At 38.1% G+C, this 52,381-nt stretch carries 44 protein-coding genes (1 of these 44 running past the window's edge); 17 read left to right on the top strand and 27 right to left on the bottom strand.

The features are described from left to right. Positions 1-648: 648 nt before the first annotated feature. Positions 649-1,446, top strand: a complete 798-nt coding sequence (locus BI291_RS16950; protein ID WP_083602147.1) for an inner membrane protein YpjD — start codon at positions 649-651, stop codon at positions 1,444-1,446. A 65-nt stretch (positions 1,447-1,511) separates the two neighbouring features. After that, positions 1,512-2,801 carry an HlyC/CorC family transporter gene (locus BI291_RS16945; RefSeq protein WP_074500404.1) on the top strand — a complete coding sequence of 430 codons (1,290 nt, stop codon included), beginning with the start codon at positions 1,512-1,514 and terminating at the stop codon, positions 2,799-2,801. Between the two features lie 779 nt (positions 2,802-3,580). Here BI291_RS16945 and BI291_RS16940 read toward each other — a convergent pair. Both BI291_RS16940 and gshA read right to left on the bottom strand, forming a co-directional pair. Further along, positions 3,581-4,201, bottom strand: coding sequence for a hypothetical protein (locus BI291_RS16940; RefSeq protein ID WP_074500402.1), 621 nt, complete (start codon positions 4,199-4,201; stop codon positions 3,581-3,583). A 624-nt stretch (positions 4,202-4,825) separates the two neighbouring features. Continuing rightward, the gene (gene gshA / locus BI291_RS16935; RefSeq protein WP_368482981.1) at positions 4,826-6,397 is read right to left on the bottom strand and encodes a glutamate--cysteine ligase; all 1,572 of its coding nucleotides are present in this window, start codon (positions 6,395-6,397) and stop codon (positions 4,826-4,828) included. A 293-nt stretch (positions 6,398-6,690) separates the two neighbouring features. Between gshA and BI291_RS16930 the strand changes: the two genes are divergently transcribed. Both BI291_RS16930 and BI291_RS16925 read left to right on the top strand, forming a co-directional pair. Next, positions 6,691-8,049 carry a Na+/H+ antiporter NhaC family protein gene (locus BI291_RS16930; RefSeq protein WP_074500396.1) on the top strand — a complete coding sequence of 453 codons (1,359 nt, stop codon included), beginning with the start codon at positions 6,691-6,693 and terminating at the stop codon, positions 8,047-8,049. Further along, complete coding sequence (locus BI291_RS16925; RefSeq protein WP_074500394.1) at positions 8,049-8,732, top strand: TIGR01621 family pseudouridine synthase; 684 nt, start codon at positions 8,049-8,051, stop codon at positions 8,730-8,732. The genes BI291_RS16930 and BI291_RS16925 overlap by 1 nt, the downstream gene beginning before the upstream one ends. A gap of 5 nt (positions 8,733-8,737) precedes the next feature. Here BI291_RS16925 and BI291_RS16920 read toward each other — a convergent pair whose 3' ends face one another. Both BI291_RS16920 and BI291_RS16915 read right to left on the bottom strand, forming a co-directional pair. After that, the gene (locus tag BI291_RS16920; protein WP_074500391.1) at positions 8,738-9,514 is read right to left on the bottom strand and encodes an ABC transporter substrate-binding protein; all 777 of its coding nucleotides are present in this window, start codon (positions 9,512-9,514) and stop codon (positions 8,738-8,740) included. Between the two features lie 267 nt (positions 9,515-9,781). Continuing rightward, entirely contained in the window at positions 9,782-10,672 is an 891-nt protein-coding gene (locus BI291_RS16915) for a LysR family transcriptional regulator (RefSeq protein WP_074500388.1), read from the bottom strand. 108 nt (positions 10,673-10,780) lie between these two features. Between BI291_RS16915 and trxA the strand changes: the two genes are divergently transcribed. Continuing rightward, complete coding sequence (trxA, locus tag BI291_RS16910) at positions 10,781-11,095, top strand: thioredoxin (protein WP_074500385.1); 315 nt, start codon at positions 10,781-10,783, stop codon at positions 11,093-11,095. A gap of 25 nt (positions 11,096-11,120) precedes the next feature. Here trxA and BI291_RS16905 read toward each other — a convergent pair whose 3' ends face one another. Together BI291_RS16905 and BI291_RS16900 are read right to left on the bottom strand one after the other, a co-directional pair. After that, the gene (locus BI291_RS16905) at positions 11,121-12,470 is read right to left on the bottom strand and encodes a sodium-dependent transporter (RefSeq protein WP_074500382.1); all 1,350 of its coding nucleotides are present in this window, start codon (positions 12,468-12,470) and stop codon (positions 11,121-11,123) included. Between the two features lie 504 nt (positions 12,471-12,974). Further along, complete coding sequence (locus tag BI291_RS16900) at positions 12,975-13,457, bottom strand: YajQ family cyclic di-GMP-binding protein (protein WP_074500380.1); 483 nt, start codon at positions 13,455-13,457, stop codon at positions 12,975-12,977. A gap of 137 nt (positions 13,458-13,594) precedes the next feature. Between BI291_RS16900 and BI291_RS16895 the strand changes: the two genes are divergently transcribed. Both BI291_RS16895 and BI291_RS16890 read left to right on the top strand, forming a co-directional pair. Next, complete coding sequence (locus BI291_RS16895; protein ID WP_074500378.1) at positions 13,595-13,948, top strand: VanZ family protein; 354 nt, start codon at positions 13,595-13,597, stop codon at positions 13,946-13,948. After that, a complete protein-coding gene (locus BI291_RS16890; protein ID WP_074500375.1) occupies positions 13,948-14,841 on the top strand; it encodes a ketopantoate reductase family protein in 894 nt (297 codons plus the stop codon). Before BI291_RS16895 ends, BI291_RS16890 begins: the two co-directional genes overlap by 1 nt. A gap of 16 nt (positions 14,842-14,857) precedes the next feature. Here BI291_RS16890 and thiI read toward each other — a convergent pair whose 3' ends face one another. From thiI to pomA, 3 genes are all read right to left on the bottom strand, one after another. Continuing rightward, positions 14,858-16,312 carry a tRNA uracil 4-sulfurtransferase ThiI gene (gene thiI / locus BI291_RS16885; RefSeq protein ID WP_074500372.1) on the bottom strand — a complete coding sequence of 485 codons (1,455 nt, stop codon included), beginning with the start codon at positions 16,310-16,312 and terminating at the stop codon, positions 14,858-14,860. A gap of 115 nt (positions 16,313-16,427) precedes the next feature. Beyond that, positions 16,428-17,384 (bottom strand): flagellar motor protein MotB, encoded by a 957-nt coding sequence (locus BI291_RS16880; protein WP_074500370.1) that lies wholly within the window; start codon positions 17,382-17,384, stop codon positions 16,428-16,430. An 11-nt stretch (positions 17,385-17,395) separates the two neighbouring features. Further along, a complete protein-coding gene (pomA, locus tag BI291_RS16875; RefSeq protein ID WP_074500368.1) occupies positions 17,396-18,160 on the bottom strand; it encodes a flagellar motor protein PomA in 765 nt (254 codons plus the stop codon). A 244-nt stretch (positions 18,161-18,404) separates the two neighbouring features. Between pomA and xseB the strand changes: the two genes are divergently transcribed. The 5 genes from xseB (at position 18,405) to BI291_RS16850 (ending at position 24,090) form a co-directional block, all read left to right on the top strand. Further along, entirely contained in the window at positions 18,405-18,647 is a 243-nt protein-coding gene (xseB, locus tag BI291_RS16870; protein ID WP_074500365.1) for an exodeoxyribonuclease VII small subunit, read from the top strand. A 12-nt stretch (positions 18,648-18,659) separates the two neighbouring features. Next, positions 18,660-19,541: a (2E,6E)-farnesyl diphosphate synthase gene (ispA, locus tag BI291_RS16865; protein ID WP_074500418.1), complete on the top strand. Its 882-nt coding sequence runs from the start codon at positions 18,660-18,662 to the stop codon at positions 19,539-19,541. 21 nt (positions 19,542-19,562) lie between these two features. Further along, the gene (gene dxs / locus BI291_RS16860; protein ID WP_074500363.1) at positions 19,563-21,425 is read left to right on the top strand and encodes a 1-deoxy-D-xylulose-5-phosphate synthase; all 1,863 of its coding nucleotides are present in this window, start codon (positions 19,563-19,565) and stop codon (positions 21,423-21,425) included. Positions 21,426-21,596: 171 nt separating this feature from the next. After that, the gene (locus BI291_RS16855; protein WP_074500360.1) at positions 21,597-23,138 is read left to right on the top strand and encodes an amidase; all 1,542 of its coding nucleotides are present in this window, start codon (positions 21,597-21,599) and stop codon (positions 23,136-23,138) included. A 97-nt stretch (positions 23,139-23,235) separates the two neighbouring features. Continuing rightward, on the top strand, positions 23,236-24,090 hold the full coding sequence (locus BI291_RS16850; protein WP_074500358.1) for a hypothetical protein: 855 nt from the start codon (positions 23,236-23,238) through the stop codon (positions 24,088-24,090). A 50-nt stretch (positions 24,091-24,140) separates the two neighbouring features. On the opposite strand, the gene ribBA is transcribed toward BI291_RS16850, so the two are convergent. The 10 genes from ribBA to BI291_RS16800 form a co-directional block, all read right to left on the bottom strand. After that, positions 24,141-25,253: a bifunctional 3,4-dihydroxy-2-butanone-4-phosphate synthase/GTP cyclohydrolase II gene (ribBA, locus tag BI291_RS16845; protein WP_074500355.1), complete on the bottom strand. Its 1,113-nt coding sequence runs from the start codon at positions 25,251-25,253 to the stop codon at positions 24,141-24,143. 9 nt (positions 25,254-25,262) lie between these two features. Continuing rightward, positions 25,263-25,925 (bottom strand): riboflavin synthase, encoded by a 663-nt coding sequence (locus BI291_RS16840; RefSeq protein WP_074500353.1) that lies wholly within the window; start codon positions 25,923-25,925, stop codon positions 25,263-25,265. A 1-nt stretch (position 25,926) separates the two neighbouring features. Next, positions 25,927-27,081, bottom strand: coding sequence for a bifunctional diaminohydroxyphosphoribosylaminopyrimidine deaminase/5-amino-6-(5-phosphoribosylamino)uracil reductase RibD (ribD, locus tag BI291_RS16835; protein ID WP_074500350.1), 1,155 nt, complete (start codon positions 27,079-27,081; stop codon positions 25,927-25,929). Position 27,082: 1 nt separating this feature from the next. Further along, complete coding sequence (nrdR, locus tag BI291_RS16830) at positions 27,083-27,538, bottom strand: transcriptional regulator NrdR (protein WP_074500347.1); 456 nt, start codon at positions 27,536-27,538, stop codon at positions 27,083-27,085. A 154-nt stretch (positions 27,539-27,692) separates the two neighbouring features. Next, positions 27,693-28,949 (bottom strand): serine hydroxymethyltransferase, encoded by a 1,257-nt coding sequence (gene glyA / locus BI291_RS16825; RefSeq protein ID WP_074500345.1) that lies wholly within the window; start codon positions 28,947-28,949, stop codon positions 27,693-27,695. A 312-nt stretch (positions 28,950-29,261) separates the two neighbouring features. After that, positions 29,262-29,891: a hypothetical protein gene (locus tag BI291_RS16820; protein WP_074500342.1), complete on the bottom strand. Its 630-nt coding sequence runs from the start codon at positions 29,889-29,891 to the stop codon at positions 29,262-29,264. After that, the gene (locus tag BI291_RS16815; protein ID WP_254849608.1) at positions 29,891-30,481 is read right to left on the bottom strand and encodes an RNA polymerase sigma factor; all 591 of its coding nucleotides are present in this window, start codon (positions 30,479-30,481) and stop codon (positions 29,891-29,893) included. Before BI291_RS16815 ends, BI291_RS16820 begins: the two co-directional genes overlap by 1 nt. Positions 30,482-30,498: 17 nt before the next feature. Next, positions 30,499-31,662, bottom strand: a complete 1,164-nt coding sequence (locus BI291_RS16810; protein WP_074500340.1) for an ABC transporter permease — start codon at positions 31,660-31,662, stop codon at positions 30,499-30,501. Next, positions 31,659-32,405, bottom strand: a complete 747-nt coding sequence (locus BI291_RS16805; RefSeq protein ID WP_074500338.1) for an ATP-binding cassette domain-containing protein — start codon at positions 32,403-32,405, stop codon at positions 31,659-31,661. Before BI291_RS16805 ends, BI291_RS16810 begins: the two co-directional genes overlap by 4 nt. A gap of 9 nt (positions 32,406-32,414) precedes the next feature. After that, on the bottom strand, positions 32,415-33,857 hold the full coding sequence (locus BI291_RS16800) for an alpha/beta hydrolase (RefSeq protein ID WP_074500336.1): 1,443 nt from the start codon (positions 33,855-33,857) through the stop codon (positions 32,415-32,417). A 117-nt stretch (positions 33,858-33,974) separates the two neighbouring features. On the opposite strand from BI291_RS16800, the gene BI291_RS16795 reads away from it, so the two are divergent. Both BI291_RS16795 and BI291_RS16790 read left to right on the top strand, forming a co-directional pair. Then, a complete protein-coding gene (locus BI291_RS16795; RefSeq protein ID WP_074500333.1) occupies positions 33,975-34,631 on the top strand; it encodes a hypothetical protein in 657 nt (218 codons plus the stop codon). 605 nt (positions 34,632-35,236) lie between these two features. Further along, the gene (locus tag BI291_RS16790) at positions 35,237-35,455 is read left to right on the top strand and encodes an EF-hand domain-containing protein (RefSeq protein WP_074500331.1); all 219 of its coding nucleotides are present in this window, start codon (positions 35,237-35,239) and stop codon (positions 35,453-35,455) included. A 334-nt stretch (positions 35,456-35,789) separates the two neighbouring features. Here BI291_RS16790 and BI291_RS16785 read toward each other — a convergent pair whose 3' ends face one another. After that, the gene (locus BI291_RS16785; protein WP_074500328.1) at positions 35,790-37,700 is read right to left on the bottom strand and encodes a tetratricopeptide repeat-containing diguanylate cyclase; all 1,911 of its coding nucleotides are present in this window, start codon (positions 37,698-37,700) and stop codon (positions 35,790-35,792) included. A gap of 237 nt (positions 37,701-37,937) precedes the next feature. Here BI291_RS16785 and BI291_RS16780 point away from each other — a divergent pair, with 237 nt between their 5' ends. Then, positions 37,938-39,245, top strand: coding sequence for a GGDEF domain-containing protein (locus BI291_RS16780; protein WP_074500326.1), 1,308 nt, complete (start codon positions 37,938-37,940; stop codon positions 39,243-39,245). A gap of 327 nt (positions 39,246-39,572) precedes the next feature. On the opposite strand, the gene BI291_RS16775 is transcribed toward BI291_RS16780, so the two are convergent. The 3 genes from BI291_RS16775 to nagX form a co-directional block, all read right to left on the bottom strand. Further along, complete coding sequence (locus BI291_RS16775; RefSeq protein WP_074500324.1) at positions 39,573-42,737, bottom strand: efflux RND transporter permease subunit; 3,165 nt, start codon at positions 42,735-42,737, stop codon at positions 39,573-39,575. Between the two features lie 3 nt (positions 42,738-42,740). Continuing rightward, positions 42,741-43,934 carry an efflux RND transporter periplasmic adaptor subunit gene (locus BI291_RS16770; protein WP_074500322.1) on the bottom strand — a complete coding sequence of 398 codons (1,194 nt, stop codon included), beginning with the start codon at positions 43,932-43,934 and terminating at the stop codon, positions 42,741-42,743. 265 nt (positions 43,935-44,199) lie between these two features. Next, positions 44,200-45,342: a transmembrane glucosamine N-acetyltransferase NagX gene (nagX, locus tag BI291_RS16765; RefSeq protein ID WP_074500319.1), complete on the bottom strand. Its 1,143-nt coding sequence runs from the start codon at positions 45,340-45,342 to the stop codon at positions 44,200-44,202. 243 nt (positions 45,343-45,585) lie between these two features. On the opposite strand from nagX, the gene BI291_RS16760 reads away from it, so the two are divergent. Both BI291_RS16760 and BI291_RS16755 read left to right on the top strand, forming a co-directional pair. Then, positions 45,586-46,038 (top strand): TerB family tellurite resistance protein, encoded by a 453-nt coding sequence (locus tag BI291_RS16760; protein ID WP_074500316.1) that lies wholly within the window; start codon positions 45,586-45,588, stop codon positions 46,036-46,038. 55 nt (positions 46,039-46,093) lie between these two features. Continuing rightward, positions 46,094-46,924: a S1 RNA-binding domain-containing protein gene (locus tag BI291_RS16755; protein ID WP_074500314.1), complete on the top strand. Its 831-nt coding sequence runs from the start codon at positions 46,094-46,096 to the stop codon at positions 46,922-46,924. A gap of 175 nt (positions 46,925-47,099) precedes the next feature. Here the strand turns inward: BI291_RS16755 and BI291_RS16750 are convergent, their stop codons facing one another. The 4 genes from BI291_RS16750 to BI291_RS16735 all read right to left on the bottom strand — a co-directional run. Next, complete coding sequence (locus BI291_RS16750; protein WP_074500311.1) at positions 47,100-49,580, bottom strand: TonB-dependent receptor; 2,481 nt, start codon at positions 49,578-49,580, stop codon at positions 47,100-47,102. A 139-nt stretch (positions 49,581-49,719) separates the two neighbouring features. Then, complete coding sequence (locus BI291_RS16745; protein ID WP_074500308.1) at positions 49,720-50,007, bottom strand: hypothetical protein; 288 nt, start codon at positions 50,005-50,007, stop codon at positions 49,720-49,722. A 172-nt stretch (positions 50,008-50,179) separates the two neighbouring features. Beyond that, positions 50,180-51,619, bottom strand: coding sequence for a metalloprotease TldD (tldD, locus tag BI291_RS16740; protein WP_074500306.1), 1,440 nt, complete (start codon positions 51,617-51,619; stop codon positions 50,180-50,182). Beyond that, positions 51,612-52,381 carry the 3' portion of a carbon-nitrogen hydrolase family protein gene (locus BI291_RS16735; protein ID WP_074500305.1) on the bottom strand. 73 nt of this gene lie beyond the right edge of the window, so only the last 770 of its 843 coding nucleotides appear in the window; its start codon lies off the right edge, out of view; it ends in the stop codon at positions 51,612-51,614. The genes tldD and BI291_RS16735 overlap by 8 nt, the downstream gene beginning before the upstream one ends.

Genomic DNA, 52,381 nt, shown 5'->3' with positions numbered 1-52,381 from the left:
TCGAACCATAGAGCGACTATGCTTAAATTATTTAGCTTGTTCTAAGCGCGCTAATGAAGTGCTAAGTTGGCTAAATATTTAATAGAGTTGGTATAATAAGCTACTCCTTGTAGCGTCCTTTTCAAAATCAACAACACAGGCTATGAAGCGTTTAAACTCGTCCTTTGGGAGCGTGTTAGAGACGCGATAATTGCGCAAAACGTGTTTGATGTAGAACAACTATACCTGCACACGTTTCACTTATTCTCCCACCTCTGACATCGCTCTGAACTGACTTAATCTTTATGCGAATTGGCATAAGGTCTGTTGACGACACAAATAATCGACATAATTGGCTGAATAAAGCAAACGATTTAGCAGGTTAAGATAAGACTTAGATAAACGTAGCATGCTAAGGTTAATTTGATTATGATGGCTTCGTTGACTATTTATAGGCTAAATCAACAATACCGGTTACATCAATAACGTGTACACTTTGCAGCAAAATGCCTAAAGTCAGTTGAACTTTAAGCTATTTTTTGCAACAGTTTATTGCTGATGATTCAGTGTTAGATTAAAAAAATAAAGACTACATTAATTAACTTGTGTTTTATTCATCGTAAGGTTTATTCACTCGTATTCACGTGTTATTTTTAAAGGAATAGATATTTGGATTTTTCATCAATTTTCAGCTTAATCGCTCTTGTTTGCTATATCATGGCATCTATAGCAGTCGTTGTTCGTTTATTTCATCCAAAAGGACCAAACATTGTTAAAGTATTGTTTATTGGTTCTATCGCGATTATTAGTCATACGTTATCTACCGGGCATTTTTTGTTTTCAGAACAAAGTGTAAATTTTGCGCTGCCGAACGTTATTTCATTAGTAACACTGATTATTTGCTTGTCGATCACTGCGCTAGCACTTAAATATAAAGTAAATTTACTTTTACCTGTTGTCTATGTATTCGCTGGCTTATGGCAATTAGCCTCATTGTTTATTCCGCATAAAAGCAATATGCCTTTAGTCACAACAGATTTTGCAGTTGCTAGCCATGTTATTTTAGCGTTAATCGCATACTGTATTTTAATTATTGCGATGTTATTTGCCTTCCAAGTCACCTATATCAATATGAAATTAAAAGATAAAAATTTATTAGCGGTAAACCACTTACCACCGTTAATGCAAGTTGAGGGACAATTATTTGCAATTTTAGCGATTGGCACACTAGGATTAGTAGTAAGTCAGCTTGTCGGCGTTATCTTTTTACAAGACTTTTTGGCAAATAATGCGCATAAAACAGTATTGTCATTGCTTGCGTTACTCCTCTACTGTTTTACTTTGTGGGGTCATTTCAAACAGGGCTGGCGAGGACACCGCGTACTTATGTTAATTATTTCAGCGACGACGCTACTCACTCTCGCGTATTTTGGTAGTCGTTTTGTGAAAGAGTTTCTATTATCTTAGTATTTAAGGTATAACTAGCATTCGGCTTGATAAAGCACATGTTTTTGGCAATTTAGGACCCATAATTGGATACCATCTCAACCAGTACGCTCTTTCTCATTTTAGGCTTACTTATTCTTATATCTGCATATTTTTCTGGCTCAGAAACCGGCATGATGTCGTTAAACAGATATAAGCTTAAGCATTTAGAAAAACAGAAACATAAAGGCGCTAAACGCGTAGGTAAGCTATTAAAACGCCCCGATCAACTGATTGGTCTAATTTTAATTGGTAACAACTTAGTCAACATAGCTGCCTCTGCTATAGCCACCATTATAGGGATTCGCTTTTTAGGTGATGTTGCTGGTGTTCTAGCAGCGACTATTATCTTAACACTTGTGGTATTAATTTTTGCAGAAGTTACGCCAAAAACACTTGCCGCTCTTTATCCTGAAAAAGTAGCATTTCCTAGTTCCGTTATCTTATCCTTTTTATTGAAAGTCTTTTACCCAATCGTAGTCGCAGTAAATTGGATCACCAATGGCATTCTTACCTTATTAGGTGTGAGTCGTGAAGAACGAGAATTACATAGCTTAAGTTCAGAAGAGCTCCGCACTGTAGTGAATGAATCTGGTGCCTTGTTAGCTGAACGCGATCAAAGCATGTTGGTGAGCATTTTAGATTTAGAAAAAGTAACTGTTGAAGACATTATGATCCCACGCAGTGAACTCGTTGGCATTGACATAAATGAAGATTGGAAAAAAATTCAAAAACAATTAACCCAAGCCACACACACTCGTGTTTTACTATATAGAGATACCATCGACGATGTGGTGGGCTACATTCACATGCGCGATGCATTAAAGCTACTATCAAAAAACCAGTTTACTAAAGCCACTTTACTTAGGGCAGTTAGAGAACTTTACTTTATTCCTGAAGGCACCACATTAAGTGTGCAAATTTTAAAATTTCAACATGCCAAAGAAAGACTTGGATTGGTTGTAGATGAATATGGTGACATTCAAGGATTAGTCACTTTAGAAGATATTCTTGAAGAAATTGTAGGTGATTTTACCACAACTAAAGAACCAGCACCGTCAGAAGAAGTGCATATTCAACCTGATGGTAGTTATTTAGTTGACGGTAGCGCTACGGTACGTGATATAAATAAAGAAATGAATTGGCACTTCCCAACCGATGGCCCTAAAACCTTAAACGGTTTAGTATTAGAGTATTTAGAAGACATTCCTGAAGCAAAACTCAGTGTAAGAATTTCAGGCTATCCACTTGAGATTGTTGATGTTACCGATAATATGATCAAAACAGTTCGTATTATGCCAGAGTTCTACCAGCAAAAACCTGAGCACAGAAACTAGGGTCTATTGGCTTTTCGAGATTAAATTTTGTTCGAACTAAACCCGAAAAATTAACAGTCCCTAAATCATCACCAGTGTGTTACCGATTAGCTTTTTTTAAGCTGAATGAAATAGAATTGTTAACCTAAACGGACTAGTTCATAACGCTACACAGGCAACAAACTTCATTGGTTTTAGTTAAGGACTCTTGCCTTAATTGAATAACTCTACTGAAAGCAAAAAACCGCTTAAACTATTTTTGTTGATGCTCGCACATTTGAATAAATGTAGTCGATATAATTAACCTTCAGTTATATTACTTTCTATCATCTGAAAGAAACCGCTCATAAAGTTAAACACAAAGTTATCCACAGACATTTACGGTAATTAACATTTCCACAATTTCTGTGGAAAACAAATGCAAAGCCATAGGGAATGAGGACTTCGTTTTTGCAATATTTATTTATGAAAAAAATGAAGTTTTTTTAACATTTTTTTTAAAACCATACCCGACGAGCACTTGCAGCAATTTTCAATAAAAATAACGCCTTTGGCAAGAAAAATGCTACAGTCATTACAGTTTTAGGTAAGTGATAAGGTTGTTAAATATTTGTACGTTTCTACGAAATACTCGGTATTAAATTTTGTAAATTTTACCTAATTATAACCAGAGAAAACCTTAATATATTTACGTCCAAACCACTTGTTTTTCGATAAATAAAGCGGTGGATGGCGAGAAAACAAACCCTTCGTCTAAAAGTTATCCAAAGGGCGGTGAAACGTTGAGCTATGCCATCTTGTTAACCAAACAACCAACGCCATAAACTGCTTTCATTAAGCTCGGCTTCGCATGATTTTAATTGCCCACTGTAACGTCGAGCACGATTATCAACCTTTCTTGCTACTTTCATTAGCCACTGCTTTTTTACATAAGATTTTCTTTGAAAACCACCCCAGCCTTCATGGTAATTTAAATACTGGTTATAACCATCCCACTTTGACACACGATTAATTTTATTTGTTTTAAAAATAAACCACGCCATAAAATCAACAGCGTCGTCAAAATCATCACGATCAGCACCTGAGTTACCAGTCTCTCTAATATAGTCTTTCCAAGTCATCGTTTTGGCCTGTGAATAGCCGTAAGCTGTACTTACTCTGCCCCAAGGTATAAAACCGAGTAAATAATCTCTTGGTGGCAAGGCATCATTTCTAAACGAACTTTCTTGATACATCATGCTCATAGGAACATGAATAGGAGTTCCCCATCGATCACGAGCGTCTTTAGCAGCAAAGTACCAATCACGATGCTCTCTAAATATCTCGCACAAATTCTCTGGGTTTTTTGGGGGTGGTGTAGCGCAGCTACTTAATAACAACGTTGAAAGTATAACAAAAATTAAAACAGGTATTTTATTCATAAGGCCACATAACGACGTTTTTCACGCTTTTATAATGCCAGAAAAACATTACTTTACCAAAATGAAAAAAAATTTATTTTTCTTTGAACTTTTTTAAAACATCCCACTCTTATATTACAAGACTTTCATATTGTGTTTCCCTTGAACATCTTATAAGCGCATTTTTTAATGCGCTTTTTTTTATCTAAATTTTGAACTTTATTATTTTTTTACACTCCAATCTTTTAAGAAGTGATATTCCCTTAGTGTTTCATGTTTAGTTTGCGCATTTATATTAATGCGCTTTTTTTTGTTTGTTTTTTGAACTTAATCGTTATTTAGTACTCCTATAAAATGAAGGTGTTATTCCCTTATGTTTCATGAACGATTCGCGCGTTAATTTTTTATTAACGCGTTTTTTTATGTTTATTAAAGACTTATACAACTTTAATCGCATCAATAGATATTTATTAATACTAATTGAATAAAAATTGAACTTTAAAAGAACGAGCATGTCTCATGTTATGAGAGCAAAACACCTCCCTGGACTGCTTTCTTTGTATTTAAGGCGCGTTACCCTAACGCGCTTTTTTTTTGCCCAAAAAAAAGGAGCATTGAAGCTCCTTTAAATCTCTGTACCAAAAATTATTGTGCAAAATATTGTGTTAAAAATTCATCGAATGTTAATGTATCACTTTGTTCAATACTTTTTTGTTGAGCAATTGATTTATCAGCTTGTTCATTAAAATAAGCTTCATCATAATATTGATAATCACGTTTTAACGCATCTTCACGATAACTGATTGCTTGCTGTAGGGTAAACTCCGTTAAACTTTGCTGATTATCTTGCACAATTTTCAGTAATTTAGCCGAAGGCGTTTTTTCAGGATCATTAATCTTATCGAACTCAATCGCTAACGCTTGTTGATACTTAACAGTATTGTGGGCATCATCAAGTAACGCTGCAACTTGCTGCATTTCAGCAAAAAGTTCCCTCCCCCATACCTTTAACGATACTTTTTCACCGTTATTGTCGAGTAACAACGCAGGATCTCTACCACGCATCACGACATCATCCATGTTGTTATCACAGACTTTTTGCATTTCACAAAGTGGCACTGGGCTTTCTTTAAGCGCACAAAAGGTAAGAAATATATCAAGAAAATAAATTTGCTGTTCACTGATGCCAGTATCGACAAATGGATTTACATCAAGCGCCCGAACTTCCACGTATTCAACCCCACGACGACTTAACGCTTGAGAAGGTTTTTCGCCAGATTGGGCAACTTGTTTTGGCCGCACAGGCGCATACAACTCGTTTTCAATTTGCAATACATTGGCATTTAACTGCTGATAGTTGCCATCAACTTTTATGCCTATTTCTGCAAATTTATCTGAGCTTAAACTTATCGCTTCTTGCACGCCTGAAATATAATCATCAATATTGTTGTAACAAATCCTCAATGCCGACTGTTCACTATTGGTATAACCAAGATCACTCATGCGTAAACTGGTTGCATGTTCTAGATAGATGTAACCACTCTCGGATTTTTTAAAGGGCAACGTTGTTTTTTTGCCTTGTAAAAAAGACGGACATATTGCCGGAGAACTTCCGTACAGATAAGGGATCAACCAGCAATAGCGTTTATAGTTTCTTAATAAAGCAAAATAACCCGCTGAAATATAATCTTGCTCATTCATTGACGAGCTTTCTGCCGTTTTAAATAATTGCCAAAACGATTTAGGAAATGAAAAATTAAAATGTATGCCTGCAATAACTTGCATCATGCTGCCATACCTGTTTTTTAAGCCTTGTCGATATACGGTTTTCATTTTACCGATGTTAGACTGGCCAAAATACGCTAAGGCGATATTTTCTTCGTCGTCAACAAAGCAAGGCATACTCGTCGGCCAAATAAGCTCACCATTAATATTTGAAAACGTATATTTCTGAATATCTTTTAATTGCGCAATTGTTTGTTCTACAGAGTGACTTACTGGGGTAATAAACTCCAATAAGCTTTCTGCATAGTCGGTGGTGATATTTGGATGAGTAAGGGCGGAGCCTAATGCTTGATAATGACCATGCTGCGAGAGCTTGCCTTCAGCGAGTACCCTTAATCCTTCGCGTTCGATGCCCCGCCCAATGTCTGTTAGCGCAGCTTTATTCCGTTCCTCGCTAAGAACGTTTATTTTCTGTTGAAAAGATAGTGTCAAAATGGGTCCTGTTGCATCGAGCGATTTCTGCATAAAGATGTATGGCTAAAAGATTGCTTTTCAATGCTTATTTAGTAATTGTTAAATAAAATAATCCGTTTGTTATATTCTGCTGTGATAGCTTTTGTAAAAACGTTTATACCAAAGTAGTTATTCAAGCTAGATACCATGACCGCATGTTTACTCATTAAATTCCAATTGGCGGCAAACTTCTGGCAAATATTCCTTCTACTGTTTCTAATAATAGCAACATAAGGTAAAGTTGGTCGCAAAATAATAATCGTTGTAATCTCATGCAAGACAGTCCACTTAGCTTACTTCCTCCCATTGTCGCCATTGTTATCGCTATCTGGCGTAAAAATGCCTTATTAGCATTATTCTGCGGTATTGCTTTATGCTTTATCATGATTGAAAACTGGCACCCAATCAATGGCGTAACAAGTACAGCGTACGGTTTAGCTGGCGTGTTTGATTCAATTGGCAACATATATATCATAAGTTTTAGTTTGCTTATTGGTGCTCTGGTTACATTAATGAACCAATCAGGTGCCGTAAATGGTTTTATTGATTCTTTAGCAAAAGTGAATTTAGTCAAAAATTCAAAACAAGCTGCATTACTGCCTACCTTTGTTGGCACGAGTATTTTTACTGATACTAATTTAAGTATTTTTACTGCTGGAATGGCAAGCCAAACTTTGTTTGATAAATATAAACTGAGCCGTGCTAGGTTAGCTTACTTAATCGATTCAACTTGTGCCCCTATCAGTATCCTCTTTTTAATAAATGGTTGGGGGGCATATGTTCTTGGTCTACTTGATGGCCACCAACTCAACGATCCTGTTGGTATACTCGTCGGTACGATTAGTTATAACTTTTACGCGATCATTGCCGTATTATTTGCCTATTATACAGCAGCAAGTGGCAGAACTTTCGGACCACTTAAATACGCTAAATCACGCATCATTGATCAACAAACAGTAGAAAAACAGAAAATATCTCCTGCCATCATTATGTGGTTGCCATTGATATCTTTATTAACCATTACTCTATCTTTGCTTTGGTTTACCGGTAACGGTGATATGCGTCAAGGTTCAGGTTCCTTTTCTGTTTTTTGGGCGATCGTAAGTGCGGTGATTATTTTAATTACCATGATCAAAATCTACGGTGTAATGTCTTGGAAAAATATCGCTAAACATGCCTTACTAGGCATCAAACATATGGCTCCTGCCGTAGCAATTTTGATACTTTCTTTCGCCTTTGGCGATGCAATAAAATCACTAGGCACGGGTATATATGTCAGCCAATTGCTTAACGTTGAAGTTCCGCTATATTTTATTGCGCCAATTCTATTCCTCGCTGCCGGGTTTATGGCGTTTGCTACAGGTACTTCGTGGGGTACATTTGCTATTTTAGTGCCGATCGCAGTTCCGTTAGCGCAACAAACTGGCTTACCTATCGAGTTTCTTGTCGCGGCAGTTTTAGGCGGTGGTATTTTTGGAGATCACGCCTCACCAATATCAGACACCACCGTTGTTGCTTCTATTGCAAGTGGTTGTGATCACTACGAGCATGTAAAAACACAATTACCTTATGCCCTAACGGCAGGTAGCCTTACTTTGATTATCTATACACTGATAGGCTTAAATTTCTAATGAAGCCATTTACGATTGTCGATGAGCAACAAGACTTTATTATCATTAATAAAGCTGCAAATGTTAGTTTTCACGATGAAGGCAATGAATTAGGCTTACACAGTCTTGTAAAACAGCATGTAAAATTAGGACATCTTTATCCTGTGCATAGGTTAGATAAAATAACTTCAGGTTTACTTATTTTTGCAAAAAACAAATTAACTGCGCAGACGTTCCAACAACTGTTTGAGCGTAAAGAGGTTATTAAATTTTATCTTGCGATTTCCGATAAAAAGCCCAAGAAAAAACAAGGGTTAATCGCTGGCGATATGGAGAAAAGCCGTCGTGGCATGTGGAAATTAACTCGCTCAATGCATAATCCTGCCAAATCACAATTTTTCAGTTATTCACTGACACCTCAGTCGAGATTATTTTTGATAAAACCATTAACAGGAAAAACGCATCAAATTCGGGTAGCACTTTCAAGCATTGGTAGCCCTATTCTAGGAGACACGTATTACGCTAAATCTACAGCCGATAGGGGGTATCTTCATGCTTTTGGTTTATCGTTTACTCTCAATGAGCAACAGTATCGATATCAAGTAGCACCAGATTCAGGTGAGCATTTTTTAACAGATGACTGTTTATCTGCTATCGATGCTATTAGCGATCCTTGGCAACTTCCATGGCCTAAAAAATATTAACGGTGCTATTTTAACTGCTGGGCAAAAAAGCGCTTCGTATTCTTGTACTCTCTCAAAAGATGCCATTTTCGATATATTTTCTCTGCTTTATTACTTTGTATAAAGTCGATAAAATGTTTATCCCAAAGCGCCTTTAGCTTTTGTCCACGAACAGTATTGGCAAAGGCAACATGGATTTGTAAAACACCGACTGGTTTAGTAACAAAATTAATCGCAGAGGCATTTTCAGTCATTTCAGTAAGATATGAACCTTCAGAATCGATCATGTAATCAGTACGGGAATGCCTTAGTTTATTAATTGCCTGTTCACGAGTCCCCACTTCTGACATATCAAATTCAACCTCTGGAAGGTAAGCCTTAAAAGGTTTAGACAAACCAGCAATCATGGTGACACTTTTACCTTTCAAGCTTGAAATACCTTGCCAATTATCAAAATTATTTTCTTTAAATATGGCTATTAATATATCAACATCATGGGGGTATGCCGAATAACTCAATTGATAATTATCATCTTTTAACATACCAATCATCATATCAGCATCGCCGCGCTCAACTAAAGCAACAGCCCGCTTATATGGATACACTTCAATTGCAACTGACAAATTTAATGGTTCAAAAATAGCGCGAACCACATCAAATTGCTGCCCAGAGCCATCAGGCAAAGTAAACGGCGGTAAGTTTTCACCGACTACGTTGACAACAGATAAAGCTGTTTGCTGACTTTGCGCAGAAAAGTGAGCAGTGATACAGATGAATAAAGCTATTTTAAAAACGTTTTTCAAGCAGTCGTCCTTGGTTGTTTGAATTATTCAAAGTACAGAGAAATAGAGTCTAAATGTTAATCACAAGTATATCATAAATAACAAAAGTGAAGATAATTTCAAATGTATTTAAACAATAGTTTCAATTGTTATTAGGGTCTGTTGATCTTTCGAGATTCAATGTTGTTCGAACTAAACGCTTTATAATCAAGGCGTGAGCAATGTCTTGTCTAAATACCCATAAACTGTTGCAAACTAAAGCGAAAGATCAACAGACCCTAATCATAGTCATGAAGAAAGACAGCCAATTTTACTTTGAAAAAAATCTAAAAAAATGCGTGTTTTAAGGGGAATATTCCTACTGTGATAGAGTACTGATAATTGTTGAGCAACAATTGGCACAGGGTAGTTCAACGTTTTAATACCTGTTATTCGTTTACCAATGTAGTCAGGCAGCTTGATGACACCAATCCCCTGTTCACATGCTTTTGCCCGCATTTCAGGACTCGCTAGCATCATGACAGGTTTCGGATTTAATTCAGTCACTTTTCCATGTTCTCGAAGTAACCATGTTTCTGAACCGTCAGCAAGAATAGCATCAATATTATTAAGTTGTGCTATCTCATTCACCGATACAGAATTATCCCGTTCACTGACATAGATGGATTGAGAAAAACTTAATAAACTTTTGCTGATCCAATTTGAGTTTGGTAGGGAGTCTTCATGCAAAACAAACACTAAATCAAATTGATGATCATACGGTGGAGTTATACCCGTATAATGCTGACATTGAATTTGTAGTTCAGAATATTGCGTTGCAAATGTTGTCATTAATTCACCAATAACTTGGTTGAAAAATTCTAACGGGAGTAATAACTTTAATACGCCTTTTATCTGATGATGACTATCATAAATAAACTGTTCTACATCAGTTAGCGCTGCCACATGCGGTTGGCACTGTTGATATAATAAATGACCAGATTCTGTGAGTGTTATTGTACGAGTAGTTCGAATCAACAATTGGCTACCCAACTGCTGCTCTAATTGAGCCAACCGTCGACTTAATTTTGATTTTGGGATACCAAGTTCAGCAGACGCTTTCGTTAACGAACCAGCTTCAACAATCGCGACAAAAAAACGATAATTATCTAGCTCTAGTGAATTCCGTTTATTTTGCACTTTTATCTCATAAATAGAACAATTAATTCTATTAAAGCCAACTAATAAAACAATATCAAGTGAAATATACTCTTTCCTTCATTTATCGCTATATAAACAGGAAAGAGCATGAGCAGTGTGAAAGAAATCACATCCGAAGATTTTCAACAACAAGTGTTAACATTCAAAGGTAAAGTGTTAGTAGATTTTTATGCCCCATGGTGTGGTCCTTGTAAAATGATTGCACCAGTACTTGAGCAGGTTGCTAATGAAAATTCAGCGTTAAAAATAGTTAAAGTAAATGCTGATGAAGCACCCGAGTTAATGGCGCAATATGGCGTACGAGGTATACCTACTTTACTTTTATTAAATGATGGAGAGCTTGTTGATCGAAAAGTAGGTGCAGCTTCTGTTCAGCAAGTGACTAAGTTTGTTTATGGATAAAATAAAAGGCGCATAGCGCCTTTTATTAACGTAGAGAATGTATAAATACGATTGCAATCGCCGTAGGACAAACAAACTTAGTATACCAAGGCCAAATTTTCCAAAAAATTGAGTGCTCAACTTTTTCATTACCTGATTGAATTTCTTTCAGTATGTCATTTCGGTGCCAAATCCAACCGACAAATACACAACAAAGCATCGCGATAATAGGTTGACCGTATTCTGTGGCAAGGGTTGCAACAAAATCTAACATAACACCTAATTGACTAATAATACCGACACTCATAAAGAAAATCAGAATACCAATAAACGTTGTCGCTTTTTTACGTTCAATGTTATGTCGCTCAACAACATATGATACTGGCCCCTCTAGCATTGAAATGCTCGATGTTAATGCAGCAACTGACATCAGTACAAAAAAAGCAAAACCAACCATTAACCCCATACTTCCCATGGTATCAAAAAGTGCCGGCAACACAGCAAACACCAATCCTGAACCTGATATTAGGCTGCCATCATCAGCAAAAATAGCAACACCTTGTGCTTGTGCAACATACATCGCTGGAATAATTAATAATCCTGCTAAGAACGCAATGCTCACATCTATTAACGTTACCTGTGCGCCTAACGAAACTAAATTTTCTTTCTTAGAAATATATGAACCATATATCACCATCACACTGGTACCAAGTGATAACGAGAAAAAGGCTTGCCCCATTGCACTGATCAAAAGCCCTGGATCTAACACACGACTAAAATCAGGGTTTAAATACGCGTTAAGCCCTTCACTAGCGCCTTCTAAGGTAAAAACATAGCCTATCAGTAAAATCAGTAAACCGATTAATAATGGCATCAGGCGCTTTGACCATTTCTCTATGCCGTCTTCAACGCCGCGCCTAATAACAAAAATGGTTAAAAACATGAAGCAAGCTGTAAACAGAATGTTCCGTGTCAAAGATTGCGAGACCACCCATTCAGCACTGTTTCCTGCACCAATAAAATGAGCGACTGGCTCTATTGCATAAGACATCATCCAGCCGGCAATAATGCCATAAAAGCTTAAAATAAGTGCTGCACAAACCACCCCACCAAAACCAACAATAAAGGCAAACTGTTTGTGACCTTTCGTACGCGACATTTTTTGCAATGAAGTGACTGCATTCGCTTGGCCATAACGGCCAATTAACAATTCCGCCATAAACGCAGGGTAAGCTAAACAAAATGCTAAAATCAGATACACAAAAACAAAAGCTGCGCCGCCGTTACTTGCTGTTTGAGTTGGAAATCCCCAAATATTCCCTAATCCTACTGCTGAGCCAGCAGCAGCCATAATAAAACCAATACGAGAGCTGAACTCTCCTCGAGACGTAGCCATGAAAACCTTTCTTTATTGTTATTTATATATTCATAATTAGAGTGTATTAACTATTGATGATATTAATTTACAACCATTAAATATGCAGTTTGCGTAATAAAACTTGCATACTTAATCTTAAGAACGAAACAGTAGAGTTGCATTAAGTTAAACATGCAAACTGCTCGTTTATGTACTTATAATATAATCTGTACTTTAGTTCACAATTTCTACTTAAAATGTCAGTGACAAAATAAAATCATGCAAAGATTGTTTCGGTAAAAAAACACACTAAAAACTAATAAGCCCTAGACTTCGGATTAATTTACTTAATCTCAGCCAATAAAAACAGCTTTTTAAGTTCAATAATAAGGATTATTTTTCAGAATCTCTGAACAGCTGTAAAGTAGACGATACCAAATAGATTATTTTTTCAACAACGGCAGATAATTAGCGCTTATTTATACTGATTTAAAATAAGCGCTAATAGATAACCTGAGCTCGGGTTAGATAGAAATTTCTGGGTTAATCGCGAAAGTTGGTAAATTGAAAAGATTGTTCTAATTCTTGTTCTCTTACTAACTTCATTACAGCTTGTAAATCATCACGTTTCTTACCGGTAACACGTACCTGCTCACCTTGAATTGCAGCCTGCACTTTTAGCTTACTATCTTTTATCGCTTTAACGATTTTTTTCGCTGTAGGTTGATCGATGCCTTCTTTGAAGCTACAGGTCGCCGAGCATTTTTTCCCTGAAAACTCAGGAGTTCCCACAGACATTGATTGTGGGTCAACGTTACGTTTCGTTAATTGATTACGTAACATATCAACTAATTGTTTAATTTGAAAATCACCTTCTGCAGTTACCACCACATTTGGGCTTTTCCATTCAAAGCTCGCTTCAACGCCTCTAAAATCAAAACGTGTGCTTAACTCTCTTGTAGCATTTTCAGAGGCATTACGTACTTCTTCTATATTAATCTCAGATACAATATCCATTGATGGCATAATATTTTCTCATTTAATCATCGTTAATGGCATCATAACAAAATCTATAATTGCTAAAAACCAATATCCATGGCATTTTTTTATTCACCTCTCATGATATGATGTAATTTTCGCACGACAAATCATAATCATACAAAATGAACAGCCAAAAGCTTTTGCTTATTTTATTTGTTTTTATCCTTATAATCGCTAGTGTAAGCCTACTCGCCAAAGATTTAGAGGCTATTATTAACCGGGGAACTGATATCGACTCTATTGGTCATATGCTAGGATTTTTTCTATTAACTTGGTTTCTAAATAGTGCTTGCCGTTTTCCTTTGATCACATTATCTATCGCATTAATTTGTTATGCTGCACTTACAGAAATTGGGCAATGGTATTTAGGTTTCAGAAACCCTGAGCTAAGTGATTTTATTGCCGACACCGTCGGTATTTTAACCTTTGTCACATTAAAGTGGCTCAAGTTAATGTATTTCCAGCGAGTACGTTGATGAAAATAGTCGTAATAGGACAAGGTGCAATCGGTTTATTATGGTATTCACACTTAGTTATCACTAAGCATTCCCCAGCATTATTATGTTCACAACGTGCAGTTATTACTGACACTAATATGTCACTGACCACCTACGATAATCAGTTATCGGTGATACCACTTAACATCATAAATAAAGAACAACTTCAACTTGCAGATATCGTACTCTTGTGTTTAAAGGCTTATGATATTTTACCTGCATTAAAGCAGTATCAAGCTTACTTAAATGAAAAAGCAACGGTCATTTTATGCCATAACGGCATTATTGCACCAAGCGATATTCATGCTGTACTACCTAAGCAAACTGTCCTTACCTTGCTTACTACCCATGGCAGCAAAAAAACGGATAACTTTGCTATCACCCATACAGGTATAGGTCAAAGCCAACTAGGTAAGTTGCAACAGGTAACAAAAGCAGAACATCAAACACCAACAACTATATTGAATCAAGCCTTACCGAGTGTAATTTGGCAGGATAATATTGCTTATCATCAATGGATAAAATTAGCCATCAATTGCGTAATAAACCCCATTACTGCACTCAATAATATTGATAACGGTGAATTACTCAAGCCACAGTACCAAGCGTTAATAAATAAAATTTGTTATGAAATTACGCAAGTCGCTGCGGCGGAAAATATCAAACTAGAATTGCAGCAATTGATCAACAATGTGCTTAAGGTTGCATCGATTACTGCTAAAAATTGTTCTTCCATGCGAGCGGATTTTCAACAAAATAAAGCCACTGAAATTGAACATATCAATGGCTATATTGTAGAGTTGGCAAAGCAACATCAACTAGAAGTACCAAATAACTTGTCACTGTATCAACAAGTCAGCCAAGCATACTAATTGATAGTTTTACTTGTTAAGGCCGGTAAACCTTAACGTTGTCAAAGCCAATATCAATCAAGTATAGAGCCTGTAACTTGCTCATTACACCTTGTTCACAATACAAATAATATTGTTTGGTTTGATCTAAGTCACCAAATTGGGTGGCTAATTTAAAAAACGGTAAATGTTGCACGGTTACATGCTCTATCTCGAGCGGACGTTCGTCTTCTTCTTCAGGGCTTCGAATATCTAATACAATAGCACCGTCACCTAGCTCAGATACTGCTTCAACAGCATGAATTTCTTGCTCGGTTTGCTCACCTATGTCTTTTATGTCAAAAATTCGAGTTTCTTCAACAACCCGATCAAGAATGGAAAAATCAAAATTTTCTTCTTCCGCTTCTATTTTCGATAGTACCGCTTTAACTGTTGGCTTTTTAGAAATCACACCACAATATTCAGGAATAGTTTTAGCAAAATCTTCGGTGCCAATTGCGCGTGCAATATCGATAATATCTTGTTTATCATAAGCAGCTAACGGACGTAATATTAATGTGTCAGTCACACGATCAATGACATTTAAATTAGTCAAGGTTTGACTAGAAACTTGCCCTAATGCTTCACCGGTAACAAGCGCTTGTATACCACGTTTTTCAGCAATTTTTGCAGCCGCGCGCATCATCATACGCTTTAAAATTACGCCCATTTGACCGTTTTCAATGTTTTCTAAAATTTCGGCAACAACAGGTTCAAAATCAACTGCAAAAAACTTTACTCGATGTGATGCTCCGAATTTATTCCACAGAAAATGGCTTACTTCTTTCACACCTACTTCGTGCGCCGAGCCACCTAGATTAAAAAAGCAGTAATGGGTACGTGCGCCTTTTTTGATCATTTGATAACTTGAAACACCTGAATCAAATCCACCAGACATTAACGAAAGAACATCTTCTTGAGTTGCAATTGGAAACCCGCCCAAGCCTTTATGACGTTCAGTGACAATAAACAAATCTTTATGCTTGATTTCTAACCGAACGGTTACATCAGGTTTTTTCAGTTGTACTTTTGCAGAGTCAACTGCTTGATTAAGCCCGCCGCCAACATATTGCTCAGCTTGTAGTGAAGAAAAATCATGTTCTCCGGTACGTTTTACACGTACACAAAAAGTTTTGTTTTCAATATGTTTGCCGTGTACTTCAAGTGTTTTTTCAAAGATGTCATGTAAATCGGTAAATTCACGTTGTTGCACTTCAATGATCATCGCAACCCCAGGAATACACGTTAATGCGTTCACTAATTTTTCGCGATTTTCTACAGAGTTATTTTTACTATTTACTTCAATACTGTCCCAATTAATTTTTGACGTAACCTGCTCATCTACGCGACGTAAAACGTTTTTTATATTTGATTCTAAAATCTTAGTGAAACGTTTACGTACAGGTCTACTTTTAATCGCAATTTCAGCCTGAAGCTTAATAATAAATCTCATAACAACTTATCCGGAATTTTGGTGGCGCGGATTATACATCAAGCAAGATAAATGTGCGAAAAAAAAGGATCGCTAAGCGATCCTTTTGAATTAGGGTGTTGAGCTAGTACTTTGACTATTGTGACTCACTAGAAATAATCGACACTGGCTCTGTTTCTTTTGCTTTGCCTTGATTAATCGCAATTTCAACCCGGCGATTACGGCGACGATTAAGCGCGTTGTTATTAGGCACTAACGGTTTCGCATCAGCATGCCCTGCGACAATCATTCTTGACGGATCAAAGCCATCAACGTTAACTAGCTCATGCGCAATGGCTACTGCTCGCTTGCTTGATAAATCCCAATTTGAGGTGAATAACTCAGAACTAATACCGCGATTATCCGTATGACCAGATACCATAATTTCACCTGGCACTGTATTTAATAACTCGCCAATCTCTTGAATAATAGGACGAAACTGAGGCTGTAAAAAAGCGGAACCAGAGGGGAAAGAACCATTTTCTCTGATACGAATAATGATTTGTTGACCCAATTGCTCTAACTCAATAGCGCCGTCTTGTATTTGCTGTTCAAGTTGATCTGCGATTTTTTTAACCAGTTCATTTACTTGTTCTTGTGATGCCTGTTCTAACTCATCACTGGCTTTTTGTCGCGCCTGCGCTGACATTTCATCAGCCGTACTTTGTGATTGTCCGCCCCGTTCAGTACCACGCTGTTCTTGGCGACCACCAGCAGAAGTTTCATCACCCGCCTGAAATTCTAACATTTGTTGGGTCATTTCGACTGTTTGTTGTTGGATCACCTCAATAGGCGTGGGCTCAGGTTTACCAGGCCTAAATTCTTGCGCAATAATACTGGTGCCTTTGGGAATATCTTTTACTTCAATTTTATTTTGTACCCCAAAAGCAAATTTCATTGACCCTGCAATTTGCTTAAACTTCAGCACGTCCATTTCAGAAAAAGATAATAATAAAACAAAGAAGCACATCAATAATGACATAAGATCGGCAAAGGTACCCATCCATGGCGGTAGGCCAGGTGGTGGACATTTACACTCAGGAGGATTTGCCATATGCTAGCTCCCTACTCTTCTGTTGTATTAACGGCTCGTTTACTTTCAGCAAGGTAGTTTTTCAACAACCCTTCAATTACGCGCGGATTTTGCCCGTCTTGAATGCCAAGCACAGCGTCTAAAATAAGTTCTTGGTTGAGTTTTTCTTCTGCCATACGTAGCTTTAATTTATTCGCGATAGGTATAGCAATGACATTAGCCAAAAAAGCACCATAAAGAGTAGTTAATAATGCAACCGCCATTGCTGGGCCAATCGCTTTAGGATCATCCATATTTGAAAGCATCGCAACCAGACCAATTAAGGTACCAATCATACCCATTGCTGGTGCAATTTCGGCTAATGCCGACAGCATTCCTATACCGGTTTCATGTCGCTCTGTTGTTAAGTTAATATCTTTTTGCAGTGTACCTCTAACCACATCAGCGTCGTGGCCATCAACCAGCATATCAACACCTTTTTGCATAAAGGCATTGGATATTTCAGCTTCTTCTAAAGCTAAAAAGCCACCTTTTCGAGCAGCATCAGCCATTTCAACCGACTTTTCAATTAACTCATCAGGCTTTTCAATCTTAAACATAAAGGCCTTGCCCATAATCTTGCCAATACCAAAGAATTGGCCAAGGTTATAATTCGCAAGTACAACAAAAGTAGAGCCACAAAATACGATAAGTATGGATTGGGTATCAATAAACATATTGATGTCGCCGCCCAATACCATGGCCATGACCACGAACCCAATGGCACCTAAAATTCCTAGTAGCGTAGCTAAATCCACACAAGCCTCCGAAAAAATGTTGCTAAATTGCTAGCCCGATAATGATAATAACCTAAGGCGTATTAATTCGCGACTGCATTATAATCTATCACGAGAATACTTATATTATCGCCCATATTGTCAATAACTTAACAAATATTTTCACTTTATTTCATTGAAAGTAATTTAGTTGCTCAGTTGAACAAAGCGCACAGCTAAGGTATCTTGCGCGTTACTTATAAAAAGGCGCGGTTTGAGCGAGATCATGGCACGTAAAAAAATTGAGAACTTAAGTTTTGAAGAAGCGTTAAAAGAGCTTGAAACAATTGTCGATCAACTTGAAAAAGGCGAATTGAATCTAGAAGACTCAATGACCTTATTTGAACGCGGCTTAGCATTAAGCCAAGTTAGCCAAGAAAAACTGAAAGACGCTGAACAAAAAGTGCAAATTTTGATGCAACGACAAGAAAAGTCAGCATTAGAAACATTTGAATCAAACGAGCTATAGCCAGTGCAACACTTGTTAGGATTACCCCAATACCAACAACGTATTGATCAATACCTTATAAACGCATTAGACAATATTGCCGTTAATGACCAACAATTACATGATGCCATGCGCTACGGTTTACTCATTGGTGGTAAGCGTATGCGGCCATTTCTTGCTTACATTACAGGTGAGTCTCTTGGCGCATCAATAGAAGATATTGATGGAATTGCTGCAGCAATTGAGTGCATTCACGCCTATTCATTATTACATGATGACTTACCCGCCATGGATGACGATGATTTACGTCGCGGTAAACCAACATGTCATAAAGCTTTCGATGAGGCTACCGCGATTCTTGCCGGCGATAGTCTACAAACACTTGCGTTTGATATTTTAATAAACCACCCTTTTTCAGAACAAGTAAAAAGAAAACAATTAACCTTAATGAAATTACTGGTTGATGCGGCTGGCTATCAAGGCATGTGCGGTGGCCAAGCTTTAGATCTTTCAGCAACTGATAGCTGTATTACGTTGGCTGCACTTGAACAACTACATCATTTAAAAACCGGCGCTTTATTGCAAGCTGCCGTGTTAATGGCAGCGGAATGTGCACCTAATGTTACAACCGGTGAAAAACAGGCACTAAAAGAATATGCACAGCATGTTGGCTTAGCTTATCAAGTACGCGATGATATTATTGATATTACCTCTAGTGAAGAAGAGCTTGGAAAGCCAACAGGATCTGACCTAGAAGCAAACAAGAGTACCTACCCTTCATTATTGGGTTTACAAGGTGCGCAACAAAAAGCAGACGACTTGTTTCAACAATCACTTCAAGCTTTGCGTAGATTGCCTTACAATACTCAAAATTTGTCAGACTTTGCGACATTTATAATTCAACGAACGAGCTAGGTTCTATTAAAACGAACAACTATGACGATAAATCTAAACGATTACCCGCTACTCTCAAAAATTGATACGCCCGATAATTTGCGTAAGTTATCGCCCGATCAATTACCAAATGCCAGTGATGAGTTACGTCGCTATTTGCTTAACTCTGTCAGCAAAAGTAGTGGTCATTTTGCATCTGGCCTCGGCACAATAGAATTAACGGTTGCTTTGCACTATGTTTACAATACGCCTTTTGATCATTTAATTTGGGATGTAGGCCACCAAGCATATCCTCATAAAATTCTTACTGGCAGGCGTGATCAGCTCCATACTATTCGTCAAAAAGATGGTCTTCACCCTTTTCCTTGGCGTGAAGAAAGTGAATATGATGTGCTTAGTGTTGGTCATTCAAGTACTTCAATTTCAGCCGCACTAGGATTAGCCGTTGCCGCAGAAAAAGAAGGAAAAAATAGAAAAGTTGTGGCTGTCATAGGTGATGGTGCCATGACGGCAGGAATGGCCTTTGAAGCATTAAACCATGCTGGTGATATTCACAAAGATATGTTGGTGATTTTAAACGACAATGAAATGTCGATTTCTGAAAATGTAGGCGCGTTAAATAATCATTTAGCGAAAATGTTATCGGGTAGCTTTTACACGGGATTTAGAGAAGGCAGTAAACGCTTATTAAATAATATTCCCCCCATTAAAGAACTCGCAAGTCGCGCTGAAGAGCACTTAAAAGGTATGGTCGTGCCCAGCACCTTTTTTGAAGAGTTAGGGTTTAATTATATTGGCCCAATTGACGGTCATGACGTTACTGGCTTAGTGAATACTATTAGTAACATGCGCAACCTTAAAGGGCCGCAAATACTGCATATTGCCACTAAAAAAGGTAAAGGCTTCCAAGCAGCAGAGCAAGATCCAATAAAGTATCATGCTGTACCAAAATTTAATCCATCTGAAACAGGGTTACCAAAAAGTCCGCCAAGCTTACCTACTTATTCGAAAATTTTTGGCGATTGGCTATGCAGAATGGCAGAAGTGGATGAAAAACTAGCAGCTATAACGCCAGCTATGCGTGAAGGTTCAGGTATGGTTGAGTTTAGCCAGCGTTTTCCTGAAAAGTATTACGATGTTGCCATTGCAGAGCAGCATGCTGTCACGTTTGCTGCTGGGCTTGCCATTGGTGGTAATAACGCGATTGTAGCCATTTATTCCAGTTTTCTTCAACGTGGTTATGATCAATTGATCCACGATATCGCAATACAAAATTTGCCAGTATTATTTGCCATAGATAGAGCTGGTATTGTTGGCGCAGATGGTCCTACACATCAAGGGGCATTTGATCTTAGTTTTATGCGCTGTATTCCTAATTTAATCATCATGACACCATCAGATGAACGTGAATGCCAATTAATGCTAACAACCGGTCATAAAGCCAATCAACCAGCGGCCGTTCGTTACCCTAGAGGTAACGCTATTGGTGTTGAATTACCTGCATTAACCGAAACCATTGAGATAGGTAAAGCGAAACTTATCAGCCAAGGTGATAAAGTCGCTTTTCTTAATTTTGGTACCATGCTGACAGAAGCTAACATTGCAGCAACACATTTTGATGCAACACTTGTTGATATGCGTTTTGTAAAACCATTAGATGAAACACTACTCGAAACAATTGCGCAACAACATGATGTAATAGTTACGATAGAAGACAATGCTATATCGGGTGGCGCTGGTTCAGCAGTTAATGAGTACTTACTCAGTAAAAAAGTTCAAGTGAGTATTTTAAATATTGGTTTACCTGATCAGTTTATTAAACACGGTACGCAAAACGAAATTCATCAAGAACTTGGCTTAGACTCAAAAGGAATAATCGCTAAAGTTAATGCTTTTCTCGATTAACAAGTTTAAAACGTTGTGCTCAAATCATCCGATATAACAGTAAAGCACAGCGTTTTTTGTAACCCTTGCTGCACAGTTGCCACTTTTTTTCGTTTACTTAATTTTTCAATTTTCTGGACAATAAGTTCTGCGCTACGTTATAAAAACAAAAAATAATAATTAAGGATCACTATGCGCATACTCACTGTCATGCTGTTTTTGCTTGGTCAGATATTATCTACGCAAGCAAATACGAATACCCTACCTACCACAGAGACAAAAATTACCACCATTCACCAACAGTTTAAACAAGAAACACTTACTAGCGAGCAATTGGTTAAGCATTATTTAGCACGTATCAAACAACACGATAAACAAGGCGCAGCCCTTAATGCCGTTTCTCAAATTAACCCACACGCCCTTACCCGTGCAAAAGTTTTAGATAAGCAATTTAAACAACATGGATTAACCGGCCCTCTTCACGGTATCCCTGTGTTATTGAAAGATAATATTGATACCACAGATGATATGTCAAATAGCGCAGGCTCATTAGCACTTAAAGAACATTTTCCCGCCAATAATGCATTTTTAGTTAAACAGTTGCTTAACGCTGGTGCAATTATTCTTGGTAAAACTAACCTTAGCGAGTGGGCAAACTTCCGCTCAACATCGTCATCTAGCGGTTGGAGTAGCATGTATGGTCAAACTAAAAATGCGCACGATGTAACACGTAGTCCATGTGGCTCAAGTTCAGGCTCTGGTGTTGCTATCGCTGCAGATTTTGCTGTATTAGCCGTTGGTACGGAAACTGATGGTTCAGTTACCTGTCCGGCTGCTATTAACGGTATTGTCGGCATCAAACCTACACTTGGTACGGTGAGCCGCAGTGGCATAATTCCTATTGCACATAGCCAAGATACCGCTGGCCCAATGGCACAAACAGTAAGCGATGCCGTTATTATGCTAAGCGCTATGACGGCTATTGATAAACACGACCCTGCACCCGTTGCATCGACTGTCGATTATGTAAAGCATCTTAAAAAAGACGGTTTGGCTGGCAAACGAATAGGTGTAGTTAGAAATTTAATGGGGTATCACAATAAATTAGATAGTACCTTCGAACAAGCAATAAAAGATCTTCGTGCCCAAGGCGCAATCATCATCGATGATATTACTTTTGAAACTAAAGATACATGGGGTGGCAATGAATTTGAAGTATTGCTCTATGAATTCAAGGCAGATTTAAACTCATACTTGGCAAATACATCAAAAGGATTACCTAAATCACTGGGAGCGATCATTGAGTTTAACCAAAAAAATGCTGAAGAAGTGATGCCACATTTTGCTCAAGAAATAATGCAAATGGCCCAATCAAAAGCGGCATTAACTGCTCAAGATTATCTCACGGCATTAAAAAGTGCTAAACAAGCGACACAAAAAGATGGCATAGACAAGTTGTTAAACGATCACAAATTAGATCTTTTAGTTGCTCCAACAACAGGCCCTGCTTGGAAAATTGATCATGTAAACGGAGACCATTATCTTGGTGCTGCTTCAAGCGCTCCTGCAATAGCTGGTTATCCACATATTACCGTTCCTATGGGCTTTGTTAAGCATTTACCGGTGGGTATATCGTTCATTGGAGGATTTTTACAAGAAGGTACATTAATAGAAGCAGCATACAGTTACGAACAAGCAACACAACACAGACGAGATCCGGTTCAATTAAAATAAAACCTCATTTTGTTAATCAAATGTTGAATGTAACCAAACGCTCTGATAGCGTATGGTTACATCATTTACGATAGTATATAAAAAATAAGTTGTTGTATTGCTTAATAAACTTTTTCTTACCGGCATCGTATTAACGTTTTTTCATGCTTGTGCGCAAGCCAATGAAACCATTACATGGCGAATAGTCGATTGGCCACCTTTTTATATTTTACAAGGGCCCGATAAAGGCCAAGGAATTTACGATAGTTTGCTTGATCAAATAATCTTGCAAATGCCATCGTACCACCATAAAAAAGTGGTGATGAATACACAACGCTTACGCCGAGAATTTACCAAAAAAACCAAAGTATGCTCACCTTCTGCACTGTCTAATACCCCCGCATTACTATCAAACACAAACAGCTTTTTATTACCCCATCAACTTATTTATCATCAAGATGACTTTCCCAGTTTAAAGTATCAACCTTCTGTTTCTTTAGTCTCTATACTCAAAGCTAGTGATACAAGGATAGGTGTCGCCACGCAACGCTATCCAAGGGTCATTAATGATATTCTAGCTGTACATTTATCAGATAACCGTGTTGTTTGGCAAAATAACTATAACAGTCTAATACGTATGTTTTTTCGTCGCCGTTTCGACATGTTAATAGAGTACCCGCCCGTGATAAATTACGCTAAACATATGCTTGGACTTTCAAGTAATTATTCAACGATCTCATTAGATGAACTCTCATCAAGTGACTATTTACCTGTACACTTTGCATGTTCAGATAATGATTGGGGAAAACAAGTTATTCATCGCATTAACCAGTTGTTATCACAAGAAGCTAAACAACCTAATTATTTAGCACCGCGTTTACGTTGGTATGAAGGGGAAGAAAAAATACGCTTAACGCAATATTACCACGCACATTATCTTGACGATAAAAAAACGCCTTTTGTTAGCCGCTGAGCAACAAAAGGCGTCCATATAGTACGCGTTAACAATCAGAATCAATAACGCTATTCTTCATTAATATATTCCACAACTTCTAAACCAAAACCTGATAGTGAATGATATTTTACTTGTGAGCTTAATAAGCGCATTTTACCTACACCTAAGTTAGCCAAAATTTGTGAACCAACACCAACATTTCGTGATCCAATATGACGCTGCACTTCTTTTACTTCTTCGCCAGCATCAAGCTTAGCGTATTTTTTTACTTGCGTGATAAGCTCGTCAGGCGACTCGTGCTTACCCAGCAACACTAATACGCCACCTTCTTTACCTATTCGGGCTAATGCATCACCAATCGGCCACTTAGCAACACTTTCACGTTGACTAAACAATAAGTCTCTAAAGGTATTTTCTAAGTGTACACGCACTAAAGTGGGGGTTTCGTGCTCGATTGCACCTTTAGTTAATGCAAAATGTGCTTGGCCGTCAATAGTATCTTTAAAAACAGTAAGTTCGAACTCGCCGAAAGCGGTAGGCAGTTTACATTGTGACACGCGCTCAATCGTTGTTTCGTTGGCATTACGATATTCAATAAGGTCGGCAATTGTTCCCATTTTAATGCCATGGCGTTCAGCAATTACTTCTAAATCAGGGCGGCGGGCCATTGTGCCATCTTCATTAAGGATTTCCACAATCACAGAAGCAGGTTCTAATCCTGCTAACCTTGCCAAATCAACACCAGCTTCTGTATGTCCTGCTCGATTAAGCACTCCGCCATCTTTCGCCATCAAAGGGAAAATATGTCCCGGCTGTACGATAGAGTGCTGATTTGCTTCTTTAGAAACTGCAGCTAATACAGTCTTAGCACGGTCTGCGGCTGAAATTCCCGTTGTAACTCCTTCTGCCGCTTCAATTGAAACCGTAAAATTCGTTGAAAACTGTGCATCATTTTTACTGACCATTAAAGGCAGGTTTAATTTTTTACAGCGTTCGATGGTCATTGGCATACAAATTAAACCACGACCGTGTGTTGCCATAAAATTAATGGCTTCAGGCGTAACAAGTTCCGCTGCCATGATGAAGTCACCTTCATTTTCGCGATCTTCGTCATCCATTAGGATGACCATTTTTCCCTGTTTAATATCGTCAATTAGCTCCTGCGGAGTATGTAAATTCATGACAGCCTCTTAATTTTTAATAAAACCACTTTGACGTAACAACGATTCTGTCACGCCAAGTGTTTGTGTGTTGTTGTCTTGTTTTTTTAACAATAAACGTTCGATGTAACGTGCCATTACATCTACTTCAATATTTACCTGACTACCTATCTGATAGATTGGCATAATAGTTTGGTTCGACGTGTGTGGAACAATAGTCAATCTAAAGGATGTTGTATCTACTGAGTTGACCGTTAAGCTTACACCATCGATAGTAATTGAACCTTTTTCCGCAATATAGGGTGCTATATCATCAGTCATTTCTAACCAATAATCGATACTGTTTCCAACTCTATTGATTTGTGTGATACAAACAACAGCATCAACATGTCCAGAAACAATATGGCCGCCAAACCGTGTTGTAGGTAACATGGCTTTTTCTAAATTTACCTGTTGGTTCACTTTATAATGAGCAAATCCGGTACGTAAGAGTGTTTCTGTAGAGACATCGGCACTAAAACTTGTGCTATCAAAAGCAATCACAGTTAGACAAATACCATTGGTTGCTATTGAGTCGCCAAGCTTTACATCTGACATATCTAATACGCCTGTCGCGATAACAATTCGAGCACCATGCGACCCTACTTGTATTTGCTTGATCGTGCCGACAGCTTCAATAATTCCAGTAAACATGCTAGTTCTCTACTTTTACCTTGTCATGAGTAAAGTGTGCAACAATCTTTATATCGCCACCTACTCGAGTAACATCTTGAATGTGTAATGATTTTGCTTGTGTTAACCTATCAATATGAGAAAAATTCACCAAACCTTTCCCAGCATGGCCAAGTAACTTGGGCGCTTGATATAGAATTAATTCATCAACTAAGTTTTGTTCAATGAATGCGCCCGCTAATTCCATACCCGACTCGATTAACACGTCATTTAAGCCTTTATCCGCTAATACTTTCAACGCTGCGGTTAAATCAATATAGTGACCACATTGTGATTGCTTAACACAAATATGTTCTACGAAATGTGGCCATTGATGAGTATTTTCAAGTCGAGCCGTTAATATCAACACGGGTGATGTAGTTTCAAAAAGTGCAAGATCTGGGGTTAAGCGGTTTTGCGAGTCGATGACCACGCGAACAGGTTGTCGAACTTCTTGTTCTGCATAATGTTGTTTAATATCGCCCAGTTCTGACCAACGTACGGTCATGCGTGCGTTATCATGCAAGATAGAATCGGCACCACTAATTACCGCACAACTTTGTGCTCTAAGCTGTTGTACATCGCAGCGAGCTTCACGAGAGGTGATCCATTTACTTTCACCCGAAGACATCGCTGTTTTCCCATCTAAACTGGCTGCAAGCTTACAACGAACATAAGGCTTTTGTTGAGTCATCAACGCAATAAAGCCCACGTTAAGTGCTTGAGCATCAGCTTCAAGTAACCCAGAAGCTGTTTCAATGCCTGCTTGCGTTAACATTGATAAACCATTACCAGATACTTGTGGGTTTGGATCAACCATAGCAGCAATTACTTTGACAACACCAGCGTCTATTAACCCCTTAGCACAAGGTGGTGTTTTACCGTAATGTGAGCAAGGCTCTAAAGTAACATACGCTGTTGCGCCTTTTGCCTGTTCTTCGGCCTGCGCCAATGCGTTAACTTCAGCATGTGCAGAACCTGCTTGTTGATGCCAACCTTCACCAACCACCTTGCCATCTTTCACCAACACACAACCTACGCGTGGATTAGGTGAAACGGTATATAACCCTTTTTTAGCAAGTGCTATCGCTCTTGCCATGTAACGGTGATCATCAAGGGTAAAAGTGTTACAGCTCATCTTAGTTATCATCACCTAACCGAGCAATTTCTTCGCCAAATTCGCGAATATCTTCAAAAGAACGGTACACAGATGCAAAGCGAACATAAGCAACCTTATCAAGCTTTTTCAACTGCTCCATAATTAGATTACCCAACATTTCACTTGAAACTTCACGTTCACCCGTTGCGCGAAGTTTGGATTTTAGTCGATTAATTGCTTTTTCAGTTTGTTCGACACTGACAGGACGCTTTTCTAAAGCACGCATTAAACCAGAGCGGAGCTTTTCCTCATGATACGGCTCTCTTGAACCATCTCGCTTGATTATACGAGGCATAACAAGTTCAGCCATTTCAAACGTAGTAAAGCGTTCTAAGCAAGCAATACATTCTCTACGTCGCCTGATTTGGTGGCCATCTGCCACTAGACGAGAATCTATCACTTTAGTTTCAGTCGCCGTACAAAATGGGCAATACATGCCTGTTCCTACTATTTACAAAGATGAGGTTATTTTAAAGGAATTTATGCGTGAAGTAACTGACAAATACTAAAAAGCCCAAAGTTTCCTTTGGGCTTTAATCTACTTAGGCGTACAGAGTTTTATCTGTCCACCGATCTTAAACAGAGGTTAACTAGGCATAAACCGGCAAACGAGCACAAAGTTCTTTCACTTTTTCCTGTACCGTAGTTATCGTTGCTTCATTATTGATATCATCAAGAATGTCACAGATCCAGCCTGTTAATGCTTTAGTTTCTTCTACACCAAAGCCACGACGAGTAATTGCCGGTGTGCCTAAGCGTAAGCCTGAAGTAACAAAAGGAGAACGTGGATCATTGGGTACCGAGTTTTTATTCACAGTAATGTGTGCACGACCTAACGCCGCATCAGCATCTTTACCTGTGATATCTTTATCAATTAAATCTAATAATAATAAATGGTTTTCAGTACCATTCGAAACAACTTTGTAACCGCGTTCCTGTAACACTGCAACCATCGCTTTAGCGTTATCTAGCACTTGTTGTTGATACACTTTAAATTCAGGCTCTAATGCTTCTTTAAAGGCAACTGCTTTAGCTGCAATAACATGCATTAATGGGCCACCTTGACCACCAGGAAATACGGCTGAATTTAATTTCTTATAAATAGCTTCGTCGCCACAACCAGCAACAATTAAACCACCGCGAGGACCAGCCAATGTTTTATGCGTTGTCGTTGTTACAACGTGAGCATGTGGAACAGGGTTTGGATAAAGGCCTGCAGCCACTAAACCTGCAACGTGCGCCATATCAACCATAAAGTAAGCACCGATGCTATCAGCGATTTTACGCATACGCGCCCAATCAACCACTCCAGAGAATGCAGAAAAACCACCGATGATCATTTCCGGCTTATGTTCTTGTGCTAAACGTTCCATTTCGGCGTAGTCAATATCACCGGTTTCAGGGTCTAAACCATATTGAATCGCTTCATAAGATTTACCAGAAAAGTTTACGTGTGCACCATGTGTTAAATGACCACCATGCGCCAAGCTCATACCAAGAACTTTACCGCCAGGCGTTACAAGTGCTTGAAATACAGCAGCATTTGCTTGAGAGCCAGCGTGCGGTTGCACATTGGCATAATCAGCACCAAATAATGCTTTAGCACGTTCAATAGCAAGTGCTTCAGCTTTATCTACAAATTCACAGCCACCGTAGTAACGTTTACCCGGGTAGCCTTCAGCATATTTATTAGTTAACTGAGAACCTTGTGCCTCAAGTACACGAGGGCTACAGTAGTTTTCAGAAGCAATGAGTTCGATGTGCTCTTCTTGACGAGTCGTTTCGTCAGTCATTGATTGCCATAGTTCAGCATCAAAGTCAGCAATATTCATATCACGAGTAAGCATGTTTTTACCTCAAGTTCTCAGCATCATGGCCTTGCACTATACGAGGCATTTGCTGGAGGGTTGTCTAAATTAATTGCCGCATATTTTGCCTGAATCAGGCGCTAAAGTATACGCAAAAACCCGATGCAGTTATTTCATTTTTTAATGAAATATATCGATTGCTCTTTGTGCTATATGCGGTAAAAGTTTTCTTTTGCGAGATCATATTCGCTATTGAAGTAATATATCGAATAAAAAACCAAAGAACAACATATTAAATTCAGGATTAAAGAATTAAAACCGAATTTAATATGGCCTAACCAACAAAAGCGGTTAATTATTCTTTGTTTTGGCAATCATTGCTTTAAGCTCTTTTTGGCGTTTTAGTCCAAACCAATGAGTAATAGCAAACATAAGAATTATAAGTATATTAATAGTAATTAAACCGTTCGTTGCCGGTTTTTCCGCATTAATTGCCGTTTCATAAACAAAAAAGTTAGCTAATAGCCCAAAGGGTATACAAGACCACTTCGTTAAACGAATATAGCTTAATGAGGACTCAATACCTTTTATCGCATTATTAATCGCATTTTCTGGGCTATCATTGATTTGTTGCCAGGCTGTTTGTCTGATCTTATATTCGTAATAACAGAAAACAACCGAAAGTACGAAGCTGCCCCACATGTAACTCAGAAATGATCTTTCCCAAGAGTCTTCAATCAATGTGCCATACATTGCGCCAAATAAAAGCCCTATGGTTGCAACCACATTTCCCCAGAATAAGCATTTCGCTTTACGTGTTCTTCGTTTTGTTTCTTTAAGTAGCTTTTTAATATCAGCTTTTTCTGTTGGTTGCTGCTGCCAATCTTTCGCCAATTCCTGCCATTGTTCATCAATAAATGAAGTGTCAGTATCGTTATCTTGATTCATGTTGTTATCAGGTTCATTGTTATTTGCAGTCATTATGAGTGTGCTCCGAGTATCTTACTCAATGATGCTTTAGCGCGTTGTAGCCTAACTCCCACTAAATTTGTACTAACAGATAGTACGTCTGCAATCTCTTGGTAACTCATCCCTTCTAAAGCAAGCGTTATTACCTGCTGTTGATCCAATTTTAATTGACGAATAGCCTGCGCTAATTTTTGCTGACGCTGTTGTTGATCTAAAGACTGAAAGGGTGTTGGTTGTTGATGATCTTTTTCTATCTCTTGCGGCATATCACTAAGATCGTGATCAGCCTTTACCGTACGAACGGCTTTAGCAACATGTGTTGCTAATACATTATGTGCAATTCGTGCAACAAAGGTTTTAACGGCCGAGTCATGCCTAAACGAGGGTAATGCTCGCCATATATTTAAAGCAATTTCTTGAAAAAGTTCATCTTGTAAAGCCGGCTTAGCTTCAAAACCCGTGATAATATGACGAAGCAACTTTTCGTGCTCCGTCATCCACTGCGTAAAAGTTTGTTGATGATCCAAAACGTAAGAATTCCCATCTGTTGCTGTTAAAAAGCAATCTTGTTTTAATGCGGGCAATTTTAACGTTTTATTCACAGATCACCAACTACCATTTAACTTAAAGACATAATTACTTTTTCAGACTTCAAGCGTTTCGACATTCCTACCACTAATGCAGCAGTCAAGGCGAGTGTTGCAGCAGTGCTAACCAAAAGCGCACTCCAATCCACAGGTAAACCTTTAAACAAATCTTCCATCAGTATAGATTGTGCGGAAATTGGTGCCCATTCAACCCATGCCGGTTTGTTGTCCATCATCATCATCGCTAACGGAACCATAGCAGGAACCATAATAAGCATTGCTACGGTTGATTGCGCTTCTTTAAAAGATTTTGCTTGAAAAGCAAAAAACAACTGTAATGATGATGCTAAGAAACATAAGGGAATCAGTAGCATAAGTAACGCTATAAATGTTGAAACATCTAAGCTGAACGTTGCTCCGATTTTTGCTAAATCAACAAAGCTTACTGATACCGTGGTTAAGCTCAACATTAGGGTCACAGAAATTGTGGCGATTAAACTTGAACAAATCAATTTAGCTAACACTATTTTATATGTTTCAACGGGTTGACATAATAATAGCTCTAGCACATTTCGTTCACGCTCACCGGCACTTGAATCAACAGAAATTGATTGACCAGAGACAAATGCCCCCATCATTAGATATAAACCTAACATTAAGGTAATAATCACCGCATTACTTGTTGGTGCCGAGGTATCTTGCTCTTGTAAATTAATAGGTCGCAATAATTTTACGTCGATACCACGGACTAATAAACGTTTATAACCGATGCTTAATGAATGTTGACGTACTTCATCCTTAATACGACGTATTGGTGCATTCAACGATTTTTCACTATAGTCAGCGCGTAGAATTAAATCTATTGGGTGACCTTCACGCAAGTTGTCAGCGAAGTTATCAGGGATGATCAATTCAACATTATATTCATCCCACTGGCGTTTTTTATCCTCGGGTACTTCTGCAAAAGGAAGAATATTATTATCGGTAAACGATTTCATCAATTTTGGTGCATATTCAGCCCCAGTAATTTTCACATATATTGGCGGATTATCAACTGCCTCATTGATGGCAAACTTTGAAAAAACCATAATAAACACAGGCATAAGTAAACCCATACTTAATGCAACCATTAAAGCACGTTTGTCACGAAATGCTTCTTTTAATTCTTTTATTAATAATGCTTTAAACTGGATCATGCTGCTACCCCTTCGTCTGAGCCGATTAATTTTACAAAGGCTTCTTCTAATAGCGTTTCACCCGCTAAATCACATAACTCTTGAGGCGTACCTTGGGCGGCTAATTTGCCATTCGCAACAATAATCACGCGATCACATAGCGCTGCAACTTCTTGCATCACATGAGATGAAAACAAAATACAATGACCTTTTTCTTTAAACTTATTAAGATAAGTGCGTAGCACGCGTGTACTCATTACATCTAGTCCACGGGTAGGCTCATCTAATACAAAGTTCTGCGGCTGATGCACTAGCGCCTGAGCAAGGGTTACTTTCATCCGCTGACCTTGAGAGAATCCCGCCGATTTACGATGTGCCAGTTCTTGCATATCAAGATCTGTTAGAATTTTCTCTATCGCCAGTTTTTTTTGCTCACCGTGCATACCATGTAAACTCGCGAAGTAATCAATTTGTTCATAAGCAGTTAAACGTTCATACAAACCAAATTTATCAGGAAATATGCCAAGCTTTGCTCTAGCTTGTAACGGGTTTTCCGTCACTGTTACTCCATCAATTTTTGCATAACCCTGATCTGCAGCAAGCAAACCATACAATGTACGTAAACAAGTCGTTTTACCTGCGCCATTAGGACCTAAAATACCCGTAATTTCACCATCATTTGCCTGGAATGATAAACCATCTAACGCGGTAACAGACTGCTTTTTAGATTTAAAAGTTTTATGTAGTTCATGTACTTCTATCATAATATTTCCTTACACTCCGCCGTTTAAGCTGGTCATAAATGATTCTGCTGGAATATCTGTAAGACAAGAGTCATCAAGATCATTTGGGTTTTGGGTTGTTAAAAATTCACTGATCATTCCCATAGCGCAAGGTTGAACCCCTGGTGTATGTGAGCTGTTTGGTATGATAATGTGTTTACTGTTTGGCAAAGTTTTATCTGAATATTCAGCATTACTTGGCGGAGTAACAGGATCTAAATCTCCAGAAATAATTAACGTAGGAATATCAGCATTTACAGGTAGTGAAAAGTCTGTTGATACTTGATACGTTGGCCACAATGGACACGCAAGCTTTAACCCGTATTGTCCAATACTGCCATTAAAGGTATTCTCAGCATCCGCTTGCCACATCGAGTCAGTAACTCTGGGCACATCTTCATTACAAAGAATATTAAACGTTAAGCCAAGAAACATCCCTTCGCCAATATCACCAGCAGCAGTTAGACCAGCTAGAGGTGCATAATTACCGAGCGATGCCTGATGTATAATCAACGGAACTAATGAACGCATTTCGACAGAATAAAGTTGAGAAAAAATAGTAGACACAAACTTTTGTTCATCAACCTTCATCGACATTGGCGTACCTAATCTTGGATGAGGTAGCGAAACAGTAACTGGCTGTTTAGCAAGCTCTGCTTTCACTTGTTCAAATTCTTGTGCTAGATTTGGATAGGCATTTTGGCAACTTTCTTCAGCGCGACAATTTTCAAGAAGCATATTAAACGAACGCTCTGCACTTTTACCGAATAAACCGATAGGTACTTCGATTGGGCCAACACTGTCTAAAATAACGGAGGTTAAAGAGTCAGGGAACATACGCATATAAACCAGGCCTGCACGAGTACCATAAGAGCCACCGTATATCGCTATTTTTTCGTGGCCTAATGCAGCACGAACAGCTTCAAAGTCTCGAATGGCATTTTCAGAGTTATATTGTGATAAGTCGCCTTCTAGTTGCGTTAAGCATTGTTTTATTTCTTTAACAGAAAAGTCAGAAGGTAAATTGGTATATGGATCAAGCTGCTCTGCATTTTCACATTGAAGCGGGTTTGATTCCCCCGTACCACGTTGATCAACTAAGATTAAATCGCGGGTTTTTCTAACTTCGTTAAAGGCTTTATATAATCCACCAGCTAAACTTACTGCTGCTTGACCGGGGCCCCCTGCCAAAAACATTAACGGTTCATTTTTCTGACTATTATCAATGGCTGGCAGTACCGCAAAATTAATTGATATGGTTTCACCCGTTTTAAGATTATAATTTTCAGGTACTTCAAGTTTGCCACATTGCACTAACTGGGTAATTCCCTCAAGGTGGCAATCATTTAATGATAATTTTTCATCGCTGGCTTTCGATAAGCTAGATACTGTGACTAAGCCCATCACCGCAATACTTTTCCAAGGTACTGTCATTTTGTTATTCCTTCTAAAAACTTAGGCAGTTAGTCTTAGCTATAATTGTTTTATTACAAAAAATGTAAGAAATTTATATTAGCGCGTAAAACATCCTAATAAGAAGAGATTATCCAAGTGAAAAATAAAAGAAATGTAATCAAAGAGACCGATAAAGCACAACAACCAGCCCGCATAGTTGATCAGCTAACACCTCAGCTCAAATCTAAGCTTTTCACCAGTGAAAGCTTGAGTATTTTTCTAGCCGTGTGCGCAATTTTTATTTCTGCAGCTTCATTTTATGCGACATATATTCAAGCTGAAGCAGCAAATAAACAGGTAAAAGCAATGACGATGCCGTTAATACAAATCGATTCTGGGAATTATGATATCAATGCTGAAAAAGCTAAAATATCAATGAATATAAAGAATGCTGGCGTTGGACCAGCGATCATAAAATACGTTACTTACGGCTACAAAAATAAACGTTATATGAATTTAAGCTCTTTATTACAGGACTGTTGTTTACCTAAAAATGTTGAACCTCTCTCCCTTCACCAAAGTGGTTTAATCACTTCTCCTTTACATAATGCCATTATTGCAGGCAATGATACTCTTCATCATATCACTCTTGATCAAACTCCTGACAATTACCCTTTTTGGCAAGCCCTTGATAAGGCGAGAAGCGAACTGAAAATATCCATTTGTTATTGTTCAATGCTCGATGAATGTTTCATCAGTTCCCAGCCAGACCGCTATCAACCTGTGCAACAATGCTCTGCCATAGATCAATAAGAAAAAAAGCCGCACGAAGATTGCGGCTTGGTAAAAGTAAGCATTAAGAAGGCAATAGGGGAGCCCTCTTAATGCTTAAACCTGAGAGATTAACTGTATAACAATTACTTATAAGCTAGTCCAGATATAAATATATTGTATACAGTATACCACTGTAAATAACTTAAATGGATTTTACAAGCATTATTCAATATTAATTTAAGTGACTAGGGCCTGTTGATCTTTCGCGTTTATCTTTGCACCAGTTTATTGGTCTTTAGACAAGGCATTGCGATGAATATGTGGTTATTCCACATAAAAAAGCAATAACGACGTATAAATGACAAAAAGCGTTTAGTTGGAACAACATTTAATCTCGAAAGATCAACAGACCCTAACAATATGAAATAAGCACAACTAGTTGTATATTCGGTACTCAGCATCTTTTCTCTTATTTGTTAACTGGTTGATGAGTTTAATATCATAGTGTTCGTATTGGGTTTTAATAAATTGTGCACTATTCAAACATTTGTTATTTAAAGAGATGAAAAATTAAAATAAACATTCACATCGGCTCCAATTAGCGATAAAGTCTAGTTAGATGTAATTGAATTTAAGGACACCTGATGGATTTAAATCAGTGGGTAGACGAATTATTTGAAGTCTTTGATGAAGACAAAGATGGTGAGATCAGCAGAAGTGAATTTGTTGAATTAATTGACGTACTTTTACAAGATAAAGGTATTAGAATGTGTGAAAGTATTTTTAAACGGTTTGACACAAATCATGATAATTCAATTTCCAAAGAAGAACTAAAGGAAATGGTCATTGATCTAGCGCTTTGATCTATCTCTATTAGGGAGTTTGTATCACTTAACGGTATGATTTACGCGTCACAATGATAACCCCCTACTTTATCATTGTGTCTGTCTTATTCAGTCTTAATCACTAATACATCCATTTTAAGGATGCTCAAAATACTTCCTGCCGTGTTTCCAATTAACTCCCCTGTTAATCCTACTCGACCCACAACACTATAACCACAATTCCTGTATTGGTTGCGTTAATGAACCTCATGAAAAGTCAAAAGCAAGAGTTAGTTTATATATTCATAATTATTTTTCTTTTTGGTAAATATGAAGGTTTAATTAAGCTAAAAAAACACATCAAAAGGAATTTTTATAATTCATTACTACTACCATCTTTAACACTGTTTTTACCTGATAGTTTAGCCTGATAAAGCGCTTTATCTGCCATTGCATATAATGTTTTTGCATGAACCTCAGGTTTAGTTGAAGTACAAACACCGAAGCTAGCTGTGATATTAAGACCTTGATTTTTTTCATCATTAAAAATGAAAGCAGCAACGTTTTGACGAATTCTTTCCGCCACATTCACACCTTGTTCATTATCTGTACGTGGCAAAATACACATAAACTCTTCCCCACCAATCCGAGCTACAATATCCCCTGGGCGAGAACTTTCACGTGCTATCTGCGCAACTTCAATCAATACTTGATCGCCCATTGGGTGGCCATATACATCATTAACGGCTTTGAAATCATCAATATCAAACAGTATGATCGTAAAAGCACCTTTATCAACTTTTGTTTTCGCCAATAAAACTTCTAACGATTCAAAACAAAAGCGTCGATTATAGAGCCCAGTTAATGCATCTACTCTTGTTAATGCTGTTATTCTACGATTGTTCTTGAATTGGTATGTTAAAACAACAGTTACAATAGTCAGTAAGGTGATTAAAAACACAATGAAATAACTTTGCTGCAGCGCTTTTTGCTCCCTATTTTTATTTGCTAAGGTCGATGCCTTTTGCCGCTGTTTAGACAAAGCTTTTTCAACTTCTTGCCGCTCTAGTTCGAGAGACGCTCTAATATTATTGACTCTGCTGGTAGAGTTATTGATTAATACTTGGCTATATGCTTGATAATAAGATGTTATCAGTTGATATGCTTGCTTATAATCTTCGCGAGCAAAGGCCAGATGCCCACGAATTTTCTGATTTTCAAGTTGCCATGCCGTATTTGTTAATTCAGGCATTGTTGCAAAAATAGCTTCGGAAGATTCTATTGATCTTTCAGCGTGTTCAAGCTCTCCCCTTTGAATATGACAACTCGCTTTACGCTTATAAAGTTCCGCATCATAATCATCAAGACCATTTAAATTAAATGCTTGTTCAATATAACTAAGTGCCTGCTGACAATCCCCCTTTTCAGCAAAGCTCATACCTAATCCATAAGCAGAAAAGTAGGAAAGATGTTCGTTAGGCGTATAATTAACTTTCTTTTGGTAACGTTTAAAAAGCGAAATGGCTTGGTCATATTTTTTCCAGTATCTAAACGTCGTAGCCAAGCCATATATCGCTTCAGCGACATGTGCTTGATACCCTAACCGTTCATAAGTATCTAAAGCCTTTTGATAATATTCAATTGATTTTTGATATTGACTCATATACCCATAAATTGCGCCGTAAGTTTCATTAATTGTCGCAATTAAGAAATGATCTTCCATCGCAAAAGCCTCAACAAAGGCTTCTTGTAAGTCTTTCAATGAAGTGTCGTATAAGTCGGCTAAACTGTAAGTATACGCAAGTTCTTGCTTTGCTCTTATATAAACCTGATTTAACTCAATACCTTTTGCCAAGGTCATTCCACGGTTAAACAAGCTTCTTGCTTGTTTATAGTTCCCTTTTCGCTGCTCGATTAAACCAGAAAAATAATAAAAATATGCGTTAATTGCAGGATTATTTTGCTCAGATAATAGGGGTTTTAATGTCGTTAACGTTTGTTCAAATTTTTCATAAAAATACAGTAAGTTTTCTGACTGTGCTTTACGTATTAACCACCATTGGTAATGCTGTTCTTCAACTTCAGAGGGTTGGTGTTGTAGCAGAGTTTGATAGGCTGACCATGGGTCCCGATATATATCTTCATCCATTAACACGTAATCATTTTTTGTATGACGCTGATCGGCACCAACTTCCATTTTTGCTACAACAACACGTGTAAAAATAACAAGCAATAAACATATTAAAATAGAGCTTGGAATACGAATGCGAAATTTATCTTTCAACCAAAACACCTTCTCATGATTGTTAACGCCACCTAATTAGCTACTGTATCTAACCTGAGCTCAGGCTATCTATAATCATACTTGAGTATAGTGAATTAATATAGTTACAAATAAACTAAACAAAAAATCAAAAACAGTTGTTTAAATGTGCAATTTATGCGTAAACTTAACCCCACACAGTATGGACTTTAACGTCAATTTCTATAAGGAAGTTTTAATTTTTAGCCAGAAAGTTTAATGATGCAAACTGAAAAATTCGACAACATAATTATACTTGCTCTTATCTCCTTAACCTTTGTTGTGATTGGTTTACATAGTTTTTCATTAAATAAAATATTCACTCTAGATACAAAATCTCCGTATCAAACTTATGCTGTTAGCGACCTTACTTCTGGCGGTAAATCAACCGCAAAACTATACACTAGAGGGGATAAATACTTACTCGACTGTCACATTATAGAATCTGACTACGCTTGGCCGTTTTGCGAAGTTACTTTTTCAGTTGGTGTAAATGCTCAAAATATTCCTGAACAACCTGTTGATTTATCAAGCTACAGTTCGGCACATGTTTATGCAAAATACGTTGGCGAAAATACCGCCAGTTTTCGCTTTCAATTACGTACCTTTAACCCAAACTACTCATCACCAAAGAAAGATAGTACTTGGAAGTATAACGGCATAGAATATTGGCCAAACAACAATCCATACCCAGTAAAAATTCCCTTAAATGCCATGCAAGTAGCTACCTGGTGGCTATATGAGAATGAAATCCCAATTGAATACGCCAGTCCTGAATTTGACCAAGTTCTCGTTGTAGAGGTTGCCACAGGCAATAGTATTTCACCTGGCCATTACCAGATAGAAATCGAAAAAGTTGAGTTTACCGGTAAGGTATTTACTAATAAGCAAGTGTTTAGTTTCATTATTGCTATGTGGATTTTCACTGCAATAATTGGCCTCATTATGAATTTATACCGCTCTAAAGCTAAATTAAAAACTGCCGAACGGCGTGCTTTTGAACTAAAACAACTGAATAGATTATTGAACGTTGAATCTCAAGAATTAAAAGATTTAGCTGAAAGAGATCCCTTAACTGGCGCACTAAACCGCAAAGGTATAGAACACATTTTTACCAATGAAATAAAAATTATGTCATTGATGTTTATCGATATCGACCATTTTAAACCACTGAATGATCGGTACGGACACAATATTGGTGACATTATCTTAAAAGATTTTGTAAAACTTATTAGTGAAAACTGTCGAACGTCTGACTTTCTTGCTCGATGGGGCGGCGAAGAATTCCTGTTAATTTGTCCGAACACTAAAGTACTGGAAGCCAATGAATTGGCAGAAGATTTACGACAGCTCATTGCAGAACATAATTTTGTTCAAAACATTAAAATTACCGCAAGCTTTGGCCTAGCCCAAAAAGAAAACGAAACAATAGCAGAGCTTATTGAAAGAGCTGATGTTGCGCTATATACCGCAAAAGCACAGGGTAGAAATAAGGTTATCGTCTCGAATAACGTCGACTTACTGTAGTAGGGTGTAATGATCTTTGCCGTACACTTTTTTGGTGTTAGTCCAAGGCTGAACTTATGTAATACAATTGAAATAAACATTGGGTCACTTAGCGAGAGTTATAAGCGCGCTAATGAAGTTCTACGTTGATCAGATCTTTAATTCAATTGGTATAATAAGGCTATTCCTCATAATTAAATGGGAATGCCGTAGAAAAGTTAGATAGTTGCTGTCCTTTAGATACGTAAAACCATTAACCGCTCAAAAAATACCTTGTGATAGAAAGCAAAAAGCCGGCTTAGCGCCGACTTTAACTTTACCTATAACGAATTAGTCACGTATGTATCGTTAAGAGTTTTTCACCGCTTCTACTGAAAGCTTTGAAGTAATATCTTCAGAATCTATTGACTTTTTACGACGTATTAAGCGTTTCAAATCTTCAAAAACCACATATAACGTCGGTATTAATATAAGTGTTACTACCGTGGCAAACAAAACACCAAATGATAACGATACAGCCATGGGAATAACAATTTGCGCCTGCATACTTGTTTCAAAGAATACGATCGGAACTAAACCAATAAACGTAGTGATAGATGTCAGCATAATCGCTCTAAAACGTTTTGTACCGGCATGAACCACCGCTTCTTTCAGTGGAATTCCTTGTCTACGTGAATTATTGACATAATCAACCATAACCAAAGAGTCATTAACTACTACACCTGCGGCGGCAATGATACCAAATAACGATAATGCGTTAAGGTCCATCCCTAACATCAGGTGACCAAAGGTTGAACCGATTACACCAAACGGTATAACAATCATGATCATAATGGGTTGAGAATAAGACTTTAATGGGATAGCCAATAACGAATACACCACTAACATTGAAATAACAAACCCTTTCAGTTGATCGATAAAGCTATCCATTTCCTCTTGGATACGTCCTGTTAACTCAGAGTTGAGTTGTGGGTATTTACGTTTTAACTGTGGAATAAAGTTTTCTCGAATATCGTTCGCAACTTTAAATGGTTCAACTTGATCAGCGTCAACACTCGCCCACACGTTTATAGTACGATTTCCATTTTCACGTCGTATACTGGTCACCCCTTGCTTAACGGAAATATCTGCTAATTCTGACAACGGTAATTCAGCACCATTTGATGCTTGAATCATCACATCTTCCACTTGTCCCACAGAATTACGCTCTGCTAATGGGTAACGCACCATCACTTTAATTTCTTCAGTATCACGCAAAATACGTTGTGCTTCTAAGCCATAGAAACTATAACTTACCTGTGAAGCAATATCTTGCAAGCTTAACCCCATACTGTGAGCAAGTGGTTTTAAGGTAAACTGAACCTCTTTCGCACTGGTTTGACGACTATCATTCACATCGCCTACACCTTTTAATGAATTAAGCTTCGCTTTTAATTCCTCAGCTGCGGCAAGCAATTGTTCATCACTCTGGCTTTCTAAACGGAAGCTAATGTCACCATCTTCACGACCACTGCCAAATAAATTGTCATCAATTGCAAAGGACTTAACGCCCGGCATCGTTGGTATTGCAGCACGCCATAATTCTGCTAGTTCGAAAGTATCCATCGCACGTAACTCAGGCTCTACCAGCTTTACTGTAATTTCACCACGAGTTCGTCCGTTTAATCGAACATTCATATCTGCAATCATCGCGTTACCATGCTCAGATATAATTTTCTTATCAACAGTTGTCAGAATATCTTCTATACGTAATAACGTGTTTAATGTTGCTTTTTCTGAAGAGTCAACATTCATCTCTACAGATATTCGTGGGAAGTCGTGCGGAATTTTTGGTTGACCAACAAAACGTACAAACCCACCTGAAAACAACCCTGCACTTAATAAAATTACAGCAAAGAATACCGCTAATACAGCATATCTATACCCTAAAAACTTTTCTAATGATGGACGATATACCGTCTCAATAAAGGTTGATAACTTGGTATCAATCCAACGACGAGCTCTATCTATAGGGTTCTTAGCGTTAAATTTCTTCACTTTCATATTGGCTAAATGCGCCGGTAAAATCAGTTTAGATTCCACTAATGAAAATAATAAACAAAAAATAACGACAAAACCTATAGACTTATTAAACGCTGATGCAGGGCCATCTCCCAATACAAAAGGAACAAATACCGCGATTGTTGTGAGTACACCGAAAGTAGCCGGCATGGCTACACGTCTAACACCGCGAATAACATTTTCCGTGGTGTGGCCTTTTTCTTCCATTTCAGTGTGTGCACTTTCTCCCATAACAATAGCATCATCGACCACGATCCCTAGCACCAATATAAAGGCAAACAAACTGGTGATGTTAATTGTTACATTGACAAATTCCATCGGCATAACAAGGATAGTTCCTAAGAAACATACGGGTAAGCCCATCATTACCCAAAAGGCTAAACGCATTCTTAAAAATAATGCCAACATCAAGAAAACTAAGATAGCGCCACTGAACATGTTTTCTAACATCATGTCTAAACGGCCTTGTAGGTAATACGTTAAATCAACCCAAGGCTCTAGTTTTACTCCTGCAGGTAATTGCTCTTGCTTTTGATCAATGTATTTATGAATAACTTTTGCGACGTTAGTAATACTTTGATTATCAGCCGCGCCAATAAAGAAGGTCGCTGAATTCATGCCATTAAATTTAGAGTATTGAATGCCTTCTTGGAAACCATCATGTATCGTTGCGATATCACCAAGCATTACTTTGGTGCCGTCAGATAACGTTAAAACAGGAATACGCTCAAATTCATGTCCGCGATATGCTTGATTTTCAACACGTAAATTAATGTAGCCATTTTCAGCGCGAATTTGTCCTGCTGACATGTTACGCGACTGGCCTCTGACAGCACGTGCAACATCATTGAAACTTAAGCCGTACTCTCTTAATTTGTCCTTACTCACTTCAATGGATATTTCGTACCCTAAACCGCCATAAAATTCAGAAATATTAACGCTGGGTAGTTGTTGGATTTCATCATGAATACTGCGGCCTAACTCTTTTAATTCAGCGCTGGATAAGTCACCATAAAGCGCGATATAAAGTACTTCTTGACGAAACTTTATTCGTTCAACTTTAGGGCGTTCCATACCATCAGGAAAGCTCGGTATCGAATCAATCGCTGACTTTACTTCTTCTAATACCACTTGAGGGTCGTAACTTTCATCAACACGAAAATAGCCGCGCGAAAAGTTACGATTTGAATAAGTGATAACCCGCTCTAGTCCTTGAACTGTTTCTAACGCTTCTTCAATTTTTATTGTGATCCCTTCTTCCACTTCTTGTGGTGCAGCACCAGGATATGGTGCACTAAACTCTATCCAGTTAATTTTAACTTGAGGGAACATTTGTTTGTTAATGGTTAATGTTGTTAATAGCCCACCGATAATGATGAATGCCATTAACAAATTAGCCGCTACGCTATTACGCGTAAACCACGCAATTAAGCCTTTATTAGTATCATCCATTATCTAATCCTTAACGCTTGCGATTTGCGCGTCTTCGTTAACATCAGTTTCTGGTAAATCAACATCTTCACCCGCTAAAGACAATTTCATTCCTTCAATAGGGTAGTCTAATGCTGAAATTATCATGCGGTCACCGGTTTTTAAGCCGCTTGAAACGATCACGTTTGAGCCGTCTTGACTAACAATTTCAATATTTGCAAACGTTAATGTTGAATCTTGGTTTAGTAGCGCAACACGATCTTTGTTGACTAAATGTCTTGGTACTGATGTTGCCATCGCTAATTCTTTGCCTAATACTTTAGCATTTACATAAGAACCAAAACGAAGTGGAATGACGTCTGATGTCGCTTTTAAGCCATAAGGGTCAACAACTTCAGCAACTAGATAGCTCATTCTACTGGTATCATCAATGACTCCTTCACCTCGTGCGATACTAGCTTGCCAAACTTGTTTTTGGCCCGAAAATTCACCTTCTAAGTTGACTGTTGCCGCTTCACCTTGATTAACTAAAAATTGCAGTTGGTTATCCGCAACTGGCAATCGTATTTCAGCCGTTTCAGTGCCTAACATTTTGCCAATATTACTGCCCGTCGCAACAAACGCTCCTAGGCCTATATGGCGAGATTCAATCATGGCATCAAACGGTGCTTTTAAGTAGGTGCGTTCAAGGTTTCTTTCAGCACGCAAAACACTTGCTTTTGCAGCTTTAACCCGTGCTTTTTCCTGAGCTAATTGTGGTTTACGGAGACTAAGCGCTGTAGGCGAAGCATTTTGAATGCGTTTCCATTCTTCTTCAGCCACTTTTCCGCGTGCCACCTCCTCTTGTAATGACGCTGTTGCTGAGGCTAAATTAGCTTGTGCATCAATTAACGCTGCTTGGTAATCACTGGGATCAATACGTGCAAGAATCTGCCCTTTAGTAACAAAGCCTCCGCGAACAAATTTATCAGAAAGTTCAACGATTTGACCGCTAACTTGTGCCACTAATTCAATTTCATATTTTGGTGTTACCACACCGTAGGATTCAACCGTTAAGGTTAAAGGTGCTACAGAGATCTCTTCTACCGCAACAATAGGTGTATTATCAACTTTAGGTTTTTCCTCTGGTGGCTTTTTCATACTTGATAAAGCGAAAAAGATCACTGCCCCAACTAGTAAGATGACAATCGGAAGTATTATTTGTTTTTTTCGAGTCACCGCGATTTCCTCATGAATGATGTTTAGACGTAATTTTTATGTCAATGTCACTATGATAACGAATTACACAAAAGTACGATTATGAAAGTTGTAAATGCTTGTTACAAAGATCGCGCCGTTTCTACTGTTAGATAATCAAAAACACAAATTTAATTATTTATACAAATAAAACAATAAGTTAAAAACAAGAACAGGATAAATTTTTATTCAATAAAAAAGAGCGTTATAAACGCTCTTTTTTCAATGTGGTGAATTTAACTAAATATTAAACTTTTATAAAAATTTTTCGACAATATAACCAATAGAGTATCAACCATTGTATAAGAAGCATGCCACCGAACAAGATCACATCTTGCCAACCGGCAGGAGCAGCTTTAATCAAACCACCAAAAAGGCTTGTGCTCGTGTATTTCCAATTAATTAAACTCGATGCTAGATAGACAATGATCGAATTTGTGCCGATTACCGCAAAGAACTTAGCCCATGTTGTTAAGCCAATCACATCAATGAGTAAATAAAATAAGGTGAGTAATAAAATGCTGTAGCCAGTAGTCACTAACACAAACGAACTTGTCCATAAGGTTTTATTGATTGGAAACACTAAATCCCATAGATAACCTAACGCAATACAACCACACCCAATCACCAATAGTGTTACTACAAGCTTCTTCGGCTGCTGAATATTTTTAATCATAAAGCGACCAACAAACACACCGATCAAGGCATTCACGATAGAGGTAACATTTGACAATAATCCTTCTGGGTCTAATGGTAAATTTCGATACGTAGTTCCCGGTAGTAAATGTTGATCAAACCAAACATTAATTGCACCATCTGCAGTGAAGTTACCACCGCCATAACCGCCTAAAGTGACGAACGCTAAAAGCAACCAATAACCGATAAGAATGCCAACAGCAACAAACCATTGAGTTTTTTCACTGACATACCAAACCAGTAACGCAGCAACAAACCATGAAATGCCAATACGACCTAATACACTTGCAAAGCGAACGTCGTCAATATTTACCGGTAAGCCTCGACCCCAAGCATGGTTGTATATCACTCCAAATAACAATAATAACGCTAAACGTTTGATCCCGTGACGTAAGGTTGCTTTAGCCTTTTCTGGAGGATAAGTTGACAACGGTTTTGCCGCAATGCCTAAACTAACGCCGGATAAAAAGATGAACAATGGAAAAATAAGATCATAAGCAGTGAAGCCGTGCCAAGTTGAGTGCTCCATTTGCTTTGCCCAAAAATGAAAGAAAGACCAACCAGTGATCACAAAAAAGGCTAAAAACAGCTTTTCACCGCCTAAAATCCAAAACATGTCAAAACCACGTAATGCATCTATCGATAATAACCGTTTTTTCTTGGGTGGCTGCACCCCCGCTACTTGTTGAGTCATATTATTCCTATTTTTCGCACCAAAAAAGACAACGCTGTCATTTTAATTAGCCTCATTGTAAAACAGCTACTTAAAAGTTAAAACAAAAACTCAACCTTCATAGACAGTTGTTATTAACAAAAGCACAAAATACTTGTGTAGGGTTCATATCGATTAATAAAGCTAACAATTAATTACACTCTTCTCTTGTTATCATTATGAATACTCTTAACATAGGAAGGGAATTTAAAAGAGGACCATAGTATGTTTGATAAAATCTCTGCTTTTTTAACATCAATACAACAAGGTGATGATTCTGCGATTGAAGAAACCATCACAATAGAGCTTGCATGTACGGTATTGCTTTGTGAAGTGATCAGAGCTGATGGTTTAATGAACCATCAAGAACAAACGCAATTATCCAAGTTGGTAAAAGAGAAATTTTCACTTGATGAAACCTCGGCAGACTCTTTAATTAATCAAGCAATTGAATTATGTGAACACGCCAATGACTTCCATCGATTCACATCGATTGTTAATCATCATTATCAACCAGAAGATAAAATAAAGATAATTGCATTACTGTGGCAATTAGCAAACGCCGATGATCATATCGATGCCATTGAAGAGCATACTATTAGACGTATTGCTGATTTATTACATTTACGTCATAGCGAATATATTTCTGCAAAATCTACGGTGATTTCCAAGCCTTAATGTGAGGAGTCAGGTATACTAACGAATGTGTTTTCAATCGTCGCTGCAGGTATTTATGGCTTCACTTGGTCAATTTAATCAATTAACAATTTTAGAAAAGTCGGATAAAGGGTTAGTGCTTGATGGGCAAACCTTCGGACAGCTTTTCTTACCCAACAAACAAGTACCCACTTTACAAGATGAGCAATCTACGGTTGAGGTATTTTTATATCGCGATGCGAGCGAGCAAGTAACGGCAACAACCAGTAAACCTTTTGTTCAAGCTGAACAATTTGCATATTTACGGGTAAAACAAACCAATAAATTAGGCGCATTTTTAGATTGGGGATTACCTAAAGACTTGCTAGTGCCGTTCAATTTACAATATCGAAAAATGGAGCAAGGAAAGTCTTATTTAGTGTACGTTTTTGTTGATGAAACGACAGGTCGATTAGTAGCATCAAGTAAATTAGATAAATTTTTAGATATATGGCCAGCAGACTATCAACAGTGGCAAGAAGTTGACATTGTTATAGGTGGGAAAACTGATTTAGGTTTTAAAGCCATAATCAACCACAAACATTGGGGATTGCTGTATCAAAATGAAATTTTTAAACCTTTGAGAGTCGGTCAAAAGCTAAAAGCATTTATCAAAAACGTGCGCGAAGATGGCCGATTAGATCTCAGCTTGTCGCGTGCTGGCAAAGGCAAAGTGGTCGACTTTAACACGCAGTTATTAAATTATCTTGAACAACATGATGGCTATTGTCAATTACATGACAAAAGTACGCCTGCAGAAATTTCAAAAACGTTTGGTGTTAGTAAAAAAACCTATAAAGCTGCCGTTGGAAACTTATTAAAGCAAGGAAAAATCACCCTCTCAGAAAGTGGCATTCATCTCGCTTAGCGAGGTAAGCGGCTCTACTTAGAGGCTTACCTTTAACCTTTGATTATGCATAAACATTAAGGTTTGATGCTTACCATAGTTAAGGTTTGTCTTTGTTAGGCTCTTTTTGAACAATACGCGAGTAATGAAGTCGACGTTTTTCTACATTACTCGCGGTACCTCTTAGGAAAGTTTCTTAAAAACTGCCTCGAATTCCTAACTCAATACCTCGCCCCGGCAAAGGTGCGACATTCTTTAAAAATGATGTATGTACACGCGCCTCTTCATCGGTAAGGTTGTTACCCTTAACAAATAAGACGAAATCATCGCCAATACCATCTAAATAATAATTAACATGGGCATCAACTAACGTGTAACCTTTTGTTTCTTCTTCGTATTGTGAAATATCATCTTGATCAAAATAATGATTAACAGACAATTGGGCACTATAATTTTGCGCCGTATAATCTATGGTTGCACCAATTCGCATTGGCGGTATACGCGGTAAGTTGCCATCTGATTTCAATTTAGCGCGCGTATAGTCTGCATACACATTTGAGCGAAGGTTTGATGTCCATTGATAAATCACCTCAGCCTCAACACCATACATTTCCACATCGCGTTGTTGATACACATAAACAGGCAAACCTTCATCTGAAAATTCTTCGTGATGATCTTCTTCATCTTCATGGTGCTCATCTTCGTGTTCATCATGCTCTTCTTCATGATCACCATGTTCGTGATGTGTTTCAACAAAAAGGCCCGTATTGGTTTGATAAAAATAATCATCAACCTGATTATAAAACGCCCCAAGCACGAAGCCTAAATCACCTTCAAATTTACGCCACGTTAAATCTATGTTCGTTGCCGTTTCTAGTTCAATACCCTCTTGTTCTATATGGAAGTGATCATTATGCAATGAGTAAATCGCCCCCTTTTCAAACGTATTAGTCCCTATATGCGGCCCATTTGAAAATAACTCTGCTGCAGAAGGTGCTCGTTGCGAATAGGCTAATGATAAGCCAATGTTATATCCTGGCTGATAATCCCAAACGAAACCTGCTGACAAACTTACTGGCGTAAAATCTTGAGATGTTAATTCGTTTTCATCGTGATGGTGCTCACCATCATGTTCATCTTCGTCATGAGATTCATCATTATGTGCGCTAACTTCTACATGCTCTATACGCGCACCAAGCTGTACGAGAAGATCATTAAAATGACGCTCTTCTAACCAAGCTAATGCAACAGAGTTTGTTTCTGATGGCGGTGTAAAAGCTTCCGCACCAATAGCTTCAAAGTCATTGGTTTTATAATGAAGGGTCCAAGCACCTTTCCAACCAAACATTTCATTATGGAAGATATCAAAGCGAGCCTCTAACATCTCACTGTTAAAAACAGTGCCGACTTCATCGCCTTCAATTTCTTTATGCTGATAGTCTGTATAAGATAATTTGCTCGCAACTTTATTAACAAAGCCTTTATTGAAGTTCAATTCACTTAAAAACTGTAAACGTTCTTGGGTTAAATCACCCCAAACATTTTCTTCGTGAGCATCATGATCTTCTTCATGATCATGGTCGTTGTCTTCTTCGTGCTCTTCTCCATGGCTGTGCCCTGGTATTCCGTACTCACGATTGCTTTTTCCGTATGAAAAGCCAATAAACCCTTCATCAAGAATAAAACTTGTACCAATGGTAAAGCCAGAAGACTTAGAAGCACTATTAGCTAAAATACCTTTTTCTTGCGCATGCTCTTCATGTTCCTCTTCATGATCGTGCTCTTCATCATGTTCATCATGATCTTCGTCGTGCTCCAGCTCTGCATAACCTGGTATTTTGTAATCATCACCATCCCGCCAAAAACCATCAACATGAAACGCCATATTACCGACAGAAGTATTAGCCATTAAACTCAGCTCGTCTTCTGATGCCACTGTGTTGTGTTTTGCTAAATAGCTAAATTCATCGCCGAGGTGTTTTGGTACACGGTTATCGACCACGTTAACAACGCCACCAATGGCACCACTGCCATAAAATAACGTTGCTGGACCACGTAATACTTCAATTTGTTGTGCGGTAGCAGATTCCGTCGACACCACATGATCTGGACCAACGCGAGAGGCATCACCCACATCTAAACCATTTTGTGTGATTAAAACGCGAGGGCCATCTAATCCACGGATAATTGGGCTACTAGAAACTGGGCCAAAATAAGTAGAATGCACACCCACTTCATTTTTTAACGTTTCGCCTAACGTTGATGCTTGTTTTGTACGTAATTCATCACTAGCAATAACATTAACAGGCAATGCAGATTCAATGGTAGAAGAATGTAATGGCGTTGCATGCACATCAACTACTTCCATCACACTGGGTTTTAATGAGAAGTTAATTTTTGTTCGGTTGTCAGATGACAGTGCGATTTTTTGATTCTGATGAGCAAAATTTTTCGCACTAACATGTAATTCAACATCGTTTGACTCTATCCCTGTAAAGCTAAACCTACCAAATTCATCCGTTAGAACCACTTTTTTACTGTTTACAATAGCAACTTTAGCGTATTGAATGGGTTCACCACTTGCATTTTTTACGATGCCTGAGACTTGTTGCGCGGCAAAAACAATAGAGGATGCTGACGATAACGTTAATAACGTCACTACGGGGATAAATTTCATAATATTCCTGTACATTTATGAGTATATGAACGAAATGCGCATACGTCATCATGGCACAAGGCATAAACCTCGGCGTAAGACGATGCTCGTTCAATCAAAAATTTAATTAAAATAAGTGTTGTTTAAAAATAAGTGAGCACTAAGATGTAGGCGGTGCACGTTGCGATGGTTTTACATACGTTGGTAGTGCAGCGAGCATTACGTAGGAATGAATACGAGGCGCCGAAAATAGGCCAATATTCGTATAGACAATTGTTATCGGGCGATATACAGGATCAGCCTTTTGCTGACAAAGCTTGCAATCTAATTGTTCAAAAACTTGAAGTTCTGTAGAAGTATCATGGCTATGGGTAGCAAAAGACAACAGCATAATAAGTGACAAAAAGGCACTCATTGATACGTGTTTAAATTTTTTAAAAAGGCACATGCTCAACTTCATGGCCGTGATAATATAACATTACAAACCAAGCTGCAATCAAAGTAGAGGCTGAAAAAGCAAATTTCCCAATTATTAATAATTCATACGCAGCAATATAAATTTATGACGGTTTAATACAAAAAAAAGCGCCTTTCAGCGCCTTCTTAAAAAAGTGATTCGGTTATTGCGTGCCGCCTATGGTCATTTCATCTACTTTAAGGGTTGGTTGTCCTACACCAACGGGGACGCTTTGCCCATCTTTGCCGCACACGCCAATTCCGGGGTCTAATTCGAGATCATTCCCTACCATACTGACTTTTTTCATCGCTTCAGGTCCGCTACCAATTAACGTTGCCCCTTTAATTGGCGAAGTGATCACACCATCTTCGATTAAATAGGCTTCTGAACTAGTAAACACAAATTTACCCGAGGTAATATCAACTTGCCCCCCCGCAAAGTGTGGGGCATATATGCCTTTTTTAACGGACTTTATAATATCAGTAGGTGAATGATCTCCTGCAAGCATATAAGTGTTTGTCATCCGCGGCATCGGTAAATGCGCGTAAGATTCACGACGTCCATTCCCTGTAGCTTTTACACCCATTAATGCAGCATTATGCTTATCTTGCATATATCCTTTTAAAACACCCTTTTCGATCAAGGTGTTGTATTGTGCCGGCACACCTTCATCATCAATATTCAAAGAACCTCGGCGATTAGCCAAAGTACCGTCATCAACAATAGTACAGTGCTCAGAGGTTACTTGTTGACCGATTTTGCCAGAAAATGCAGATGATCCCTTACGGTTGAAGTCACCTTCTAAACCGTGACCAACAGCTTCATGCAGTAAAACGCCCGGCCAACCAGCTCCTAGCACCACAGGTAATGTACCAGCTGGGGAGTCAATCGCTACTAAATTAACTAGCGCTTGCCTTACCGCTTCCTGAGCATATTCAAGGTAGCGTGGCTGGTCACCTTCCGCTTCAAAAAAATAACTATAGTCTGTTCGCGCGCCACCACCAGCACTACCGCGTTCACGTTTACCATCACTTTCAACAAGTACTGAACAATTTAACCGAACTAGCGGACGAATATCGGTGGCATATGTGCCATCATTTGCGGCAACTAATATTTTTTCATAAACCCCAGATAAGCTGACAATAACCTGCTTTACACGTTCATCTTGTTGTCTAGCATGTGCTTCAACTTCATGTAACAAGGTAATCTTTTGTTCTTGAGTCAAACTACCCAACGGGTCTATATCGCTATAAATTTGCACAACCGGTTGCTTATTAAATACTTTAATTTTTCCAGATTGTTCAGCTTTGACGATGCCTTTGGCGGCATCAGCAGCTTTTATAATCGCTTGAGCTGAAATATCATCGGAGTATGAGAAGCCAGTTTTTTCTCCTGAAACCGCTCTTACGCCTACTCCTCGTTCAATATTATAGGAGCCTTCTTTAACAACGCCATCTTCTAGTAGCCAAGATTCATGGGCGCTTGATTGAAAATATAAATCAGCAAGGTCAATGTTAGTCTGATTAATACCAGATAATATATCGGTTATAAAACCTTGATCTATTTGGCCTTTACCTAATAAATCTTGTTCAACTTCATTCATGATTGATTAACTTCGTTGTAAATTTGTTGTGAGTTTGAACAGGTATTGCTTTTCTTACCTGTGTAATTTTTGAGGTATCTATTTGCGCCATAATATGCCCAATACCTTCAGGAAACTGTTCAATAATTTCTCCCCATGGATCAATAATTATACTATGTCCATATGTTTCTCTACCATTGTTGTGCGTGCCATATTGGCCCGCCGCAACAATATACACTTGATTTTCTATCGCACGTGCGCGTAACAATGCATGCCAATGTGCTTCGCCAGTTACTTTAGTGAATGCACTCGGTACTGTAATAACTTGTGCACCTTTATTTCGCAATTGTCTAAATAACTCAGGAAAACGAAGATCATAACAAATAGTCAGCCCAACAGTGATACCTGCTATATCTACAGTGACAACCTTATCACCCGCTAAGGTATATTTTGACTCTACATAGTGTCTTTCACTGTCTTGAACTTCAACATCAAATAAATGTAACTTATCGTATTGAGCCACTTCATGACCAGCAGCGTTAAACACACAACAACTATTAGTAAATTTATCTTCCTTTGCTTGATACAAAGGTACACTGCCTGCAATTAAACATACTTCATACTTTTTAGCTAACGCTGCTAAAGCCACTCTTAAGGCATCATCATGACAAGTTTGCGCTGCTAAAGCGAGTTGCTGAGAATCTTTACCACCAAAATATAAACAACATTCTGGTAACACCACTATATGTTGCTGATTAGTATTAGCTGTTAATGTACTCAGTT

It is taken from the genome of Thalassotalea sp. PP2-459, assembly GCF_001913705.1.
GTDB lineage: Bacteria > Pseudomonadota > Gammaproteobacteria > Enterobacterales > Alteromonadaceae > Thalassotalea_C > Thalassotalea_C hakodatensis.
This window is presented reverse-complemented; position numbering and strand designations above follow the sequence as displayed.

What these genes read in the sequence shown, in the direction of transcription:
- BI291_RS16940 (WP_074500402.1), bottom strand. Translation starts at nt 4,201, where the DNA reads ATGAATAAAATACCTGTTTTAATTTTTGTTATACTTTCAACGTTGTTA.
- BI291_RS16930 (WP_074500396.1), top strand. Translation starts at nt 6,691, where the DNA reads ATGCAAGACAGTCCACTTAGCTTACTTCCTCCCATTGTCGCCATTGTT.
- BI291_RS16925 (WP_074500394.1), top strand. Translation starts at nt 8,049, where the DNA reads ATGAAGCCATTTACGATTGTCGATGAGCAACAAGACTTTATTATCATT.
- trxA (WP_074500385.1), top strand. Translation starts at nt 10,781, where the DNA reads ATGAGCAGTGTGAAAGAAATCACATCCGAAGATTTTCAACAACAAGTG.
- BI291_RS16905 (WP_074500382.1), bottom strand. Translation starts at nt 12,470, where the DNA reads ATGGCTACGTCTCGAGGAGAGTTCAGCTCTCGTATTGGTTTTATTATG.
- BI291_RS16900 (WP_074500380.1), bottom strand. Translation starts at nt 13,457, where the DNA reads ATGCCATCAATGGATATTGTATCTGAGATTAATATAGAAGAAGTACGT.
- BI291_RS16895 (WP_074500378.1), top strand. Translation starts at nt 13,595, where the DNA reads ATGAACAGCCAAAAGCTTTTGCTTATTTTATTTGTTTTTATCCTTATA.
- BI291_RS16890 (WP_074500375.1), top strand. Translation starts at nt 13,948, where the DNA reads ATGAAAATAGTCGTAATAGGACAAGGTGCAATCGGTTTATTATGGTAT.
- thiI (WP_074500372.1), bottom strand. Translation starts at nt 16,312, where the DNA reads ATGAGATTTATTATTAAGCTTCAGGCTGAAATTGCGATTAAAAGTAGA.
- BI291_RS16880 (WP_074500370.1), bottom strand. Translation starts at nt 17,384, where the DNA reads ATGGCAAATCCTCCTGAGTGTAAATGTCCACCACCTGGCCTACCGCCA.
- xseB (WP_074500365.1), top strand. Translation starts at nt 18,405, where the DNA reads ATGGCACGTAAAAAAATTGAGAACTTAAGTTTTGAAGAAGCGTTAAAA.
- dxs (WP_074500363.1), top strand. Translation starts at nt 19,563, where the DNA reads ATGACGATAAATCTAAACGATTACCCGCTACTCTCAAAAATTGATACG.
- BI291_RS16855 (WP_074500360.1), top strand. Translation starts at nt 21,597, where the DNA reads ATGCGCATACTCACTGTCATGCTGTTTTTGCTTGGTCAGATATTATCT.
- ribBA (WP_074500355.1), bottom strand. Translation starts at nt 25,253, where the DNA reads ATGAATTTACATACTCCGCAGGAGCTAATTGACGATATTAAACAGGGA.
- BI291_RS16840 (WP_074500353.1), bottom strand. Translation starts at nt 25,925, where the DNA reads ATGTTTACTGGAATTATTGAAGCTGTCGGCACGATCAAGCAAATACAA.
- ribD (WP_074500350.1), bottom strand. Translation starts at nt 27,081, where the DNA reads ATGAGCTGTAACACTTTTACCCTTGATGATCACCGTTACATGGCAAGA.
- nrdR (WP_074500347.1), bottom strand. Translation starts at nt 27,538, where the DNA reads ATGTATTGCCCATTTTGTACGGCGACTGAAACTAAAGTGATAGATTCT.
- glyA (WP_074500345.1), bottom strand. Translation starts at nt 28,949, where the DNA reads ATGCTTACTCGTGATATGAATATTGCTGACTTTGATGCTGAACTATGG.
- BI291_RS16820 (WP_074500342.1), bottom strand. Translation starts at nt 29,891, where the DNA reads ATGACTGCAAATAACAATGAACCTGATAACAACATGAATCAAGATAAC.
- BI291_RS16810 (WP_074500340.1), bottom strand. Translation starts at nt 31,662, where the DNA reads ATGATCCAGTTTAAAGCATTATTAATAAAAGAATTAAAAGAAGCATTT.
- BI291_RS16805 (WP_074500338.1), bottom strand. Translation starts at nt 32,405, where the DNA reads ATGATAGAAGTACATGAACTACATAAAACTTTTAAATCTAAAAAGCAG.
- BI291_RS16800 (WP_074500336.1), bottom strand. Translation starts at nt 33,857, where the DNA reads ATGACAGTACCTTGGAAAAGTATTGCGGTGATGGGCTTAGTCACAGTA.
- BI291_RS16790 (WP_074500331.1), top strand. Translation starts at nt 35,237, where the DNA reads ATGGATTTAAATCAGTGGGTAGACGAATTATTTGAAGTCTTTGATGAA.
- BI291_RS16780 (WP_074500326.1), top strand. Translation starts at nt 37,938, where the DNA reads ATGATGCAAACTGAAAAATTCGACAACATAATTATACTTGCTCTTATC.
- BI291_RS16775 (WP_074500324.1), bottom strand. Translation starts at nt 42,737, where the DNA reads ATGGATGATACTAATAAAGGCTTAATTGCGTGGTTTACGCGTAATAGC.
- nagX (WP_074500319.1), bottom strand. Translation starts at nt 45,342, where the DNA reads ATGACTCAACAAGTAGCGGGGGTGCAGCCACCCAAGAAAAAACGGTTA.
- BI291_RS16760 (WP_074500316.1), top strand. Translation starts at nt 45,586, where the DNA reads ATGTTTGATAAAATCTCTGCTTTTTTAACATCAATACAACAAGGTGAT.
- BI291_RS16755 (WP_074500314.1), top strand. Translation starts at nt 46,094, where the DNA reads ATGGCTTCACTTGGTCAATTTAATCAATTAACAATTTTAGAAAAGTCG.
- BI291_RS16750 (WP_074500311.1), bottom strand. Translation starts at nt 49,580, where the DNA reads ATGAAATTTATCCCCGTAGTGACGTTATTAACGTTATCGTCAGCATCC.
- BI291_RS16745 (WP_074500308.1), bottom strand. Translation starts at nt 50,007, where the DNA reads ATGTGCCTTTTTAAAAAATTTAAACACGTATCAATGAGTGCCTTTTTG.
- tldD (WP_074500306.1), bottom strand. Translation starts at nt 51,619, where the DNA reads ATGAATGAAGTTGAACAAGATTTATTAGGTAAAGGCCAAATAGATCAA.